This window comes from Sphingomonas sp., from assembly GCF_048595155.1.
GTDB lineage: Bacteria > Pseudomonadota > Alphaproteobacteria > Sphingomonadales > Sphingomonadaceae > Sphingomonas_I.
In genome coordinates, this window is the sequence record NZ_JBMDXN010000038.1 from 57672 (window position 1) to 101255 (window position 43584).

A 43584-nucleotide genomic window follows, 5' to 3' on the forward strand; every position below is an offset into this window, starting at 1 on the left:
GCAGACGTTCACCCAGGTGGATGGCCAGGTTCGGGTGAAGCTGGTCGGTGATTTTCGGGCTGTCGTGGGCGGATCGCTGATGCGCAACCAGAATTCTTCGGCCTTCGCATCTGGCTACAATAATAGCAGCGCCAGTCTGGGCTTCGGCTATTTCCCGCCGACCGGTAATTACATCACCTTGCTCTATCAGCAGTCACGCAGCCGGGGCCTGGGTGGGCAGGAGATCGATGTCGACGGTGTGACTCAGCTGTACCGGCAGCGCTATGACGAGCGCCGGATCGGGGCGACGGTTCACTATCAGCCGTCTGCGCTGCTGCTGGCCGATGTGCGGATCGGGTACCTGCACCGGAACGACAAGTCGATTTTCGACAAGAATTTCTCGGGAGTGATCGGCGACGCGACCATTACCTGGCGGCCGCGGCGGACGATCGAAGTCGTCGCGCGCGCTGGCCGTCAGCTGCAGTCGGACGGCTATATCTATTCCGATTCGGTGCGGCAGGATTTCGTGAGTTTGCTGGCCCGCTCCTCCGTGACCAATCATCTGAAGGTGGATCTGCTCGCCTCCTATGCCAAGCAGCATTTCGTCTATGACATCTTGTCCCCGGTGCCGATCGAGCCGCGCACCGATCGCCTGCGGCAGTTGAAGGCCGGAGTCTCTTATGCGCTGAGCGACCGCATGACGCTGCGTCTGGAAGGCCGGCGATCCTGGCGCCGGTCTACTAATGAACTTTATCCTTTCACCGAAAATGCCGGCACGCTCGGCATCAAGTTCGCCTTCGGGCCAGGCGCGAAGATCGTCCGGTAAGGCGGTCCCGCAGCGGCTTGAGCGTCATTGCGGGCTGTCGAGCCGTCGCGACCAATCCTCAACCGATCCCGTCGCCAGACGGCTGGCGGCCAGGTTGCGCCACCCGTCGGCCAGCATCGGCAGCGCTGCAATTTCCCGCAATTCATCGCGATTGAGCGGATCGGCGTAAAGCGTTCGGCATAGCCGCGCGATGGTCCACGCCGCTGCCGGCCGATCAACCAGCGCCAGCCGATCGCCCGGTGCGATCACGCCCTCTTCGATCACGCGATAATACCATCCGGTGCGGCCGCTGGCCTGCACCCGGCGCGCCATGTCGGCCACGCCAAATCGGGCGTTGAGGCGCCAGCACGGCTGCCGCCCCTGACTGATCTGAAGCAGGGCGGTGCCGGCCCGGAACAGGTCGCCGATCGAGACGTCCGCCTCGGTCAGGCCGGTGAGCGACAGATTTTCTCCGAATGCGGCGGACGCGGAGAGCGTCGGCAGCGCGCCCAGCTCAGCATGCCAGGCGGCATAATGATCGCGCGGATAGTGGTGCACGGCCTTTTCCGGGCCACCATGATGGCGAGTGTCACCTTGCGCATCACCCGCCAGCCCGTCGTACGTGACGGCGACCTGGCCGGCCACCGGTTGCTTGTCGATCCCGCTCGTCACCGTGTGGGGGGAAAGAGGCGCCAATGTGCCGGTGGCCACCGCGGCAATGGTCAGCCCGGGGGAAGAGGGGGGCGCTGTCGTCATCAAATCCCGTTCATTCGCGCAAGGACTGGAGCCATGCCGTCAGAACCTGATCTGCAACTCGGGCAAGGCCTTCCGCATGGCGGCCGGCATCGCGGCGGAGAGTGTCAGGATCGATGCCGGCGGTCCGAAGCTCCTCGGCGTGGCCGGTTAGCCAGCTTTCCATCGTTCCGCCAGCTTCCAGGTGAAACTGCAAGGCAAGCACGTTCGCGCCGACCGCAAAGGCTTGATGCGGATAAGCGGCGGTCGAGGCGAGCAACGTCGCGTGATCGGGCAGGTCGAACGTATCTCCATGCCAATGGAGCACGGGCTGATCCGGAGCGATCGTCTGCAGCGGGGAATCAGAGCCGGCGTCGGACAAAAAGACCGGTGCGAAGCCGATCTCCTTACGAGGGCCGGGGTAGACGGGCGCGCCCAAAGCGGCCGCGATCAGCTGCGCGCCCAGGCAGACGCCGAGCGTGGGTCGCTGTGCGGCCAGGCGGGCGCGCAGCAATCGCAACTCCTCTGCCAAAAAAGAATGGTGTGCACCGTCATATACCGCCATCGGCCCGCCCAGAACGATGATGAGCGGGGTGCGGACGGGGTCGAGTGTCCAGAGCTCGTCCTCGCCGGCATTATAATAATGGACGGTATAGCCCGCCTTGCGCAGCGGAGCCTCGAAGAAGCCGAGATCCTCGAAGCCGATATGGCGGTTGGCGACGGCCGTCTTCAGCATATCCCCGCTCCGATCTCGCAGCGCGCGCTTTGGCTCTCGCGCTCATGCTCAGCCAGAAGGGCGGCGGGCTGTTCCTGCAGGAGCGACATGATTTCGGCGCCCAACTGAAGATCGGGAATATGCCCGAAGGTCTGGCGGCGCAGCATCCCGGCGGCGTCGATCAGCATCAGGGTCGGCGTTCCCTGAAAGCCGTAAGTGCGCATTGTCTCGGGGACCGGTCCGGCACCATGCCGGTCGATCGCAACCGGGAAGCCGATCTTATATTCGTGCAGGAAGGCGCGCAGGCTCGCCTCGCCCATAGCGTCATGATGTTCGAACACGGAATGGAGGCCGAGCACGGCGACCTGGTCCTCGTGGAACAGTTGACGCACCCGCCGCAGCTGCGGGATCGTATGTTCAACACAGCCAGGACACAGCATCTGGAAAGCGGCGGCGACGATCGGGCGCCCGCGCAGCTGCGCGAGCGACAAGGGCGTTTCGGTGTTGAGCCAAGCGGAACAATCCCATTCGGGGGCGGGGCGCAGCGGAGCCATGGCCATGATCCTCATGCATTCAGGTGGGGAAGAGGGGGCGGCCGTGGCGACCGCCCCGACGCTGAGCGGTCAAGCAGACCGTAGCAGCTTCACCGGGGGAAAGTCGGTCGGCACGGCGAGCGACACGTTCACGTAATTGGTGAACAGGTTCAGCGCGACATGGGCGATCAACTCGACAATCTGCTCATCCGTGAAGCCGGCAGCGCGCAGTGTTGCGACGTCCTCGTCCGTGGCCTGGCCGCGATCGGCGACCAGCTTGGCGGCGAAAGTCAGGGCTGCGGCGGTCTTCGGATCGGTCGACCGTCCGGCCTGCGCCTCACCCATTTCCTCCGTCGACGCTCCCGCCTTGCGACCGAGCATGGTGTGCGCGGCGAGGCAATATTCGCAGGCGTTGCGGTCCGCTATCAGCACCGCCACCTGTTCGCCGAGCTTGGCGGGAAGCGTACCGGTGCCAAGCGCGCCAAAGGCAGCCCACATCATTTTCAACGCCGCCGGCGAGTTGGCAACGGCCCGGAACATGGCCGGCGTTGCACCGAATGCGGATTGGATCTGATCCAGGACATCCTTGCGCACACCGGTGGCGGAGGCGCGATCGATCAATTCTACTCTGCTCATGACATAGTCCTTTCGTTGGGAGAGGGGCGCCCCCGGTCGAGAGGGAGGTCCGGCCCGCGCGGTCGGAATTGGGGGCAGTGCGTGCGCGGGCCGAGCTTGATCCGGCTATTTCATCACGCGGCCGGGAAGACTGAGATCGCCGCTGGCGACGTCGAACACGTCGGCGACGCAGACCAGCGGAGCGTGCACCGATGCATTGATGCGCAGTCCAGACGTCACACCGTCGAACTTCATGCCCGCCGTGTCGCCAAGCGACGCCGCCGGCACGCGTACGGTGACCAATTTGCCTGAAATGTCGGGGGTGATCCTCGGGCTATCGATCAGGATCGGAATGCCGGGCCAGGTCGGCGGCAATTTGGGCTTGGTGCCTTCCGGAATGTCGCGGACCTTGAGGGCACCTTTGCCGCAGACCTCATCCGGCACGAGCACGACCCAATGGCTGTGCCACAAATCGCCGTCATTGGTTTTGTCGCCATCGCCATTTTCGTCATACAAGGGCGTGTCGTCGAAATCGGGATGCGACGTTACGGCGAAGGCGAGGATGCCCTGATCCTGTTCGAAACCGACAGCACCGGAATTGAGACTGGTGGGCCAGACGTAGGAATAGATGGTGGACCCGGCGAGCTTGCCGACCGGCGTTGGCTTCGATGCGCCCGCCTTTCCGCTCACGGCCATGCGGAACACCAGGTCCGGCCCGTCGCGCACGATCTGCGTGTGCACGATGTCAAAGCTGGGCGACTGCGCGTTGCCGGGCTTGGCGGCGATGTCGTGCGCCAGACCGCTGGTCGACAGCGACAGCAGCACACCCAACCCAGCCAGTCCGGAGAAGATCGATCGTCTCGTCATAGCTTCCTCCTGTTGCATCGCCCGGCTCGCCTCCGAGTCGACAGCGAATGTTAGGAGTGCTAATGATCTATTCGGATGCCGTCAACAAGAATGTTAGGAGTACGAACTATGTCGGCCATTTTTGATGCCATCTCCGAACCTGTGGCGCGTCGCGTTACTGCCGGACTGGCAAAGATCGGCCTGGTTCTGCGCAGCCGCGCATGGAAGGGCGCCGGCACGGCGGGCGTGACGCCGACCCAGGGCCACGCGCTGGCGCTCCTGCGCGACGCGCCGGATGGCATGCGCCTGGCGGGGCTCGCCAAGCTGCTGGGCATATCCGCGCCGACCGCGAGCGACATGATCAATGCGCTCGTCGCCAAGGGGCTGGTTGCCAAGCAGCCTGGGCCGGACCGGCGCTCCATCAACCTGATGCTGACGCCGGAGGGCGAAGCGTCGGCGGACCGAACACGCGAATGGCCGGACTTTCTCGCCGATGCGGTCGATACCTTACCCGCGGGCGAGCAGGCGGGCCTGCTCCGCGGGCTCGTGCGCGTGATCCGCGCGCTGCAGGTGAACGGCGACATTCCCGTTCAGCGCATGTGCGTCAGCTGCCGGTTCTTCCGACCCTACGTGCATGACGATCCGGTCAATCCCCACCACTGCGCCTATGTCGACGCGCCGTTCGGGGATCGCCATCTTCGGCTGAACTGCGGCGAGCACCAGCTGGCCGATCCGGTCGAGCAGGAGGAACACTGGCAGCGCTTCATCGCGCCAACCGACGCCCAGCTGCCACAAACGCGCTGAAGCCCGGACAGGAAGTCTTACTTCCCCAACGTCTCCGACACGAATTCGATAAAAGCGCGCACCTTCGGCGACAATTGCTTGCTGGAGGGGAACAGGACCGAGATGGGCGGTCCATCGACCGCATAATCGCTGAGCACCTGCACAAGCGCGCCGGACTTCAGATGGGGTTCGGCCATATAGGTGTGCAGCTGTACCAGCCCGGCCCCGGCCAAGCCGGCCTCGATGACGGCCTCGTTCGTATTGAAGCTCATCGTGCCATTCACCGGCCGCTGGAAAGATTCGCTACTGTCGGGTCGCCGGAACCACCATGAGGCGACACAATCTCCGCCGGGCGGCATCCGTCGGATGCAATCGTGCCGGTCCAGATCTTCAAGGCTCTCCGGCAGCCCATGCGTGGCAAGATAGGCAGGGGCCGCGCAGACGATGTAGCGAACCGTCCCGACCCGCTTTACCATGAGCCGGTTGTCGCGCGGATATCCGATGCGGACGACCGCATCCAACCCCGCGGCAATCGGATCGCTTAAGGTATCGGCGAAAGTGGCGGTGATCCGCATCTGCGGATGGCGTGCGGTGAGCTGGCCAAGCGCCGGCACGATCCGCAGCCGACCCAGCGCTGTCGGCATTTCAACCCGCAACAGGCCGGTCGGTTTCGCGGCACGGTCCCGCATCTCCCGCTCCGCCTCGTCCACCTCGGCCAAGATGGCGCTGCAGCGATCATGGAAGGTGCGGCCATCTTCGGTCAGCGCCAGGGACCGGGTCGTTCGCTGGAACAAGCGTACGCCCAGTCGCTCTTCAAGACGCATCACGCTCTTGCTGACGGCCGAGGCCGATATCCGCAGGGCGCGGCCAGCGGCGGCAAAGCTGCCTTCCTCCGCCACTTTCACGAAGGCGGTAATGCTTCCCAGCCGATCCATTGCCACCGCTCTCCGACTTCTTCGGCTGATTAGCGAATTTCAGGAACGGATGCGAGGACAATGACGCGCCTTATCCGGCCGCACGTCGCCGTCCATCTGCCGCTTGTCACTCTCAAACAAAGGACCTGATCCCATGAAAATAGATCTGACCGGCAAGCGTGCAGTTGTGAGTGGTTCGACCGCCGGCATTGGTCTTGCCATCGCCACCGGACTTGCTGATGCCGGCGCTGAGGTCGTTGTGAACGGCCGGACGGAAGAGCGTGTGCAGAGCGCGATCGCCACCATCCGCGCGGCCGTGCCCACCGCGATCCTGCATGGTGTCGCATCCGACTTGGCGACACCCGAAGGTGTCGCCCAGCTCGTGGCAGGCGCGCAAGACGCCGATATCCTGGTCAACAGCGTCGGCGCTGCGCTGTTCAAGCCGTTTCAGGAGCTCACCGAAGACGATTGGCTGGCGATGTACCAGCTCAACGTGCTGAGCGGGGTGCGCCTGACGAAGCATTACCTGCCGGGGATGATGGACCGCGGCTGGGGGCGGATCGTCTTCATCAGCAGTGAATCTGCGCTCAATCCCCCCAAGGAGATGATCGACTATGGGATGACCAAGGCGGCTCAGCTCGCGGTCTCGCGCGGCGTTGCCGAATTGGCGGCCAATTCAGGCGTGACGGTGAACGCCGTGCTGCCCGGGCCGACGCGCTCCGAAGGATTTGGCAGCGTGCTGGAAGGCGTTGCACGGCAGACCGGCCAGTCCATCGACCAGGTCGAACGGGACTTCCTCGAACAGAACCGCCCCACCTCGCTGCTGGGCCGTTTCTCCTCGACTGAAGAGATTGCCAATATGGTCGTATACGTCTGTTCCCAGCAGGCCTCGGCAACCACGGGGAGCGCATTACGCGTCGACGGCGGCGTGGTTCGCTCCATCGCCTGATCCGTCGCCGGCGGCCGGTACGTCCCGGCCGCCGGCCGCATTTCCCCTGGCTCGAGAGCGGCCTATTCCAGCTGCGAATCGAAGCGGAAGGAGGCGTGCCTGCATGGTCGGATATGAGGACGTGACCGCGGCGGCGGCGCGTATTGCCGGTATGGTCGTGCGCACGCCCACCATTTACGCCGACGCGATCAGCCGCTTGGTCGGCGCGGACATATGGCTGAAGCTTGACACGCTCCAGGCGACAGGCGCCTTCAAGGAGCGTGGCGCTGCCAACCGCCTGGCGTCGCTGACCATGGCCGAACGATCCCGTGGCGTCGTCGCCATGTCGGCGGGGAACCATGCCCAGGCGGTGGCGCGGCATGCCTCGCTGCTCGGCGTACGCGCCGTGATCGTGATGCCGGCCTTCACCCCGACGACCAAAGTTACCCGCACAGCCCGCTGGGGCGCCGAAGTCGTGCTGCATGGAGAGAGCCTGACGCAGGCGGCCGCCCACGCACGCGATCTGGCCAAGCGGGAAAATCTCGTCTTCATCCATCCCTATGACGATGAGGCCGTGATCGCCGGGCAGGGCACCGCGGCGCTCGAGCTGATTCAGGACGCCCCCGATCTCGACACCATCGTGGTGCCAATAGGCGGCGGCGGCCTTGCTGCGGGCTGTGCGATCGCTGCCGCCGGCGCCGACCGCCAGATCGACATATGCGGCGTCGAGGTCGAAAGTTATGCGGCGATGGCGCAGGAGCTTGCCGGCGCCCCGGTGGACGTTGGCGGTGCGACGATCGCCGAGGGCATCGCCGTGCGGGAGGTCGGGCGCATCCCGTTGGAGATCCTGCGCCAACATGATTGCAAGGTGCTCACCGTGCCGGAGCGCGCCATCGAGGATGCCATCGCATTGTTGGCGGAAGAGGCGAAAATCGTCGCAGAAGGGGCTGGTGCGGCTGGCATTGCCGCCTTGTTGACTCACCCGGCGCAATTCCGCGGCCGGCGGATCGGCGTGCCGATCTGTGGCGCGAACATCGACAATCGCGCGCTGGCCAACATCCTGCAGCGGGTGATGTTACGGGACGGACGCCTGATGCGGCTGGTGTTCGACATTCCGGATCGGCCAGGCGTCCTCGGCGAAATCTCCAGCCGCATCGGCGCGGCCGGCGCCAACATCATCGAGGTTGCGCATCACCGCCTCTTTACATCACCCAGCGTCCAGGCGGCGCGACTGGAGGTAATGTTCGAAGCGCGCGACGCCGCCCACAGCGAAACGGTCTTCCACACGCTGCAGCAGCATTATGCCGTGTCAAAGCTATGAGGATGAGCGGCACGCGATCCGGCCTACCGAGTCGCCTCCGGTAAGCGGAAATGGGCTAAATCTTTGAAAAGGTGGTGGACGCACTAGGGCTCGAACCTAGGACCCGCTGATTAAGAGTCAGCTGCTCTACCAACTGAGCTATGCGTCCATGCCTTGCAGCAACGCGGCCGTGCCGCTTTGGAGGCGCGCCGTTAGCAAGGCGTTTGGCGCTTGTAAACACCCTGGTCGCATCATCGATTGCTGGCGCGGCTTTGACGATCGATCGACATCAGCAGTCCAAGGCAGATCAGAACGGTCATCATCGCCGATCCCCCGAAGGAAACGAGCGGCAAGGGAATGCCGACGACTGGCGCCAGGCCCATCACCATCAGCAGGTTGATCGCCACGTAGAAAAAAATGGTCGTGGCCAGCCCCGCGCCGGCAATGCGGCCGAAGCGCGAGCGGGCCCGCATCGCTGCGCGCAGCCCCCAGCCGATCACGAAGGAAAAGGCGGCGATGATGCCGATGCCGCCCATCAATCCCCATTCTTCCGCCATCGTCGCGAAGACGAAGTCGGTGTGGCCCTCGGGCAGATAATCGAGGTGGATCTGCGTACCCTGCAGGAAGCCCTTGCCGGTTACGCCGCCAGATCCAATCGCGATCTTGGACTGGATGATGTGATAACCCGCGCCAAGCGGATCGCTCTCCGGATTCAGGAAGATCTCGATCCGGCGCCGCTGATAGTCGTGCATGGCATGAAGCGCGAAGGGTATCAGCGCGATCACCGCCGCGGCGCCGCCGATGAACAGGCGTTTGGGCACGCCCGCCAGGAACATAGCCGCCATGCCGCCAAAGGCGATCATCAGCGACGTTCCCAGATCGGGCTGCGCCATGACGAGCAGGAAGGGCACACCGATCAACAGGGCGGCCGGCCAAATGGCGGAGAAGCGGCGGATCTCCGCCGCAGGCATCATGTCGTAGAAGCGCGCCAGAACCAGCACGATTGCAGGCTTCATCAATTCCGATGGCTGCAAGCGGATGATCTTCAGGTCCAGCCAGCGCCGGCTGCCACCCCTTACCGCTCCCAGCGCTTCCACGCCGAAGAGAAGGATGAGGAGGATGATATAGGTCGGCCAGGCAATCGCCTTCAGCTGCTGTTCCGACAGGCGCGACAGGACCAGCGCACCGATCAGGAACATGACGAAGCGGATCCCCTGCGAAAACGCCCAGGGATTCATCTTTCCATCGGCTGCCGAATAGAGAACGACTAGGCCGAAGCCGCAGATTGCGCTGACGACCGCCACGAGGCCCCACGGAATGCGGGCGAAGGACGTCGGGACGAGTGAGTTACTACTCAATCCGGTTCCTCCCGACCTGGCGTGTCGGCGCTGTTGTCGGCAGTGGGCGCGCTTGGCTCGGCGTCACCGCGCTGCGCCTGCTGCCAGCGTTGCACGTCGGCTGCCATGCGCGCCTCGATGTCGCCACCCCAGCCTTTTTCCAGCGCGGTGAGCGTGGACATGGCGCGATCCGGCGCGAACAGAAAGGTCATCACATCGCGCGCCACCTGCGCGGCGGCGGCGCCATGGCCGGCATGTTCCAACGTAACCCCAATGGCATATTTGGGTTGATCGGCCGGAGCGAAGCCGATGAAATGGCCATGGTCGCGCAATCTCCACAGGCCTGCCGTCCCCAAGGCCTGGGCGCGGCCTGCACGCCGATCGGCCATGCTGATGCGGCGCACTTGGGCGCTCCCGGTTTTGCCCGCCATTTCCACACCCGGCACCGGCAGCCGTGACGAGCCGGCCGTGCCGGCGCCGCCGGTGTTGATCACGTCCCGCATTCCCCGATGTATCACCGCCAGATCGGAGGAGGGGATGTTGAGCGACCCACCTTGGGGGCCGTAGCGCTTGTTCACGATCAGCCGCGGCTGCAGGATCCTGCCGCTGGCGATCCGCGCCGCCATCACCGCAAGCTGCAGCGGGTTGGTGAGAACATAACCTTGGCCGATCGATGCGTTCATCGTGTCCGCTGTCGTCCAGGCCTTCTTGTAACGCCGTTCTTTCCACGCGCTGTTGGGATAGGTGCCGTAACGCTGCATCGTCGCCGGGAGATCGAACTTCTCGCCCAATCCCAACGTGCCGGCCATCGCCGCCAGTTTGTCGATGCCGATGCGGCGCGCCATGGCGTAGAAATAGACGTCGCACGATTGCTGGATGGCACGGTGCATGTTGATCGCGCCATGCCCGCCGTGCCGCCAGCAATGGAACAGGGCGTTGCCGACCCGGTAGGCACCGGTGCAATTGACGGTTTCTTCCGCGCCGACCCCCCAACGCAGCAGCGCCAGCGCGTTCATCGGCTTCACGGTCGAGCCGGGGGGATACAGGCCCAGCAGCGTCTTGTTCATCAGCGGCAGATGGTCGTTGGCCGACATCATCGCCCATTCCGACTGGCTGATCCCCGCGGTGAAGACATTGGGATCGTAGGACGGCATCGAACACATGGCGAGCAGGCCGCCCGTCTCGCAATCGACCACCGCCAGCGATCCGCTGTTGGTGCCGATCCGGCGCGACGCGAATTCCTGCAAGTCAGCATCAATGGTCAGGCGCAGCGTATGGCCCATTTCCTCGGGGCGGGTCGTCAGTTCCTGGACCAAGCGGCCATGCGCGGTCACTTCGGTCCGCTTGGCCCCGGCTCGGCCGCGCAGCCAGGGCTCCATCACCTTCTCCAACCCTTCTTTGCCCAGCTTGAAACCGGGCGTGACCAGCAGCGGATCGTGTGTTTTCTGATAATCCTCCGCCGACGCCGGCCCGACATAGCCGCATAGGTGGCCGACGGCGGCACCGGCGGGGTAGGAGCGGGTGAACCCGCTGGTCGGGGCGACGCCAGGCAAGTCGCTCTGGCGCAGGCTCACCGCCGCGAAACGCTCATAATCCAGCCCTTCGATCACCGGCACCGGCTGATACCCTGGCGACTTGTCGAGGGCATTCTTGATCCGGTCCACATCTTCACGGGTCAGGTTGAGCAGGTGGCGTAGTTCGTCGATGGCGCCGTCCGGATCCTGCAGGCGATCGGGAATCAGATCGACGCGAAAGCTCGTTTTGTTGACCGCGATCGGCTTACCGTTGCGATCGATGATCCAGCCGCGGCGCGGCGGGATGATCTGGCTCTGCACCCGATTTGATTCAGCCAGCCGATTATATTTGTCACGCTGGGCGATGGCGAGCCACGCCATCCGGCCCACCAGCAAGGCGGCCACGCCTGCCTGCGCCCCGCCCAGAACGAGCGCACGACGGGTGAAGCTGTAGGTCAGCGACTGATCCGTAATGACCCGCCCGGGGCGCTGGAGGAACTTCACGTCGCCAGCCGCCAGCGATCCAGCCAGGCGCACAGGCGCGCGATAGGCGGGAAGGCAAGGATGGCAAGCACGGTTGGCGCGATCATGGCCCAGGGCGTACCGCCGCCGGATACGAAGTGGCCGATCGCCCAGTTTCCGACGGCGCACCACAGGATGGCACCGGTCGCGATCCACCAATCCAGCCAATGGTCCCGCCACATCGGACGTGTATCGATCAGGTCGATCACCAGGAAAGTGATGGTCCACAATGTCATGGCTGTTCCCGGCGCGGCACCGGTGATCAGATCGTCGGCAAGGCCAAGCGGCAACGCCATCCATGCTGCCCACAATTCAGGGCGCAACAGCCGCCAGCCGAGCGCCATCAACAGGCCGAGGGGCGGCAGCAACGGGACGGTGGTGATGATCGGCAGCAGGGCGACGCAGGATCCGATCACGGTGGTCGCGATCGGCACGCCTTGCAATCGCCACCGCGTGGGCCGGCCGAGAAGGTCGGACTCGATCGTCATCAGCGCTTGCGCCCCTCCGGCGGGGCAAGCGGCGGCGGGGAGGGCTGTTCCGGTAGCACGAGTGCGAAATCCAGCTTGGCCGGATCGGCCAAGGGACGCGCCGCGGCAATTTCACCGCTGGCACTCATCACGACGGCAACCGGCATGTCGGCGGGATATACACCGCCAACGCCGGACGTGACCAGCAGATCGCCCCGCCGGAAGCCGGGACCACCTGCGGTGGTGGCATGGATCTCGAGCGATCCGTCACCGCGTCCCTCGCCCAGCACCGCCTCACCGGTGCGGACGACGCGCAGCGGCACCGCGCTACCGCCATCGTTCAACAGGATGATCCGCGATGCATGACGGCCGACTTCCGCGATCCGCCCGACCAGGCCGTCCGCCGCGCGCACCGGCTGGCCCGAAGCAACGCCGTCCGCGCTGCCAGCGGCAAGCGTGGCGAAGCGGCGGCTGCCGGACAGGCTGGATCCCACAATCCGCGCCGCCACGATCGGTCGTACCTGCTCGCCCACCAGCCGGAGCGTGCGCTTAAGCCGCGCATTCTCGAACGCGAGTACGCGCGCCTGTATCACACCGCGGCGCGCTTCGGCCAATTCATCCCGCAGCGCGCGGTTCTTGCTCGCGGCATTGAAATAGTCGCCGATGTCGCTCGCGACCGATCCGGTGCCGCGCACGATCGGCCGGGTCGCGACCGATATCGGCGCGGTAACGTCCAACGCTAGTCCGCGTATGCCTTCATAAGCGACCGGATCGAAGCGGGCGATCAACAATAAGGCGATGCTCGCCACCGTCCCCATCGCGGCGGCGATATAGCCGAAGAATAGTCCATATTGGATGCGCCGCGAAAAGCCGCGGTCGCGATGACGCGGCGGGGCCATGGCTCCGCCTCCTTTCCGCTCTTAAGCCGTGTGCAGCACGCCGCGGAACATCGGATCTTCCAGCGCGCGCCCGGTGCCGAGTGCGACGCAGGTAAGAGGATTGTCCGCGACCGTGACGGGCAGGCCGGTGGCCTGGCGCAAAACTTCGTCGATACCTTCGAGCAAAGCGCCGCCGCCGGTCAGAACAATGCCTTGATCGACGATGTCGGCCGCAAGTTCCGGCGCGGTGTTTTCCAGCGCCATACGGACACCTTCGATGATCGCAGACACAGGCTCGCTGAGCGCCTCCGCAATCTGCGACTGGGTGATCTCGATCTCCTTGGGAACGCCGTTCACCAGATCGCGGCCCTTGATCAGGATTCGCTCGCCGACGCCGTCGGCAGGCATCCGGGCTGTGCCATGCATCTGCTTGATCCGCTCCGCTGTGGCTTCGCCGATCAGCAGATTGTGGTTGCGGCGAACATAGGATCCGATCGCTTCGTCCATCTTGTCACCACCAACGCGCACGCTGGTCGTATAAGCCAGTCCACGCAGCGACAGCACGGCGACCTCGGTCGTGCCGCCGCCGATATCGACCACCATCGATCCGATCGGCTCCGTCACCGGCATGTCGGCGCCGATTGCGGCCGCCATCGGCTCCTCGATCAGGAAGACCTGGCTGGCGCCGGCGTTTGAAGCGGCATCGCGGATCGCGCGGCGTTCCACCTTGGTCGATCCTGATGGCACGCAGATGATGATCTCCGGCCAGCGCGGAAAGCGCCGCTGTCCGTGCACTTTATGGATGAAGTGCTTGATCATCTGTTCGGCCACATCGATGTCGGCGATCACGCCGTCGCGCAGCGGGCGAATGACTTCCATATGTTCGGGCGTCTTGCCCATCATCATCTTGGCGTCGTCGCCAACCGCACGCACTTTCTTCACGCCGTTCAGCGTTTCGATTGCCACCACCGATGGCTCATCGAGCACGATGCCCCGCCCGCGGACATAGACCAAAGTATTCGCCGTCCCGAGATCGACTGCCATGTCGTGCGACATGAATTTGAACCAGCGCATGAAACCCATATGTCTACTGTCCGTCCGTCGCGCGACCGGCGGTGAATCATCTGTACCGATGGTGAAAGCCCGGTCGCGGAAGGCCGCTGACTGGGCTAGAGCCATGCCCATGTCAATACGCCGGCTCCCAGAGCATTTGGTCAATCGTATCGCCGCTGGCGAGGTCGTGGAGCGACCCGCATCGGCGCTGAAGGAACTCGTTGAAAACGCGATCGACGCGGGTGCCCGCCACATCCTCGTGCGCCTCAGCGAAGGGGGAATCGGCGGCATCGAAGTGACGGATGACGGCAGCGGCATGGCGCCCGGCGAAATGGCGCTTGCGCTGGAACGTCACGCCACGTCGAAGCTGCCGGACGATGCGATCGAGCGGGTCGCTACGTTGGGTTTTCGGGGTGAAGCGCTGCCCTCTATCGCCAGCGTGGCGACGCTGACGATCGAGAGCCGGGTGCGGGGTGCCGAGGGATGGCGTCGAACGGTCGACAATGGCCAGGTGATGCAGGAAGGGCCAGCTGCGTTGCCGCCGGGCACGCGGGTTAAGGTCGAGGGACTGTTCGCGCGGGTGCCCGCTCGCGCCAAGTTCCTGCGCACGGCGCGTTCGGAATATGCCGCCTGCGTCGATATCGTGCGGCGCCTGGCGATGGCGCGGCCCGAAATCGGCTTCACGCTGGAGCATGATGGGCGACGCTCGCTGGCGGTTCAGCCGGGCGAAACGCAGGCCGAACGGGTGGCGGCCCTGATCGATCGCGAACTGATCCGCAACTCCGTGGCAGTCGAACATGGCCGGGAAGCCCTGACGCTCGGGGGTGTGGCGGGGCTCCCTACTTTCAGCCGTGGCGTGGCGGACCATCAATATCTGTTCGTCAACGGCCGGCCCGTGAAAGACCGGTTGCTGATCGGCAGCGTGCGTGCGGCTTATCAGGATCTGCTCGCGCGGGATCGCCACCCGGTTCTCGCCCTGTTCCTGGACGTGCCGGGCGAGGAGGTCGACGTGAACGTCCACCCGGCCAAGACCGAGGTGCGCTTCCGGGAAGCAGGGCTGGTGCGCGGCATGATCGTCGGTGGCCTTCGCGCGGCGCTCGACAGCGCGGGCCATCGCAGCGCCGCCCGTCCTTCACCGGCCGCGCTCGGGCGGTGGCAGGCGGAACCGCTCGCCCCGCAATGGGCGCCCCCGGCGCCCGCTGTGCAGGGAACGGTGTGGGACAATGTTCCCAGCTATGCGCCCCCGCCCTCGGCGCGTGCCGAACAGGCGTTTGCACCGCCGCCGGCGGCAGTCGACTATCCTTTGGGCGTGGCGCGGGGCCAGGTCGCCGCAACCTATATCGTGGCGGAGGCGACGGATGGGCTGATTCTGGTCGATCAACATGCCGCGCATGAACGGCTGGTCCTCGAACGCATGCGGCGCGCCGTCGCAGATGGCGGCGTCGCGCGACAGGCGCTGCTGTTGCCGGAGGTCGTGGAAATGGACGAACCTGCCTGTGACCGGTTGGAAGCGCGCGCTGCCGAACTGGCCGAGATGGGGCTCGAGCTGGAACGCTTCGGGGCCAAGGCCATGCTGGTGCGGGCCACGCCGGCCTTGCTCGGCCCGAGCGACGCCCAGCAACTGGTGATCGATCTGGCGGACGAATTGGCCGCCTATGACGAGGCTTTATCGCTCAAGGAGAAGCTGGACGCGATCGCCGGTACGATGGCGTGCCACGGCTCCGTACGCGCCGGTCGCATCCTCTCGGTGGCCGAGATGAACGCCTTGCTGCGGGAAATGGAGGTCACGCCCCATTCCGGCCAGTGCAACCATGGCCGCCCGACCTGGATCAAGCTGGGCCATGGCGACATCGAAAAGCTGTTCGGCCGCAAGTAGCATAGGCGCTACCCGTGGTCAGATCGGATCGTAGCTGAACGTCCACAGCGCCGAGGCCTGCGAGCCCTTGTCGCCACGTCGTTGGAGACGTCCCACCACCGTGTAGCGCTGCCCGGCCTTGATCGCGCCGGATGGCATCAGCCCGGCCGTACGGGGTGCGACGTAGAGAATAACCGGATAACCGTCGTCGGTGCGCAGACTCACGGCCTTATAGGCCAAAGGCCCGTTGACAATCGAAGGCGTCACCTGCCCCATGCCCTGCGGCGGATTCAGGCTGGTAATCGTACCGCTGATCCGCAGCAGGTTGCCGAGCGGCTGATCGACCGTGTCATTCCATGGCCGTTTGCTGCGCGCCCGCTCTGCGCCGACCTGATCGTAATGCGCATTAAGCGCGCCCAGCGAGGGATAGTCGATCGTCCACTTCGTGTGGCTGACATTGTTCAGCGTGAAGCTGAAAATGTTGAACAGATTGTCCGTCCAGCCCTGGCACCCATCGGCGTCGTTACAATAACGCCAGGCCGAATCTGCCCAATCCAGCAGCATCTTCTTGGGATCGGAAAATTCCGCTTCCTTGGCGAAACCCGGTCCGAACGCCACCGCCGCCTGCCGCTGGCGAGGCGCGATCACCGCGACCGCGCCGTTGCCGACGTCCAATTTGCCGACGCGCAACTGCCGCATCATGCCCCAGGCATAATCGTCCGCGGACAGGCCGTGCAGATCGTTGACGACCAGGATCGTGAATTCGGCGCCGACATCCTTGGCCAGCGTGTAGAGTTTCTCGTCCATCGCCCGGACACGGGCCGGATCCAGCTTGCCGGTTTCGTCGACGATAAAGCGGCCATATTTGAACGGGGTAGAGCCGGGCGCGGGCAAGGTCAGGCTTGCCTTAATGATCGGGCCGGTACCGCCCGCGCTCGAGGTTGCCGTGGAAGACGGCGGGACGGGTGCCGCACCGTTGCCGGTGCTGCAGTCGCTACGATTCTGCTGCGTGCAGGCCTGTTGCCAGCCGGCGCGGATCGCGTTGGCGCGCGTCATCTTGTCCGGATGAGTAGGGGATCCGTGCACGCTGCCGACTGCAAGGATCATTTCCGTCGCGGCACGCTCCGGCGCCCCCATCTTCTCCATTACGAAACCGGAGAATTTGTCCGCCTCAAGTTCGATTTCCGGGCGACTGCCGCCCGGCACGATCGTGTGGCCCGACAAATGATGCGCAATTTCATGTGCCAAGATGCTGGTCGGGCCCCAGGGATCGCCCCCAACCCGCGCCATGGCCGCGCGCATGAAGTTGGGATTGAAGGCGATCACGCGGCGGGGGACACGATTCTGGTCCAGCATGATCACCGCAGCGGCGTTGTCGACCGGCCCAGTCGTTACCACGAAATTGGCAGGCAGGCCGGTATAATCCATGATGCGCTTGACCGCGAGCTGGCAATTCTCCGGGGCGGCTCCCGTGAAGGCGGCCGCATCTCCGGTCACTGGCCGGCCATCATAGGAACAGGCCTGCAGCGTGGAGGCGATGGCCTCGATCTTTTGCCCGCCGGTCAGACGATCGGCCGAGGTCGCGCCGTGGTTAGCCGGCTTGTTGCACGCCGCGACAATGAGAGGCGCCAAGAGGATAGGGCTGGCCAGCAAATGTCCCTTCACGTTTCTCTCCCAATATCATTGGACGATCCAGAGAATTGCGGTCGCATAGCCGCGAAGCAGCAGCCAACTCGCCGCGGCGTAGATCAGGCAGGCGAGGAGCAGGCGCGGCCAATCGCGCGCAATGTTCAACCGGAAGAATTGGCTATAGGCCGTGGCCACGATCGCCAGCTTGATCGCGTACAAATAATAAGCCGATGCCTGTTTGTGCAGCAGGATGAAGTGCGACGAATGCCAGACGAGTGTCGGCAGCAGATTGAGGATGACGATCGCCAGGATCAGATTTTGGCAATAGATGGCGAGTACCGCATGCTCGATGGCGTTGTAGTTCGACCGGCGGCGAAAGCCGATCCAGCTTCCCAGGAAAATGGCGGCGATCCCGAGCGTGAAGCTCCAATTGGCATAGTTGACGACGCGTTGCGCCATCCGCTCGACATCGCGGTTCTGGCCGACGAAGTCGAACCGCTGGAAATATTGGTTGGCAGCGAGGATCAGCACGAGGATCGCCACAAGCGCGACCAGCAGCTTCAGCGGATGCATATAGCTGGCGCGCTTGCCATGCACATAATCGCGTGCGACCAGCCCAGGCTGGAAGATAAGCCGAAAAAGCGTTTTCAGGCTGTCCTTTTCAAACCAGCGAATGCGCTCCCAGCTCTCCTTGACAAGATCTCCGAAAGACAGACGTCGTGCGGCTTTCTGTCCGCAACTTCCGCAGTAAGTCGTTGATAAATTTGTAGAACAATTGCGGCATATCGGCGCATCAAACCAATTTTGGCTGATCGTTGTCACTGAGGTGACACTGTCGTCATGTGCCGCGTCCGTCGCTGCTGCGGAGTGTAACGGCGTCATCCACATCCTCGCGCCGGACCTCCGGCCTTGGTAGGAACGCGAATTAATCTGCCTGGTTGCAGGTGGCCCCCCGAAGCGTCTTCTATCAGACTTAAACTGTACGACGATGTTCTGTTACAATCATTGGTGCCGAGCTCCGGCCATGCCCGTAGCGTTCTTGTTATAGCCACATCATCCCAGAGGATTTTGATCGAATGGCGGACTGGATCTTGCGGGTGGGGGCATTGGTCGCGGCCACATGGCTTGTAATAGGCTCACCAGCGGCCGCACAGCAGGTGATCGGGGATTGGCACGGACGGCTCGATCTGGGCGGGATGCGCTTGCGGCTCGGCGTGACCATAACGCGCGCCGCGGACGGGACGCTCGCCGGTACCATCGTCAGCCCGGATCAGGGGCCGCAACAGATCCCGCTTTCGGGGGTGGTGACAGCGGGGAACACCATGTCCTTCCAGGTGCCATCGATCGCCGGGAGCTATGCCGGCAAGTGGGATGCATCGCGGCAGGGGTGGGACGGTGCGTGGACCCAGGGGCGATCTTTCCCGCTCTTCCTTTTGCCGGGTCCGTTCGAGGCCGTGTCGCGGCCACAGGAGCCGAAGCCTCCCTTCCCCTATCGTGACGTGCAGGTGGAGATCGACAGCGTTGCCGGGGTTCGCCTCGCCGGCACGTTGACGATCCCCACGGGGGCGGGACCATTCCCGGCGGCAGTGTTGATCAGCGGTTCCGGTCCTCAAAACCGCGACGAGGAATTGATGGGGCACAAGCCGTTCCTCGTGATCGCCGATTATTTGACGCGAAGGGGCATTGCCGTCCTGCGCTATGATGATCGCGGCACCGCCCAGTCGCGCGGTACCTTCGCCACGGGAACGACCCGCGATTTCGCGCAGGATGCCGCGGCGGCCGTCAAATGGCTGCGGCGGCAGCCGGGAATAGATCCCGACCATGTCGGAGCGATCGGCCATAGCGCAGGCGGCCTGATCGCGCCGATGCTGGCCGCGCAGGACCCGAAGCTGGCCTTCGTCGTCCTGCTGGCAGGGCCGGGCGTGCCTGGGAAGGATGTCATGACGGCGCAGGCGGAGGCGATTGGCCGGGCCGCCGGCCTCAGCCCAGAGGTCGCAGCCAAAAATGGCATCCTGGCACGCGACATTTCAGAGGCGGTAATCCGTGCCGCCGGTACGGAGCAGGCCCGGGCTGCCGTTACACAATTGTTCGCCGCAAATAATGTGCCCGAGCAGGCACGCGCGGCGCAGTTGTCGATGGTGACGTCCAACTGGTTTCGCCAATTTGCCGCTTATGATCCCGCCCCCGCGTTGCGCGCCTTGCGGATCCCGCTGCTCGCCCTCAACGGAGCCAATGATAAGCAGGTTCTCCCGGGTCAGAATCTGCCTGCCATTCGTGCCGCCACCAAGGGCAATCGCGATGCGACCATCGTTGAACTGCCAGGGCTGAATCATCTGTTCCAGAGCAGCAAGACCGGCCTTCCCCAGGAATATGGCGCAATTGAAGAGACATTCTCACCTGCGGCGCTCAGCCTCATGGCGGATTGGATCTTGCGGCACCGCTGATCCGGCACGACGCTGCAGCCGTGGCGGCGAAACCCGGTCCCCTTTGAGGCGTTCACGCGCCATGGACCCGAAAGATTTGGTGGCGGCCGTGCGCGCTGCCGCGATCCGTCATAACCGCACGTGGGACGCGCTGGTGCCCGATCGCTTCCAGATCGACTTCACGCATGAAGAGGCCGAAGAACTGGCGTATGCCGAAATGGCAGCTGCCAAGCGTGCATTGCGCGATCACATCTGTGAGACCTATGGCATCACCGCGCGCGAATTGTCGAGCCTCGCCACGCTTTGACGTCTTGCCGGCGTGGCGAGGCATTGGCTCAACGTGAGGCGATCTGGCTGTCCAGGAACTGGCGGATGATCGGGGCCATGACGTCCAATTTATCTTCCAGCGCGAAATGGCCCGTGTCCAGCAAGTGGAGATCGGCCTTCGGTAGATCCCGCAGATAAGGATAGGCGCCTTCGGCCGGGAAAATCTTGTCGTTGCGGCCCCACACGATCAGCGTCGGCGGCTGATAGCGGCGGAAGAAGGCCTGGAATTGCGGATAAAGCGGCACATTGGTGCCGTAATCGCCGAACAGATCCATCTGTATCTCGCGATTGCCGGGGCGATCGAGCAGCACCTGATCGTGCAGCCAATTATCGGGATCGATGCGTGACACATCGCGCACACCGTCGACATATTGGAAGCGGGTGATTTCGGGCGTGACCAGTACGTGCAGCGCGTTTCGCTTGGCCTCTGACTTGTCCGCCCAATAGGCCTTGATCGGATCCCAGAATTTGCCCAGCCCCTCGACATAGGCATTGCCATTCTGCACGATCAGCCCGCTCACGCGTTCCGGGTGCTTCAATGCCAGCCGGTATCCCACCGGCGCGCCATAATCCATGACGTACATCGTGTATGTCTTGGCGCCGAGCTGCTGGACCAGCCCGTCGGTGAGATCCGCCATATGGCCAAAGCTATAGACGAATTGTTTGTGGTCGGGCGCGGCACTCCCGCCGAAGCCCGGAAAGTCCGGCGCGATCACATGGTAGCGATCGGCCAGAAGCGGGATGAGGTTGCGAAACATGTGGGAGGATGTCGGGAATCCGTGCAGCAGCAGCACGACTGGTCCATCCGCGGGTCCGGCCTCGCGGTAGAAGATGTTGACGCCATCCACCGTCGCGGTGCGATAGCGCGTCACCGCCGCTGCCGTCGGGCTCTGCGCCGGCGCTGATGGCGACGCCGCCTGCACGACCGGTGTCATGCCAATCAGCGCAACGGTGGCGGCAAGTGTTCGAAATAGCATGATCTGTCCCCCGCAGGATAAAGGTGCGGGAGCCAGGCTATTCCCCTCCCGCCCAGTGGCAGAAGAGTGAATGTGTGGAAGATATCATTCCAGAGAGTGCAAGAATTGCCGGCAACCGGTCATGACAAGCCACCGCCCAGCGATCGATAGAGCTCGACCAAATTGGTCTGCCGTGTCAGCCGGGTCGTAACCAGCGTCTGTTCCGCTGAGAACAAGGTGCGCTGAGAGTCGAGCGTGTCGAGGAAGGAGGCGATGCCGGTGCGGAAGCGCGCTTCCGACAAGCGGTAGCTCACCGCGGCCGCGTCGCGCAGCGATTGCTGCGCATCGATCTGCGCGTCGATCGTCCCGCGCCGCGCCAGCGCGTCGGCGACTTCGCGGAAGCCCGTCTGAATCGCTTTCTCATATTGCGCCACCGCCACGTCCCGCGACGCTTTGGAATAGCGCAGGTTGCTCTTGTTGCGGCCGAAGTCGAACAAAGTCTGCGTCGCCGAAGGGGCGACCGACCAGGTTCCGGTGCCGCTGCTGAACAGATTGGACAGGCCCAGGCTCAGGCTGCCGAGCGCGGCGGTGAGGCTGATCTGGGGGAAGAAGGCGGCGCGGGCCGCGCCGATATCCGCATTGGCCGCGCGCAGATTATGCTCCGCCTCGGCGATATCGGGACGGCGAAGGAGGACGTCGGACGAAAGGCCCGCAGGCAGGGCGTCGATCGTCGCGCCTTTGGGATCCAGCCCCGCCGGCAGCAGCTCGGCCGGAATCGTCGTTCCGACCAGCAGGGTCAGCGCATTCTGGTCCTGCGCGACCAGCGTGCTGCTTTGCGCGATCTGGGTCCGCGCACTGTCATAGCTGCTTTGCGCCTGGCGCACATCCAGTTCGGAGGCGACACCGATGCTGAACCGCCGTCGCGTCAGCGCAAGTGTCTCTCCGAACGCTTTCTCGGTTTCGCGCGCGATCCGCAGCGTCTCCTGGTCGGCCGCCATGGTGAGATAGGCATTGGCGACATCGGCGATCAGCGTAACCTGCGCCCCATTGCGCGCTTCCTGACTGGAGAGGTAGCGTTCGAAGGCTTCCTGGGTCAGGTTGCGCACGCGGCCGAACAGATCGATTTCCCACGCCGACACACCGATATTCGCGGAATAGATGTCGATCCGGCGGTTGGTGGTGATGACATTGCCGCCGCCAGGGGCCGCGCCGGTCGCGCCGCCCAGCGTTGCCGCGGACGATTTCTGGTAGGTGGCGCTTCCGGTTCCCGCGATCGTGGGGAAAAGATCGGCACGCTGTGCGCCCAATTGCGCGCGATATTGCGCGACATTGGCGACGGCGACACGCAGATCGCGGTTATTGGCGAGAGCCAGCGCGATCAGGTTGCGGAGCTTCGGATCGGTGAAGAAGTCGCGCCAGGCGACATCGGCCGGCGCGACCGCGGCCGTCTGTGCGGCCGTGCCATTCCGGCCGGCATCATAGACGCCACCGGTGGGCAGCGTTGCCGAAACCGGCATGGCTGGGCGAACATAGTTCGGCGCCAGATTGCACCCGCCCAGCGCGAGTGCGCTTGTCAGCAACAGGGTGCCAGGAAAGCGGCGCATATCAGGCCTCCTTCGCTTGGGGTTCGGTGGGCGCCGTGCCCGGATCGCGCGGCCCAGGGTCCTGGCGGAACAGCTTCTTCACCAGCACGAAGAAGACGGGCACGAAGAAGATCGCGAAGACAGTCGCGGACAACATGCCGCCGACCACGCTGCGCCCGATCGCGTTCTGACCGCCTGCGCCCGCACCGTGCGATACGGCCAGCGGCAGCACGCCGAAGGTGAAGGCGAGCGACGTCATCAGGATCGGCCGCAACCGGAGCTTGGCCGCCTCGACCGCCGCTTCCAGCGCGCCCATGCCAGCGATCATCCGCTCCTCGGCGAATTCGACGATCAGGATCGCATTCTTCGCCGCCACGCCGACGGTCGTGATCAGGCCGACCTGTAGGTAGATATCGTTATCCAGCCCGCTCAGTGTTGCCGCCAGGACCGCGCCGATAACGCCCAGCGGTACCACCAGCAGGACAGAGATCGGCACCGACCAGCTTTCATACAGCGCGGCAAGGCACAGGAAGACGATCAGCAGCGACAGGCCGTAGAGCGGGTAGGCCTGGCCGGAGGACAAGGTCTCCTCGTAAGACAGGCCGGTCCATTCATAGCCGATCCCCGGCGGCAGCTTCTTCACGAGTTCAGTGACGCGCCTCATCGCGTCGCCGGTGCTGTGTCCTGGTGCGGGCGCGCCCAATATTTCGACCGCGGATTGGCCATTATAGCGCTCCAGCTTGGCCGGCCCGACCCCCCAATTGGTGGAAGCAAAGGCCGAGAAGGGCGCCATCGCGCCGGACGCGCCACGGACATAGAGCAGGTTCAGGTCTTCGGGCTTCGTGCGATACGGCGCGTCGGCTTGCAGATAGACGCGCTTCACGCGGCCGCGATCGATGAAGTCGTTGATATAGGCACCGCCGAACGCCGTGCTGATGGTGGTGTTGATGTCTGACTGCGCGAGCCCCAGCGCGCCCGCGCGCGGCTTGTCGACATTCACCTTCAGCTGCGGCGCGTCCTCTAGTCCGTTCGGGCGGACCTGTGCCAGCCCCGGGTCCTGCATCGCCATCCCCAGCAGCTGGTTGCGCGCGGCAATCAGGCCAGCGTGGCCAACCCCGCCGACATCCTTCAATTCCAGGTCGAAGCCGGTCGCATTGCCCAGTTCCAGCACGGCAGGGGGCGCGAAGGCGATCGCCTGGCCGGTCGTGATCTGCGGCGCGAGGGCGCCGATCGCCTTGCCGGCAACGGCGGACGCGCGGCTTTGCGCATTCTTGCGATCCTCCCAATCCTTCAGCCGGACGAAGGCGAGGCCCACATTCTGGCCGATACCAGCAAAGCCGAAGCCGGACACCGTGAATACGCTTTCCACATTGGCTTTCTCATCGACCGCGAAATATTTGCGGATCTTCGCCATTTCCGTTTCGGTCTGCTCGAGCGTCGATCCCGGCGGCAGCGTCAATTGGGTGAAGAGAATGCCCTGGTCCTCATCGGGCAGGAACCCGCCGGGCAGCCGCAGGAACAAGGCCGCCATGCCCACAAAGATCAGCGCATAGACGATCAGGCTGCGGCCCCAGCGGCGGTTCATCCCCGCCACGCCCTTGCCATAGCGCTCGACATTGCGATCGAAGGTCCGGTTGAACCAGCCGAAGAAGCCGGTCTTGCCGTGGCCGTCCTTCGCCGGCTTCAGGATCGTCGCGCACAAGGCGGGCGTCAGGATCAACGCGACCAGCACCGACAGCAGCATGGACGACACGATCGTGATCGAGAACTGGCGATAGATGACGCCGGTGGAACCACCGAAGAAGGCCATCGGCAGGAATACTGCGGACAGGACCAGCGCGATGCCGATCAGGGCGCCGCTCACCTCGTCCATCGATTTGCGCGCCGCTTCCTTGGGCGAGAGGCCTTCATCCTGGATCAGCCGCTCGACATTCTCCACCACGACGATCGCGTCATCGACCAGCAGGCCGATCGCAAGCACCATGCCGAACAAGGTCAACGTGTTGATGGTGAAGCCGGCCGCGTACAGGATCGCGAAGGCACCCAGCAGCACCACCGGCACCGCGATTGTCGGGATCAAAGTCGCGCGCCAGTTCTGCAGGAACAGGAACATGACCAGGAAGACGAGGACGACGGCCTCGACCAACGTCTCGATCACCTGCTTGATGGACAGCGAGACGAACGGGGCGGTGTCCAGCGCATAGCCGATCTTGATATCGGGCGGGAACGTAGCGGACAGGCGCGACATCTCCGCCTTCACGTTCGCGACGGTGTTGAGCGCGTTGGCGCCCGGCGCGAGCTTGATCGCGATGCCGGCCGAAGGCTTGCCGTTATACAGCTGCGCCGTGCTTGCCGTCTCCGCGCCGATCTCGACCCGGGCGACATCCGACAATTTGACGGTCGATCCGTCGCTGTTGGTGCGCAGCAGGATCTCACGGAATTGGTCGGCGGTTTGGAGCCGCGATTGGGCACTGACGACGGCGTTCAGCAGCTGGCCTTTCACCGTCGGCATGCCGCCGATCTGCCCGGCGGAGACCTGCGCATTCTGCGCAGTGATGGCATTGGCGATGTCGGTCGTGGTAACCTGCAAATTCGCCATCTTGATCGGATCCATCCAGATCCGCATCGCATATTGCGATCCGAATAACTGGATGTCGCCGACACCGTCGACGCGCGACAGCGGATCCTGGATCCGCGCCGCGACATAGTCGCCCAGATCGGCCTGATTGTGGCTACCATCTTCGGAATAGACCGAGATGACGAGCAGGAAGTTGGTCACCGCCTTGGCCACGCGCAGGCCCTGCGCCTGCACCTCCCGTGGCAATTGCGGGGTGGCGAGCTGCAGTTTGTTCTGCACCTGCACCTGCGCGATGTCGGGATCGGTTCCCTGTTCGAAGGTGAGCGTGATGGTCACCTGACCGGAGGAATCGCTGCTCGACGAAAAATAGCGAAGCCGATCGATCCCCTTCATCTGCTGCTCGATGATCTGGGTGGTCGTATTCTCCAGCGTCTGCGCATCCGCGCCCGGATAGGTCGCGGTGATCGATATGGCGGGTGCCGCGATGGCGGGAAATTGGGCGATCGACATGGATCGAATGGCAAGCACGCCGGCCAGCATCAGGACGATCGCGATGACCCATGCGAAGATGGGCCGATCGATGAAATAGCGGGACATGGATCAGCCCCCCATGGCGGGCTGCGCCGGCTTGGCGCCGGGCGCGGGCGGTGCGGCACCCGCTGGATGCGCCTGCACCTTCGTGCCCGGTCGCAGGTTCAGCAAGCCTTCGACGATCACCTTGTCGCCGGGCTTAAGACCGGAGGACACGACCCAGTCATTGCCCACGGCGCGGTCGGTCTTGACGATCCGCTGTGCGACCATGTTGTTGCCATCCACCACCAAAGCGGTGCCCTCGCCACGCTCGTTGCGGGAGATGCCGCTTTGCGGCACCAGCAGCGCCTGTTGCCGGACGCCCTCCACCAGCCTGGCGCGGACATACATGCCCGGCAGCAACGTGCCGTCGGGATTGGGGAAGGTGGCGCGAACCGTCACTGATCCGCTGGTGGGGTCGACCGTCACGTCAGCGAATTGCAGCGTGCCTTCGATCGGATAGGTGGCGCCATTCGGCAGCAGCAGCTGTACCCGCGCACTTCCCGGGCCGCCGCGTGTGACCGCGCCGTTGCTGAGCGCAGCGCGCAGATTGAGCAGGTCGGTCGCGGATTGGGTAACGTCCACGAACACCCGGTCCATGCGCTGGATCGTGGTCAGGGCGTCAGCCTGTCCGGCCTGGACGAGCGCGCCTACCGTGTAGACGGATCGCCCGATACGCCCCGAAATCGGCGCGCGGATCCGGCTGAAGCCCAGGTTGACGCGCGCCGTCTGCAGCGCGCCCCGCTGGGCGACGACGCTGGCGCGCGCCTGATCGGCGGAGGCGATCGCATTGTCGGCTTCCTGGCGGCTGACCGCGTTGATCGCGACCAGCTGGCGGTAGCGATCGGCTTGCAGCCGTGTCGCGCGGATCTGCGCCTCGGCATTCGCCAGATTGCCCTGAGCGGTCATCACCGCGGCGCGGAAGGGCGCATCCTCGATCTCGTAGAGTAACTGGCCTGCGCGAACCTGTGCGCCTTCGGTGAACAGGCGCCGCTTGATCACGCCGCTGACCTGGGGCCGCACCTCCGATGTCTCCGCAGCCGCAATACGGCCTGGCAGCTCTGTCGTCAGCGTCACCGGCCGGCTTTGCAGCAGTACATAGCCTACGCTCGGGGGCGGCATCGCCGGCTGCTGGGCGGGCTTGCCGCATGAGGTGAGCAGGAGCGCGACCGGAAGCGTCGCGAACGAGGCGCGGGTCCAGCGGAGTGAAGCGGGCATGACGATCCTTGCGAATCTTGGAATGAACGTTCATTCCGGTTTGACGCGCCCATAAACTCTGCGACAAACGGATCAACCGAAAAATCCGCGACCAGGGAGACGAAGAAGTGGATCAGCCCCGCGACCGATTGATTGACGCGGCCCGTACCTTGTTCGCACAAAAGGGTTTTCATTCGTCACCCATGTCCGAACTGGCGTCCGTTGCACGCGTCAGCGTCGGTCAGATTTATCGCCTGTTCGACGATAAGAATGCCATCATCCGGGCGATCGTGGAGAAGGATGTGCTCGCGCAATATCGCTTGCTCGAATCGCTCGGCGAGCAGGTGGAGGCGGGCTCGATGTCACCCCAGCAGGGGCTCGAGGAGTTCGCGATGATCTCGCTCAGTCACCCTAATCAGGGGCTGATCTACGAATTCGTCGCGGAAGGATATCGCAATCCTGCCGTGGCCGAGATCATCCGGGAGGTTACGCACGAATTCCGGCGCCATCTGCGCCGGCTGGTGCGTGCCGCCCAGCCGGGCATCTCCGAAGGCGCGCTCGATGCGGCGGAAGACATGCTGCTCTCGCTCAACATAGGGACTGGTAATCGTGAATTGACCGGTTCTCGGCTCGCCGTGCCCGAAGCGGTTCAATGCTATTCCAAGATGCTGTTGGGCGCTTTTGCGGCGCTGGATCGAACCAAGGGCCAATGACAGGCATTGGTGCTGCATCTGCCATAGATCGTGAGAGTTGCGCCTATGTTTGACCGCCTCCGCAACCTGTTCGGCCACCAGCCGCACGCCAATTCGGACGTGGTGGAGTGGAACAGGCTGGGGCGTGACTATATCGTACGGTTGAACCGGCTGATCGCCGACGCGCACAACGGTTCCGAGACGGGCAACGCACCCGAGGAACCACGCACCACGGCCTTGGCGCAGACGATCGTCGCCGCGGTCGAGGCGGAGGATCGCGCCGGCCGCTGGCGGCCGGATCAGCCGATTGCGGATCGTGCTCACGCGCCCTTCATCGATCTGCTGGACGGTGTTGGGCAGAATTTGAATTGCATCTGTATTCTGGGCCCGGACGAATTTCTGGTACGTCCCGGCACCGCCTATCAGCCGCGCCCGGCGTTGCATCTGCGCGGCGGCACCGTGACCGAGCGACCGGATATTCTCGCCGCCGCCATGGCGCGGCATCACGACCTCTTGCTGCTGGTCGGTGAGGCGGGCTTCGCCGTTCGTCCCGGTCTCGATCAGCCGCCGGTCCGTCTGCTTCCCTGGCCGGAAGGCGTGCGGCCGCGTGCGCTGGACAATGTGGCGATCAGCGACGACGGCGCCACCATCCTGTTTGTCGAGAACGAGACGGCCGTCTGGCTGGGTCAGGCCGAGGGGGATGAGGCCCGCTGGACGCGCGTCTTTCCGAGCGCCGCCTTCCTTGCGGAACACCAATATGATGACGATCCGGAAGCGGAGGACATTCCCTGGTCGGATTCGATGATGCACGGCGCCTTGTCACCCGACGGCCAGTTCCTTGCCTATGGCTCCCAATGCTACGGTCATTTCATCGATCGTATCGATGGCGTGGGCAGCGTCCGGCGCTGGGCAACCATCAGTGGCGCCAGCGAATATCCGCATTTCGCCTGCTTCTCGGACGATAGCGCCTATGCCGCGCTGAACTCCTGTCACTTTTATCACGGCGCGACGGTTGGCGTGCGCTTGGCGGATCTGAAGGAAAACGCGGCGTCGGACGAGGCGCAGGATGCCGACGCCACGCTGATCGACGGCCGGCTGCGCGTCTACGCCGCCACTTGGCTTCCCGGTGGATCGGACGCGAACGGCTTTGCGCTGGCCGGCGCGGGCTATCTCGACATCGTCTCCGCTACGGGCGACGTGCGTCACACTGTGAATTTCGGCTCCAGCGCCTCGTCGATCGATTATTGCCCCAAGACCGGGCTGCTCGCGGTCGCCTCCTATTCGGGTTTTCTGCACATCTACGATCCTGCCCGCATCGCGGCCGAGGGCACGGTGATCGGCTATCGCCCGATCCATGAGCGCTATCGCTGGGTGCTGTGGCGTGACCGGACCCCCTTCCGTTGGTAGGGTGCTGCGCGCCGTCGGCGTGATCCAAGTCTGTTCTGCGGCTTGATTCACTTTCGTGCGCCGGGCGTTAGGCTCGTGACGATAATCCATGGAGGATAAGGGCGTGGCTGACGAGGACTTGGTAATAATGCCGATGCCGTCCCTGGTGGCGCTGCTCCTTTCCAAGGAGGAAGAGAAAGGCGCCCCGCTGATGGAGACGGAAGTACTCGAAATCCGCGACCAAGCGGACAGCGTCGCAACGCCGCCTGACGTGGTCGCGAAGATCGCCGCAGCGCGCGGCTATGACGACATCGACCCGGAACGGGCTTGGGAGGAATGGATGGCGATCCGTCCGAACCTTCTGCAATTTATAACCCGGCCCGACGACATTTCCTAAAGCTTGGCCCGGTCGTCGCCCGGAACGTATCGGACCACCCATTGTGGATAACCGCCGGGGCTTAGCTCGATATCGGGTAGCGCAATAGGATCGCTGCCCGTCTCAACCCACCCCGCGCCGTAGCAGCGATCGCAAATCACCCGCTTGCAGCGGAAGCTCACCAGATCGATCTCTTCATTCCACTGGCCATGCCCTTTGCAAACCGGGCATTCTGCATCCAGCGTGCCGTTGCGTGGCTGCAGTGGAATGATGTCGAAGGCATGGGGGCTATCGGGTCCATCGCACAGGACGATATTGCTCGCGTGGGGCATCGTGCGATCAACGCCGACCCTGGCGCTATGTTCAGCCGCAAGAACCGACCGGCGCGAACAAAGCGACCAACCGCTCGTCGCGCCAGACGTCCGTCATGCCGGCGCGGCTGGCATCCACGGACTCCACCAATGTCCTGCCGCGGATGATAGATCGAAGGTCGGGCGACCAGTCTCGTCCTCCGGCCTCAGCCCATGTGTCCCGCGCCGTGGCCCCACCTGCGCAAGGAAAGCGGCTGTTGGTCGGCAGTCGGCCGATCGCTCGCCTATTCAGCGGCGCGGCGCGGCATCTTGCAAGGGGCCCGCTCGAAAGCCCGCGGCATTCCGGTTTCTTTCGTGCAACAAACCGCGCCGATGCAACGCAATAGGCACTGATGCTCGCTCAAGTCAGCCGGCCGATCCATTGGAAGGCGCGGGCACGGCGAAGGCGTTCAGCATCACGCATGTGGCCGTGTATGCCGCCGCAAGAAACGCCAGCGCGACAAGTCCGCTCCACCCAAAGGTCCGTTGCGCCTCAGCAAAGGTCCAATCGCTTACCGAACGGTCGCGCGCAAGTTCGAGCGTGAAGCGCTGGGCGACCCGCTCGTCCTCGCCAAGCCCTTCACACGCCTCGCCAGTCGCGAGCGCCACCACAATATCTGGCGGAAAGCCGACGCGCGCTGCGACCGCACGATGCGCATAGGTCTCATATGCGGATGCCCAGACCGCGCCGACCGAGAGGATGACGACCTCGCGCACCCGCGCTGAAAGGGGAGTCGCGCGCTCCTCTGCCTCGTGGAAATCGACGAAGCCGCCGCCAATTGCAGGCGCATACAGCATGGCGTTGAACGGCCCGATCAGCTCGCCCGTGTTCATCCGGCTGATGAATGGCGATGCCGAACCCAGCCGCCCCTCGATCAGACGATGATAGAGGCAGCGCGCGCCGGGTTCGAGATCAGCTGATGAAAGCAGCGGCAGACGCCCGCCCAGGTTGCTGACATGCATCAGCCCTGTTTCCGCATGCGTGTGTCGAAGCCCGTGGCCGGGTCAACCGTCCGGCCGTAGGCCCACCAATTCTCCCAGGGAACTTCGGTGATCGCCATCAACAGGTCCTCGCGGCGCAACCCGGCGCGCGTCGTCACTTCGTCGGCCACCGCCTCGAAAAATCGATCCTTCATCTCCTTCGGGCGGGTGTTGAAGAAGAAGTGGATGAACATCATGTCCGGGCTGCGCGGCATTCCGAAATAGTTCGGGTCATAGACCATGTTCCCGGGCTTGTGCTCATGGAAGAACTGATCCCAGGTGTCTTGTGGGACTCCAAGCACGTCCATCATCGCTGCATGAATGCCCTCCGATACGGACTTCTTATACGCTGCATCCTTGCCCTCGTGCATTTGTATGTAGACCATCGGCATCGCTCATATCCTCGATCGGTTTGGACGAAGCAGAGCTAAAGGGTTGGCGTTCCTTCAAGAAGGGCTAGGCTTATCCTGGTATAAAATGATGCCACCCGGAGGCGACGTGAGAGACAATAAGCCATTGGGGGACTTTCTGCGGTCGCGTCGACAGCGGCTCGATCCCGCCGCGCTGGGCATCGTGTCCGCCCGGCGGCGTCGAACGCCCGGCCTGCGTCGTGAGGAGATTGCCGAGCGCGCGGGGATCAGCTGCGAATGGTACGTGAAACTGGAGCAGGGCCGTAAGGTATCGGCGTCGCACGAGACCATAGCCGCGCTCGCGCGGGCGCTGATCCTCGACGCCGGTGAGACGGCGCACCTGCGAAAGCTGGCCGCGCGGGGCGCCGCACCTGCCTTCGTTCGCGAGATAGTGCCGGACATCATCCGCAATATTGTGCATGGACTACCGGAGCCCGCCTACGTGACGGGCGAGCGCTGGGATACACTTTGCTGGAATGCCTCGGCCGATCGGCTCTTCGGCTTTTCCGCTATGGCGGAGGCCGACCGAAACATCCTCTACTACATGCTGACCAGCCCGGCAGCCCGTGATCTGTTCGGCGAGAGCTGGGCGGACGAGGCTCAACGCATGATCGCGTTGTTCCGGGTGGCCTATGATCAGCGTCGGGGCGATCGTCTGTTTGAGGAGCTTGTATCCGCCCTCGTTACTGCTTCCGCAGATTTTGGGCGTTGGTGGTCATCCTACCAGGTGGCAACCCCATCGTCAGGTAGGAAGACACTGCGGCTGAAAGGGCAAACCGCGACAGCCTTCGACTACGCCACTTTCCAGGCCAATGATGATCCCGCCCTCAAGCTGGCTCTTTACACGCGCGTAAGTTGAACAGGCCTACGGGTCTATCCGAAAGCCGGGTGGCCAAATCGCGTAAGTGAGCGGAGCCGGAAGCCGATGGAATTGCGATTTTCTTCGTCTCGGTGGCTCAAACAGTTTCCGGCCGCTCAGCCCCCATGCTCAGGAGGATAGCTCATCGATGATGGGACAATCCGGCCGGTCACTCCCCGTGCAACGCCCCGCCAGATCCAGCAACGTCGCGCGCATCGCCTCCAGCTTGCGCGCCTTGGCATGCAGCGCATCCGCTCGCGCAAGCGCAAGCTTCTTCACCTCCGCGCTGGCTCGGCCCTGGTCGTTCCACAGGGCAAGCAGTTCGGCGATCTCTTCCGTGGCGAACCCAAGATCGCGGGCATTGGCGATGAAGCGCAAGCGGTTGACGTCCGCCGGCGCATAGTCGCGATAGCCGCTATCCCGTCGCGATGGGCGCGGGATCAGCCCGATTGCCTCATAGTGGCGGATCATCCGCTGGCTGACACTGCTCGCCACTGCGGCGGCCCCGATTTTCATCTGCTTGACCCTGACATGATGTCAGAGATTACACGCTTGCCGATGATCCGGAAAGCAACCCTCTTTGCCCTGTTGTCGGGCGCTCCTTCCCTGCTTCATGCGCAGTCCGCGCACGATATGCATGACATGGCCACCATGCCGCCGGTTGCGCCGGCCGCCAACGCCAGCATGGATGCAATGCCGCACGACATGGTCGGCATGGATCATGCCATGGCCATGCGCGGCCTGCTTGGGCAATATGGGATGACGCGGGAAGCGTCGGGCACGTCGTGGCAGCCGGAAAGCTCGCCGATGATGGGCGTTATGGTGCCGGCCGGAGACTGGATGGCGATGGTTCAGGGCTCCGCTACGCTCGTCACCGATCATCAGGGCGGCCCGCGCGGCAGCGACAAAACGTTCAGCCAATCCATGCTGATGGGGATGGCCAGCCACCCGATCGGCGATCGCGGCACGCTCGGCTTGCGCGCGATGGTGTCGCTGGATGCGCTGATGGGCCGGCGGGGTTACCCTTTGCTATTCGCGACGGGTGAGACCGCCAACGGGCGCGAGGAATTGGTCGACCGCCAGCACCCCCATGATCTCTTCATGGAACTGGCCGCGAGCTACGCGCACGATCTGGGCAATGGGCGCGGCCTGTATCTTTATGCCGGCTTGCCCGGCGAACCGGCGCTCGGCCCGCCCGCCTTCATGCACCGCATTTCCGGCATGGACGATCCCGAGGCGCCAATCACGCACCATTGGTTCGATTCGACCCACATCACCTTCGGCGTGGTAACCGCCGGCTTTTCCACCGCCACATGGAAGATCGAGGGCAGCGCATTCAAGGGGCGGGAGCCCGATCAGCGCCGCTGGGATCTGGAAAGCCCGAAGCTCGATAGCTGGTCCGTGCGCGCCTTCTGGAATCCGACGGCCAATGTCTCGTTTCAGGTTTCGACCGGTTATCTGCACTCGCCCGAGCAGCTCCATCCGGACCAGAACGAGCAGCGCACCACCGCCTCGGTCAGCTATAACCGCCTGCTCGGCAACGGCAGCAACTGGGCCTCGACCATCGCCTGGGCCCGCAAGGACGAACGCCCCGGCCCGGCGTTGACCGGGTGGCTGGCCGAAACGTCGCTGCGCCTGCGCCGCCGCCACATCCTGTTCGCGCGCGCCGAACATGTTCAGGAAGCCGAGCTGTTCGACAGCGGACCGCTGCATCACGATGTCATTCCGGTTTCAAAGCTCAGCACGGGCTATGCCTATGAATTACCGGTCGGAAAGGCGCCCGTTCGACTGGCGCTCGGCGGGGTGGCGAGCGCTTATGCCTATCCCGATCGCATCAAGCCGGCTTATGGTAGGGCCGGTGTGAAAAGCTTCATGCTGTTCGCGCGGCTGCGGCTGGCGGACGCGATCGGATGAGGAGAGAGACATGGTTCGCACTATCGCATTACTGGCAGCGCTCGGCATGATGACGTCGCCGGCGCTCGCACAAGCGCCTGTTACCGCGTCGTTCAAGGGCGTCTCCGGTTCTGTCACGGTCACGCCGGCACCCAAGGGTGTTCTGATCCATGTGGAGGCCAGCGGCCTGACACCGGGCTGGCACGGCATCCATATCCACGAAAAGGGCGATTGTAGCGACGCGGCGTTCAAGCTCGCGGGCGGCCACGTTCACAGCGCCACGCCGGTTGTGCATGGCCTGCTCAACCCCGCCGCCAACGACAGCGGCGATCTTCCCAACCTCTATGCCGCAGCCGACGGTACTGCGAAGGCGGAGCTCTTCACCACTGCGGTGATGATGAAGAGCCTGCAGGATGCGGACGGCTCCGCCATCGTGATCCATGCCAAGCCGGACGATTATACCAGCCAGCCGATCGGCGGTGCGGGGGATCGCGTCGGCTGCGCCGTCATTCGGTAATGCCGGAAGTTGGAGGCGGCCGCATCGCCGCCTCCACGTCAGTCCGACTCGCGGTCGCTACCCTCGGCGGCAATAGCGCCGCTATGTCCGCTCATCGTCGCGCCGGCATCCGGCGCGAGCTGTCGGTTCCAGAGAAGCGCCGTGGCAGAGATTGCTGCCACCACCAGGAAGGCGGCGGAAAAATCGCCGAGTCGCAGATCCGCTCGCCCCGATAGCATCGGCCCGATTTCAAGTGCGGTCGCGGCGGTGCAGATCCCCAGCGACAGGGTCAGTTGCTGGAACGTCGCATAGAAGCTGGTCGCCGCGCTCATCCGCGCCTTGTCGATGTCGGCATAAGCGATCGCGTTGAAGCCGGTGAACTGGAAGGACGTGAAGAAGCCCGAAAAGGCGAGCACGGCCAGTATCGCGCTGATGGGCCAGTCCGGGCGGAACAAGGCACAGGTCGCATAGCCGGCGCTGCTCGCCACGCCCGCGACGATCAGGCTTTGACGGAAGCCCCAGCGCCGCAGCACGCGCGGCGCAAGGGTCTTCATGGCGAGCGCGCCCAAGGCACCGGCCATGGTGATCGCCCCCGTCTTCGCGGCGGAGAAGCCAAAGCCCAGCTGGAACATCATCGGCAGCAGGAAGGGTTGGGCGCCCTGTGTGATCCGGGTGAGCGATCCGCCGATGACGGACAGGCCGAATGTCGGCACCCGCATCAACGTCGGATCGAGGATCGGCTCGCTCACGCGGCGCGCATAGCGCAGATAGAGGAAGCCGAGCGCGGCGCCGCCGCAGAGCAACAATGCGGCCGTACGTCCCGTGTCGGGCCGGCTCGCCAGCTCGAACCCGAACAGCAGGCAGCCGAGCGCGAAGCCCGACAGCAGGAAGCCTGGCAGATCGAATCTGGGCCGCGCATCGCCGCCCACCTTAGGCACCAGCAGCATGGCGCCGATCACCCCCATGATCCCGACCGGAATGTTCAGGTAGAAGATCCAGCGCCAGTCGAGCCAGGTCACGATCAGGCCGCCCAGCGGCGGTCCCAGGATCGGGCCAGCCAGTGCCGGCATGACCAGCCAGGACAAAGCCTGTACCATGTCCTGCTTGGCGACGCTCCGCAGCAGCACCAGCCGCCCCACCGGCACCATCATCGCCCCGCCGATGCCCTGCAGGAAGCGGGCAGCGACCAAAGCGGGAAGCGATCCTGATTGCGCGCACCCGATCGAGCCGAGCAGGAACAGGAGGATCGCGGTGCAGAAGATGGTGCGCGCCCCGAACCGGTCCGCCAACGTGCCGCTCGCGGGAATGAACACCGCCAGCGCGAGGAGGTAACTGGTCAGCGCCAGGCTGAGGTTCGTGACCGGCGTGCCAAGGTCCCGCGCCATCGTCGGCAGCGCCACCGTCAGCACCGTGCCGTCAAGTTGCTGCATGAACATGGCGGACGCGACGACCAGCGCGATCGCGCGATATCCGCGCGCTTGGCCCAGCTTGGTCCGCGACGGGGTGGTGACTGCCTCCACAGCGGGCGCCAGCCCATCGCCCACATCGGCGCTCATTGAGGCCAGGTTACGCCGCCGCCATAGCATCTCTGTCTGCTGACCTTCCAAAAAGGGCCAAAGCTTGGAACGCGATCTGCGCCCGTACGATCAAACTTGTCCATGTGAGTCGTCGCGCGCGCACAGAAGCGACGGCCGCTGCGCGCGGGGAGCCTAATTCCGGTCGGCTCGTTTGGCCTGCGCAACAACAAGGGATGCGCAGCATGAAAATCACCGGACTGACCCTGTTCGCCCTCGCGGCGGGTTCGCTTTTCGCAGCGGCGCCGGCCGCCGCGCAGCAGCGTCATGTCGAGGTGCACCGCACCGTCACCACCACCCGCGTCGTCAACAATGGCTGGCATGACAACAGCCGCCGGCATCATCGCCGCCACAAGGTGTGCCGCACCCGCTGGGTCAACCATCACCGCGTCACGCGCTGCTTCTGGCGCTGATCTAAGCCTCCTGCGGCAGGAGGAAATCAGGAGAGGGGGCGGCAACGGCCGCCCTCTCCCTTTGGCATGTCAGATGGCGTTCGCGGCGCCAAGCAAGGCCCTGACGGAGGCCGTCGCCACGTCCGTATCGATACCCACGCCAAAGATCGTGCGGCCGTCCGCCGTCCTGGCTTCGACATAGGCTGCCGCCTGGACGTCGCTGCCATGGCCGATCGCATGCTCCGAATAGTCGACGATTTCCAGCGACACGCCGAAGCCTTCGCGCAGCGCCGCGAGAACGCTGGAAAGTAGGCCGTTGCCGCGACCGCTGACGGACGTCTCCACCCCCGCATGGCGCACCCGGCCGGTGAAGATGCGGTCGCTGCCCGCATGCGTCTCGCTATAGTCGATCAGCTCATAGGGCTGCGGCCCCTCCAGCCGGTAATGTTGCTGGAAGCGCGCCCAGATATCGGCGGCGTTGAGCTCGCGGCTGGTTTCGTCGGCCAGCGCCTGGACCGCACGGCTCAGGTCCGCCTGCATCCGCTTGGGCAGCTTCAGCCCCTTGTCCTGTTCCAGCACCCAGGCGACGCCGCCCTTGCCGGACTGCGAATTGACCCGGATCACCGCCTCATAATCACGGCCGAGATCCTTGGGATCGATCGGCAGATAGGGCACGTCCCAGAACTGATCGTTGCGCTGTTCCTGCGCGGCGAAGCCCTTCTTGATCGCGTCCTGGTGCGATCCCGAAAATGCGGTGAACACCAGATCGCCGGCATAAGGATGGCGCGGGTGGACCGGCAGATTGTTGCAATAGGTGACCGTGTTGATCACCTCGTCAATGTCGGAAAAGTCGAGCGCGGGATCGATACCCTGCGTGTAGAGATTGAGGCCCAGCGTCACGAGATCGACATTGCCGGTCCGCTCGCCATTGCCGAACAGGCAGCCCTCGACCCGGTCCGCGCCCGCCATCAGCCCCAGCTCCGCCGCTGCCACGCCGGTGCCGCGATCATTATGCGGGTGGAGCGAGATGATCACGCAGTCGCGATTGCGGATATTACGGCCGAACCATTCGATCTGGTCGGCATAGATGTTGGGCGTCGCCGCCTCGACCGTGGCGGGCAGGTTGAAGATGATCGGATGGTCGCGCGTCGGCCGCAGCACCTCCATCACCGCCTCGCAAACCTCCAGGCTGAAATCCAGCTCGGCGGTGGAGAAGGTCTCCGGGCTATATTCGAAATGCCAGTCCGTATTGGGCCGCTTGCCCGCTTCGTCGCGCAGGATCTTGGCGCCGCTGACGGCAATGTCGCGGATCTCGTCGCGGGTCATGCCGAACACGATCCGCCGCCATGCGGGCGAGACCGCATTGTAGAGATGGACGACCGCCTTCGATGCACCCTCCAGGCTCTCGAAACTCTTCTCGATCAGATCGCGGCGGGACTGCGTCAGCACCTGCACCAGCACGTCGTCGGGAATGCGGTCGTTGCGCACGAGGCCGGAAATGAAGTCGAACTCGGTCGCGCCCGCGCTCGGGAAACCGACCTCGATCTCTTTCAGGCCGACCTTCACGAGCAGGTCGAAGAAGCGGGTCTTCTTCTCCTCGTTCATGGGGTCGATAAGCGCCTGGTTGCCGTCGCGCATGTCCGTCGAAAGCCAGCGCGGCGCCTTGGTGATCGTGCGGCTCGGCCATTGCCGGTCGGGCAGGTCGATCTGCGGGAAGGGGCGGTATTTGACGGAAGGATCGGCAAGCATCGGCATGGTCGGTCTCGGCACGTAAGAGCATCGGGGTCGCACCTTTTCCGGTGCGGCGGTCGTCCCTTAGGCGGTGAGCGGCGGCCGAACCGGCACGCAAGCAATCGACACGCCTAAGGGCGCGTAAGTCGTAGCGTCAGAAGGCTGCGGCGGGACTGCATAAGCGCGCTCATACGGGCATGTCCGGCGCGGGTCCAGCCGTTACGCGCATTCATCCAAGGATCGCCACCACTTGCTCGATCAGCGCGGGATCACCCGCGGCGATCACTTGGCCCGCGCTCGCGGCATGCAGCACGCCGCCTTGCCAGTCGCGCATCCGCCCGCCCGCACCTTCTACGATCGGCACCAGCGCCGCGAAGTCATACAGCTTCAGCCCGTCCTCGATCACCAGATCGAGATGGCCGGCGGCCACCAGCCCGTAATTGTAGCAGTCGCCGCCCCACAATGTATCGCGCGCCGCCACCCGCACCCGCTCGAATGCGGTCCAGCTGTTGGACGTGAAATAGCCGGGCCCGGTAGTGGCGAGATGGGCCTGGCCGACCGTGGCGCAGCTGCGGGTCGTCACCGGCGCGCCGTTCAACGTGGTCGGCTGTCCACGCACGCCCAGCCAGCGTTCTCGCCCGATCGGCTGATCGATCGCGCCCAGCACCGGCGTACCTTCTTCAAGCAGCGCGATCAGCGTCCCGAAGATCGGTCGTCCGGCCACGAAAGATCGGGTGCCGTCGATCGGATCGAGCACCCACACGCGCGCCGCATCCGGCCGATCCGCGCCATATTCCTCGCCGATCACGCCGTCGTCGGGCCGGTCCTGCTCTAATATCCTGCGCATCGCCGCTTCCGCCGCGCGATCCGCCTCCGTCACCGGCGACAGGTCGGCTTTGGCTTCCATCGTGAAAGGCTTGCGGAAGAAGGGGCGGATGGCGGCGCCAGCCGCATCGGCAAGGCGCTCCGCAAGCGCCAGATCCAGGTCGTTCATTCCAGATCGCGACCTGCCGTCTCGGGCACGCCCAACGCAACGATCAACAACGCCACTGCGGTTACTCCCACCGTATACCAGATGCCGGCGAACGGATCGCCGCTTTTGGCGACGATATATTGATTGATGAAGGGCAGGAAGCCGCCGAAATATCCAGAGCCGATATGGTAGGGGATGGAGAGCGAGGTGTAGCGCACCCGGGCCGGGAACAGCTCCACCAGCAGCGCCGCCACGGGCCCGTAGGTCATGCCCGACAGGAAGGCGATGACGATGATGGCGAAGGCGACCTTGATCGCGTTCTTGAACGGCGGCGTGACCTTACCACTGGGGTAGCCGGCTTCCACCAGCCCCCGCTCGATTGCCGCATCGTCGGTCGCGGTCAGCACCTTGCTGCCGATCGTCACCATCGGCGGCCCCGCCTCGATCCTGGCCTTGTGATAGGCGATACCGCGCTTCGACAGGCTGTCGAGCACCTGGCCGCAGGCCGTGGCCTGCCTCTGCGACGCCAGTGGGTTGAAGCTGCAATCGCTGCCGCGCACCACTACCGGCGCCCGCGTCATCGCCGCCGCCAGCTCCGGATTGCCCGCATTCGACATCAGGTGGAACAGCGGAAAGGCCAGGACCAGCATCAGCACATAGCCGGCGATGATCGGCGGCCGGCGTCCTATCTTGTCCGAAAGCCAGCCGAACAGGACATACCAGCCGATACTCAGGAAAGCCGACAACCCAACGATAAGCCGCGCCGGCGTGTCGTCGATCCGCACCGCATTCTGGATGAAATAGAGGGACTGGAACTGCGCGGTGTAGAAGATCACGGTCAGGCCGGCGGTGATACCGAACAGGACGATCAGCAGCCTGCGCCATTTGGGCCAGCTGTTCGTGCTCTCGCGAAGCGGATTGCGGGCGAGCTTGCCCTCTAGCTGCATCGCGCGGAACACCGGGCTTTCGTGCAGCGTCAGCCGGACCCAGAGGCGGATCGCCAGCAGCACCAGGCTGAACAGGAACGGGCAGCGCCAGCCCCAGGAGGTGAGCTGTTCGTGCGCGGCGACATTGTTCGCGGCCAGCACCACGCAGATACTAAGCAGGAAGCCGCCTGCCACGCCGGCATGAATGAAGCTGGTGTAGAAACCGCGTTTCCGGCGCGGCGCATGTTCCGCGACGTAGATGGCCGCGCCGCCATATTCGCCGCCCAGCGCCAGGCCCTGGGCGATCCGTAGCAGCACCAGCAGGATCGGCGCGGCGATGCCGATGGAATGATAGGTGGGCAGCAGGCCGACCGCGGCCGTCGCTGCGCCCATCAGCGAAACGGTGACGAGAAACGTATATTTGCGCCCGAGCCGGTCGCCCAGGATGCCGAACACTATCGCGCCGACCGGCCGCATGCCGAAGCCAACGCCAAAGGTCGCCAGCGCGAACAACAGCGAAACCGCGCTGTTGCCGGAGGGGAAGAAGTTCTGCGCAATGACGCCGGCGAGCGTGCCGTAGACGAAGAAGTCATACCATTCGAAAACTGTGCCCAGCGTCGATGCGATGATGACGAGGCGTACGGGCGATCTTTCACCCACATCTACAGGGGCTGGCTTCATTATTGTCTCTCCGCAGCCGGTGTATCGGCGTCAGCGTCGCACGCCAAGCCCGAGACTAACACTCCGAACAACGCCGGCCAGCGCTGAACCCTTGACATTTGTGTAAATTATGTTCTGTATTTGTTCCTTATGCGGAGGGGTGAATGCGGCCGAAAAACGTTATAAATTGCGATACGAACTTACCCGATGGGAGCACGGTGGGCGGCCGGATCACGGCCTTAGCTGAAGGCATCAATCAGCGTGCGCAGGGCAACACGCCGCCGCTACCGACAAATTATGGACCAATCTGGCCACTAGGGAGGCGGGCGGACCCTTATTCGGTGGTGCAGGATGTCTACCGAGGCACGAACTTTCGCGGTATGTTTGGCAACCGTGGCCCGGATGGACGATTGCACGATCCGGATGGAAAGTTGGGCGACGGTGGTAACTTTGCTTATTTCGCCGTCGCGAGAAGGATCGGCATCCCGTTAAACGTCGCTCAGGCAGTAGCGGGTGCTTACGCTGCTAAGCATCACAAAGACCGTCCTGGACCTTTCGGCATGGACGAAAGCGCGACCAATCAGTGGAAAGCTGGTTGGACGGCGAGATGTCGTTAGCCCGCCTTGCACCATGGCCGCTCGGGCTGTTGTTGCTGGCGAGTTGCCAAAATCCACTCAAGGAGCGGCATGTCTATATCACACGAGGTGACGTTCAAATCGGCGTACGGACCCAGGAATGGGGGTCGTCCGGCATTGTCAATATCCAGGCCTGCGTCATGGCGAAGGGGTCACGCGCTTTTCCGGCGCGAGACGACGACTTGCAATGTTTCTTCCGGGGATACGACGTCAGTGAGCTGAGCGTGAAGTGGAATTTGGATAATGACGTGACGATTGCCTTGGCTTGCGGCCGTGTAATGGCCTTTCGTAATTGGGCTACAACTCAGGTGGGTGATGCCGCTGATGATATTCGCGTCGTCCACATCAATTTGACGGATCGCTGTACTAAGACGAATTACCGGTTCATCGGCGGGGAAGCCGGCTAGCGAACGGGTATCAAGCATGGCTCGCACTGCGCATGGAGCCTGGCGCGTTTTGCCTGGGCAGGTAGAGCGAAAAGGTTAACCGACGGCGCCGGGATGATTTTTTCCGTCGAACAGGACGATCGTCTCTTTCAACCCATGGTCTTCATCGAGGCATCGGAAATTGATGCTGACATGCCTCGGATGCGAGCGCGGGCGGTAGAAGCTCTTGATTCCGCACTGGGTGCAGAAGATGTGTTGCGCCGAGCCGGTGCCGAAACGGTACGTGGTGGTGTCGCGACGCCCCTCGGTCAGCCGGAACTGATCTTGCGGCACGAGCAGATGCAGATAGCCGGTCATGCTGCAGATCGAACAATCGCATGCCTCGACCTGGACGGCAGCCTCGGGGATGTCCGCTTCGAACCGTACCAGGCCGCAATGGCAGCCGCCTTCGACGATCATTCCGCAATCTCCACGGCGACCGCCGTTGCCTCACCCCCGCCGATGCACAGGGCCGCAACGCCGCGCTTGAGGCCGCGCGCCTTCAGCGCGGCAATCAGCGTCGTCAGGATACGCGCGCCCGACGCCCCAATCGGATGGCCCAGCGCGGTGGCGCCGCCATTCACGTTCACCTTGTCGTGCGGGATGCCGAGGTCGCGCATCGCGATCATCGTTACCGCGGCGAAAGCCTCGTTGATCTCGAACAGGTTGACGTCGTCGATCGTCCAGCCGGCCTTTTCCAGCACCTTGCGGATCGCCGGGACCGGCGCGGTCGTGAACTTGGCAGGCTCATGCGCGTGCGCGGCGGTGGCGACGATTCGCGCCTCGATCGGAAGGCCTTGCGCGCGCGCGACGCTCTCGCGCGCCAGCACCAGGGCCGCCGCGCCATCGGAAATAGAGGAAGCGTTGGCCGCGGTGATCGTGCCGTCCTTGGAGAAAGCCGGCCGCAGCGACGGGATCTTGTCGGGCTTGGCCTTGCCCGGCTGCTCGTCCTCGGCGACGACGGTGTCGCCGCCGCGGTTCTTCACCGTCACCGGCACCACTTCATCCGCGAATCCGCCGCCGGCGATCGCGGCGTTGGCGCGGCTCAGGCTTTCGATCGCGAACGCATCCTGCGCCTCGCGGGTGAACTGATATTCGTTGGCCGTCGCTTCGGCGAACACGCCCATCGCCTTGCCCGGCTCATAGGCGTCTTCCAGCCCGTCCAGCATCATCGAATCCATGATCTGGCCATGGCCGATGCGCGCGCCGCCACGATGCTTGGTCAGCAGATAGGGCGCGTTCGACATGCTCTCCATCCCGCCGGCAACCACCACGTCCACCGATCCGGCCCGCAGCGCCTCGTCGGCCATGATCGCGGCCTGCATGCCCGATCCGCACATCTTGTTGACCGTCGTCGCCTCGACCGATTGGGGCAGGCCGGCACCCAGCGCCGCCTGGCGCGCAGGCGCCTGGCCCAGGCCGGCCGGCAGCACGCAGCCCATATAGATGCGCTCGATCGCCGCGGGCGCGACACCGGCCCGCTCGACGACGGCCTTGACGGCAGTGGCGCCGAGATCGGTCGCGCTGACAGACGACAGCGCGCCCTGAAATCCGCCCATCGGCGTACGGGCGTAACTTACGATAACCGTAGGATCAGACATGAATCACTCCTTGCCCGCCCATATAGGGTGGCGCGGAGGGTTCGTCAGGTTGGATTGGCCTCGCCGAGGCGACGCCGCACTATCGCATCAGGCTTAGGCAGTGTGCGAATACACCGTCATGCTGAACTTGTTTCAGCATCCATCCATCCGCCTGCAGCGAATATCCTGTGGCGCCATGGATGCTG

The 43584-nt window shown here is 64.2% G+C and carries 42 protein-coding genes and 1 tRNA gene (1 of these 43 cut by a window edge); 15 read left to right on the forward strand and 28 right to left on the reverse strand.

The window, feature by feature from the left end; genetic code table 11:
* Positions 1-805: the 3' portion of an outer membrane beta-barrel protein gene (locus tag ACOJSI_RS06320; RefSeq protein WP_420137415.1), read on the forward strand. The gene continues 398 nt to the left of window position 1, outside the view; 805 of the gene's 1203 nt are visible here — the last part of the coding sequence; its start codon lies off the left edge, out of view; it ends in the stop codon at positions 803-805.
* A gap of 24 nt (positions 806-829) precedes the next feature.
* Here ACOJSI_RS06320 and ACOJSI_RS06325 read toward each other — a convergent pair whose 3' ends face one another.
* The 5 genes from ACOJSI_RS06325 to ACOJSI_RS06345 form a co-directional block, all read right to left on the reverse strand.
* Positions 830-1540, reverse strand: a complete 711-nt coding sequence (locus ACOJSI_RS06325) for an MOSC domain-containing protein (RefSeq protein WP_420137416.1) — start codon at positions 1538-1540, stop codon at positions 830-832.
* A 10-nt stretch (positions 1541-1550) separates the two neighbouring features.
* Positions 1551-2252: a glutamine amidotransferase gene (locus ACOJSI_RS06330; protein WP_420137417.1), complete on the reverse strand. Its 702-nt coding sequence runs from the start codon at positions 2250-2252 to the stop codon at positions 1551-1553.
* Complete coding sequence (locus ACOJSI_RS06335) at positions 2246-2785, reverse strand: redoxin domain-containing protein (protein WP_420137418.1); 540 nt, start codon at positions 2783-2785, stop codon at positions 2246-2248. The genes ACOJSI_RS06330 and ACOJSI_RS06335 overlap by 7 nt, the downstream gene beginning before the upstream one ends.
* A 69-nt stretch (positions 2786-2854) precedes the next feature.
* The gene (locus tag ACOJSI_RS06340; protein ID WP_420137419.1) at positions 2855-3400 is read right to left on the reverse strand and encodes a carboxymuconolactone decarboxylase family protein; all 546 of its coding nucleotides are present in this window, start codon (positions 3398-3400) and stop codon (positions 2855-2857) included.
* 105 nt (positions 3401-3505) lie between these two features.
* The gene (locus ACOJSI_RS06345) at positions 3506-4246 is read right to left on the reverse strand and encodes a hypothetical protein (RefSeq protein ID WP_420137420.1); all 741 of its coding nucleotides are present in this window, start codon (positions 4244-4246) and stop codon (positions 3506-3508) included.
* 108 nt (positions 4247-4354) lie between these two features.
* Between ACOJSI_RS06345 and ACOJSI_RS06350 the strand changes: the two genes are divergently transcribed.
* Entirely contained in the window at positions 4355-5029 is a 675-nt protein-coding gene (locus ACOJSI_RS06350; RefSeq protein ID WP_420137421.1) for a MarR family winged helix-turn-helix transcriptional regulator, read from the forward strand.
* 17 nt (positions 5030-5046) lie between these two features.
* On the opposite strand, the gene ACOJSI_RS06355 is transcribed toward ACOJSI_RS06350, so the two are convergent.
* Positions 5047-5943, reverse strand: coding sequence for a LysR family transcriptional regulator (locus ACOJSI_RS06355; protein ID WP_420137422.1), 897 nt, complete (start codon positions 5941-5943; stop codon positions 5047-5049).
* 133 nt (positions 5944-6076) lie between these two features.
* On the opposite strand from ACOJSI_RS06355, the gene ACOJSI_RS06360 reads away from it, so the two are divergent.
* Positions 6077-6871, forward strand: a complete 795-nt coding sequence (locus tag ACOJSI_RS06360) for an SDR family NAD(P)-dependent oxidoreductase (protein WP_420137423.1) — start codon at positions 6077-6079, stop codon at positions 6869-6871.
* A 103-nt stretch (positions 6872-6974) separates the two neighbouring features.
* Positions 6975-8171, forward strand: coding sequence for a threonine ammonia-lyase (locus ACOJSI_RS06365; RefSeq protein WP_420137424.1), 1197 nt, complete (start codon positions 6975-6977; stop codon positions 8169-8171).
* A gap of 72 nt (positions 8172-8243) precedes the next feature.
* Here ACOJSI_RS06365 and ACOJSI_RS06370 read toward each other — a convergent pair.
* From ACOJSI_RS06370 to ACOJSI_RS06395, 6 genes are all read right to left on the reverse strand, one after another.
* Positions 8244-8319: transfer RNA gene (locus ACOJSI_RS06370), tRNA-Lys, on the reverse strand.
* Positions 8320-8401: 82 nt separating this feature from the next.
* On the reverse strand, positions 8402-9508 hold the full coding sequence (rodA, locus tag ACOJSI_RS06375) for a rod shape-determining protein RodA (protein ID WP_420137425.1): 1107 nt from the start codon (positions 9506-9508) through the stop codon (positions 8402-8404).
* Positions 9505-11538 carry a penicillin-binding protein 2 gene (gene mrdA / locus ACOJSI_RS06380; protein WP_420137426.1) on the reverse strand — a complete coding sequence of 678 codons (2034 nt, stop codon included), beginning with the start codon at positions 11536-11538 and terminating at the stop codon, positions 9505-9507. The genes rodA and mrdA overlap by 4 nt, the downstream gene beginning before the upstream one ends.
* Complete coding sequence (locus ACOJSI_RS06385) at positions 11502-12011, reverse strand: rod shape-determining protein MreD (RefSeq protein WP_420137427.1); 510 nt, start codon at positions 12009-12011, stop codon at positions 11502-11504. The genes mrdA and ACOJSI_RS06385 overlap by 37 nt, the downstream gene beginning before the upstream one ends.
* On the reverse strand, positions 12011-12889 hold the full coding sequence (gene mreC / locus ACOJSI_RS06390; protein ID WP_420137428.1) for a rod shape-determining protein MreC: 879 nt from the start codon (positions 12887-12889) through the stop codon (positions 12011-12013). Before mreC ends, ACOJSI_RS06385 begins: the two co-directional genes overlap by 1 nt.
* Positions 12890-12910: 21 nt before the next feature.
* Positions 12911-13951: a rod shape-determining protein gene (locus ACOJSI_RS06395; RefSeq protein WP_420137455.1), complete on the reverse strand. Its 1041-nt coding sequence runs from the start codon at positions 13949-13951 to the stop codon at positions 12911-12913.
* Positions 13952-14051: 100 nt separating this feature from the next.
* Between ACOJSI_RS06395 and mutL the strand changes: the two genes are divergently transcribed.
* Complete coding sequence (mutL, locus tag ACOJSI_RS06400; RefSeq protein WP_420137456.1) at positions 14052-15797, forward strand: DNA mismatch repair endonuclease MutL; 1746 nt, start codon at positions 14052-14054, stop codon at positions 15795-15797.
* 18 nt (positions 15798-15815) lie between these two features.
* Here the strand turns inward: mutL and ACOJSI_RS06405 are convergent, their stop codons facing one another.
* Together ACOJSI_RS06405 and ACOJSI_RS06410 are read right to left on the reverse strand one after the other, a co-directional pair.
* Complete coding sequence (locus ACOJSI_RS06405; protein ID WP_420137429.1) at positions 15816-17441, reverse strand: TPM domain-containing protein; 1626 nt, start codon at positions 17439-17441, stop codon at positions 15816-15818.
* Between the two features lie 15 nt (positions 17442-17456).
* Positions 17457-18293: a DUF3667 domain-containing protein gene (locus ACOJSI_RS06410; RefSeq protein ID WP_420137430.1), complete on the reverse strand. Its 837-nt coding sequence runs from the start codon at positions 18291-18293 to the stop codon at positions 17457-17459.
* Positions 18294-18481: 188 nt separating this feature from the next.
* On the opposite strand from ACOJSI_RS06410, the gene ACOJSI_RS06415 reads away from it, so the two are divergent.
* Both ACOJSI_RS06415 and ACOJSI_RS06420 read left to right on the forward strand, forming a co-directional pair.
* The gene (locus ACOJSI_RS06415) at positions 18482-19849 is read left to right on the forward strand and encodes an alpha/beta hydrolase family protein (protein WP_420137431.1); all 1368 of its coding nucleotides are present in this window, start codon (positions 18482-18484) and stop codon (positions 19847-19849) included.
* A 61-nt stretch (positions 19850-19910) separates the two neighbouring features.
* The gene (locus ACOJSI_RS06420; RefSeq protein WP_420137432.1) at positions 19911-20135 is read left to right on the forward strand and encodes a hypothetical protein; all 225 of its coding nucleotides are present in this window, start codon (positions 19911-19913) and stop codon (positions 20133-20135) included.
* A gap of 28 nt (positions 20136-20163) precedes the next feature.
* On the opposite strand, the gene ACOJSI_RS06425 is transcribed toward ACOJSI_RS06420, so the two are convergent.
* From ACOJSI_RS06425 to ACOJSI_RS06440, 4 genes are all read right to left on the reverse strand, one after another.
* On the reverse strand, positions 20164-21132 hold the full coding sequence (locus tag ACOJSI_RS06425) for an alpha/beta fold hydrolase (protein WP_420137433.1): 969 nt from the start codon (positions 21130-21132) through the stop codon (positions 20164-20166).
* Positions 21133-21251: 119 nt separating this feature from the next.
* Entirely contained in the window at positions 21252-22715 is a 1464-nt protein-coding gene (locus tag ACOJSI_RS06430; RefSeq protein ID WP_420137434.1) for an efflux transporter outer membrane subunit, read from the reverse strand.
* 1 nt (position 22716) lies between these two features.
* The gene (locus ACOJSI_RS06435; RefSeq protein ID WP_420137435.1) at positions 22717-25869 is read right to left on the reverse strand and encodes an efflux RND transporter permease subunit; all 3153 of its coding nucleotides are present in this window, start codon (positions 25867-25869) and stop codon (positions 22717-22719) included.
* 3 nt (positions 25870-25872) lie between these two features.
* Positions 25873-27060 carry an efflux RND transporter periplasmic adaptor subunit gene (locus tag ACOJSI_RS06440; RefSeq protein ID WP_420137436.1) on the reverse strand — a complete coding sequence of 396 codons (1188 nt, stop codon included), beginning with the start codon at positions 27058-27060 and terminating at the stop codon, positions 25873-25875.
* Between the two features lie 107 nt (positions 27061-27167).
* On the opposite strand from ACOJSI_RS06440, the gene ACOJSI_RS06445 reads away from it, so the two are divergent.
* From ACOJSI_RS06445 to ACOJSI_RS06455, 3 genes are all read left to right on the forward strand, one after another.
* Entirely contained in the window at positions 27168-27752 is a 585-nt protein-coding gene (locus ACOJSI_RS06445; RefSeq protein WP_420137437.1) for a TetR/AcrR family transcriptional regulator, read from the forward strand.
* A gap of 45 nt (positions 27753-27797) precedes the next feature.
* Positions 27798-29138 carry a hypothetical protein gene (locus ACOJSI_RS06450; protein ID WP_420137438.1) on the forward strand — a complete coding sequence of 447 codons (1341 nt, stop codon included), beginning with the start codon at positions 27798-27800 and terminating at the stop codon, positions 29136-29138.
* Between the two features lie 103 nt (positions 29139-29241).
* Positions 29242-29514, forward strand: a complete 273-nt coding sequence (locus tag ACOJSI_RS06455; RefSeq protein WP_420137439.1) for a hypothetical protein — start codon at positions 29242-29244, stop codon at positions 29512-29514.
* On the opposite strand, the gene ACOJSI_RS06460 is transcribed toward ACOJSI_RS06455, so the two are convergent.
* The 3 genes from ACOJSI_RS06460 to ACOJSI_RS06470 all read right to left on the reverse strand — a co-directional run bounded on the left by ACOJSI_RS06460 (position 29511) and on the right by ACOJSI_RS06470 (position 31216).
* Positions 29511-29825 (reverse strand): hypothetical protein, encoded by a 315-nt coding sequence (locus tag ACOJSI_RS06460; RefSeq protein WP_420137440.1) that lies wholly within the window; start codon positions 29823-29825, stop codon positions 29511-29513. The two genes, ACOJSI_RS06455 and ACOJSI_RS06460, sit on opposite strands and share 4 nt — an antisense overlap.
* 384 nt (positions 29826-30209) lie before the next feature.
* A complete protein-coding gene (locus ACOJSI_RS06465) occupies positions 30210-30806 on the reverse strand; it encodes a carboxymuconolactone decarboxylase family protein (RefSeq protein WP_420137441.1) in 597 nt (198 codons plus the stop codon).
* Positions 30806-31216: a tautomerase family protein gene (locus ACOJSI_RS06470; RefSeq protein WP_420137442.1), complete on the reverse strand. Its 411-nt coding sequence runs from the start codon at positions 31214-31216 to the stop codon at positions 30806-30808. Before ACOJSI_RS06470 ends, ACOJSI_RS06465 begins: the two co-directional genes overlap by 1 nt.
* A gap of 106 nt (positions 31217-31322) precedes the next feature.
* On the opposite strand from ACOJSI_RS06470, the gene ACOJSI_RS06475 reads away from it, so the two are divergent.
* The gene (locus tag ACOJSI_RS06475; RefSeq protein WP_420137443.1) at positions 31323-32093 is read left to right on the forward strand and encodes a helix-turn-helix transcriptional regulator; all 771 of its coding nucleotides are present in this window, start codon (positions 31323-31325) and stop codon (positions 32091-32093) included.
* Positions 32094-32222: 129 nt separating this feature from the next.
* Here ACOJSI_RS06475 and cueR read toward each other — a convergent pair whose 3' ends face one another.
* Positions 32223-32609 (reverse strand): Cu(I)-responsive transcriptional regulator, encoded by a 387-nt coding sequence (gene cueR / locus ACOJSI_RS06480; RefSeq protein ID WP_420137444.1) that lies wholly within the window; start codon positions 32607-32609, stop codon positions 32223-32225.
* A gap of 42 nt (positions 32610-32651) precedes the next feature.
* On the opposite strand from cueR, the gene ACOJSI_RS06485 reads away from it, so the two are divergent.
* Together ACOJSI_RS06485 and ACOJSI_RS06490 are read left to right on the forward strand one after the other, a co-directional pair.
* Positions 32652-34007: a hypothetical protein gene (locus ACOJSI_RS06485; protein WP_420137445.1), complete on the forward strand. Its 1356-nt coding sequence runs from the start codon at positions 32652-32654 to the stop codon at positions 34005-34007.
* Between the two features lie 10 nt (positions 34008-34017).
* Positions 34018-34503: a superoxide dismutase family protein gene (locus ACOJSI_RS06490; protein ID WP_420137446.1), complete on the forward strand. Its 486-nt coding sequence runs from the start codon at positions 34018-34020 to the stop codon at positions 34501-34503.
* Positions 34504-34541: 38 nt separating this feature from the next.
* Here the strand turns inward: ACOJSI_RS06490 and ACOJSI_RS06495 are convergent, their stop codons facing one another.
* A complete protein-coding gene (locus tag ACOJSI_RS06495; protein WP_420137447.1) occupies positions 34542-36038 on the reverse strand; it encodes an MFS transporter in 1497 nt (498 codons plus the stop codon).
* Positions 36039-36241: 203 nt separating this feature from the next.
* On the opposite strand from ACOJSI_RS06495, the gene ACOJSI_RS06500 reads away from it, so the two are divergent.
* Entirely contained in the window at positions 36242-36469 is a 228-nt protein-coding gene (locus tag ACOJSI_RS06500) for a hypothetical protein (RefSeq protein ID WP_420137448.1), read from the forward strand.
* Positions 36470-36538: 69 nt separating this feature from the next.
* Here the strand turns inward: ACOJSI_RS06500 and leuA are convergent, their stop codons facing one another.
* From leuA to ACOJSI_RS06515, 3 genes are all read right to left on the reverse strand, one after another.
* Complete coding sequence (gene leuA / locus ACOJSI_RS06505; protein ID WP_420137457.1) at positions 36539-38197, reverse strand: 2-isopropylmalate synthase; 1659 nt, start codon at positions 38195-38197, stop codon at positions 36539-36541.
* Positions 38198-38408: 211 nt separating this feature from the next.
* On the reverse strand, positions 38409-39173 hold the full coding sequence (gene hisN / locus ACOJSI_RS06510) for a histidinol-phosphatase (RefSeq protein ID WP_420137449.1): 765 nt from the start codon (positions 39171-39173) through the stop codon (positions 38409-38411).
* Positions 39170-40759, reverse strand: a complete 1590-nt coding sequence (locus tag ACOJSI_RS06515; RefSeq protein WP_420137450.1) for an MFS transporter — start codon at positions 40757-40759, stop codon at positions 39170-39172. Before ACOJSI_RS06515 ends, hisN begins: the two co-directional genes overlap by 4 nt.
* 562 nt (positions 40760-41321) lie before the next feature.
* On the opposite strand from ACOJSI_RS06515, the gene ACOJSI_RS06520 reads away from it, so the two are divergent.
* Complete coding sequence (locus ACOJSI_RS06520; protein ID WP_420137451.1) at positions 41322-41780, forward strand: hypothetical protein; 459 nt, start codon at positions 41322-41324, stop codon at positions 41778-41780.
* A 75-nt stretch (positions 41781-41855) separates the two neighbouring features.
* Here ACOJSI_RS06520 and ACOJSI_RS06525 read toward each other — a convergent pair whose 3' ends face one another.
* Positions 41856-42218 carry a GFA family protein gene (locus tag ACOJSI_RS06525; RefSeq protein WP_420137452.1) on the reverse strand — a complete coding sequence of 121 codons (363 nt, stop codon included), beginning with the start codon at positions 42216-42218 and terminating at the stop codon, positions 41856-41858.
* Positions 42215-43399, reverse strand: coding sequence for an acetyl-CoA C-acyltransferase (locus tag ACOJSI_RS06530; RefSeq protein ID WP_420137453.1), 1185 nt, complete (start codon positions 43397-43399; stop codon positions 42215-42217). Before ACOJSI_RS06530 ends, ACOJSI_RS06525 begins: the two co-directional genes overlap by 4 nt.
* Positions 43400-43584 lie beyond the last annotated feature (185 nt).

Coding starts and splice junctions, on each gene's coding strand:
- mutL (WP_420137456.1), top strand. CDS start 14,052: ATGTCAATACGCCGGCTCCCAGAGCATTTGGTCAATCGTATCGCCGCT.
- ACOJSI_RS06350 (WP_420137421.1), top strand. CDS start 4,355: ATGTCGGCCATTTTTGATGCCATCTCCGAACCTGTGGCGCGTCGCGTT.
- ACOJSI_RS06500 (WP_420137448.1), top strand. CDS start 36,242: ATGAAAATCACCGGACTGACCCTGTTCGCCCTCGCGGCGGGTTCGCTT.
- ACOJSI_RS06515 (WP_420137450.1), bottom strand. CDS start 40,759: ATGAAGCCAGCCCCTGTAGATGTGGGTGAAAGATCGCCCGTACGCCTC.
- ACOJSI_RS06425 (WP_420137433.1), bottom strand. CDS start 21,132: ATGCTATTTCGAACACTTGCCGCCACCGTTGCGCTGATTGGCATGACA.
- ACOJSI_RS06345 (WP_420137420.1), bottom strand. CDS start 4,246: ATGACGAGACGATCGATCTTCTCCGGACTGGCTGGGTTGGGTGTGCTG.
- ACOJSI_RS06395 (WP_420137455.1), bottom strand. CDS start 13,951: ATGGGTTTCATGCGCTGGTTCAAATTCATGTCGCACGACATGGCAGTC.
- ACOJSI_RS06485 (WP_420137445.1), top strand. CDS start 32,652: ATGATCCGGAAAGCAACCCTCTTTGCCCTGTTGTCGGGCGCTCCTTCC.
- ACOJSI_RS06335 (WP_420137418.1), bottom strand. CDS start 2,785: ATGGCTCCGCTGCGCCCCGCCCCCGAATGGGATTGTTCCGCTTGGCTC.
- ACOJSI_RS06355 (WP_420137422.1), bottom strand. CDS start 5,943: ATGGATCGGCTGGGAAGCATTACCGCCTTCGTGAAAGTGGCGGAGGAA.
- leuA (WP_420137457.1), bottom strand. CDS start 38,197: ATGCTTGCCGATCCTTCCGTCAAATACCGCCCCTTCCCGCAGATCGAC.
- ACOJSI_RS06385 (WP_420137427.1), bottom strand. CDS start 12,011: ATGACGATCGAGTCCGACCTTCTCGGCCGGCCCACGCGGTGGCGATTG.
- ACOJSI_RS06450 (WP_420137438.1), top strand. CDS start 27,798: ATGTTTGACCGCCTCCGCAACCTGTTCGGCCACCAGCCGCACGCCAAT.
- ACOJSI_RS06470 (WP_420137442.1), bottom strand. CDS start 31,216: ATGCCGATGGTCTACATACAAATGCACGAGGGCAAGGATGCAGCGTAT.
- ACOJSI_RS06330 (WP_420137417.1), bottom strand. CDS start 2,252: ATGCTGAAGACGGCCGTCGCCAACCGCCATATCGGCTTCGAGGATCTC.
- ACOJSI_RS06325 (WP_420137416.1), bottom strand. CDS start 1,540: ATGACGACAGCGCCCCCCTCTTCCCCCGGGCTGACCATTGCCGCGGTG.
- ACOJSI_RS06495 (WP_420137447.1), bottom strand. CDS start 36,038: ATGAGCGCCGATGTGGGCGATGGGCTGGCGCCCGCTGTGGAGGCAGTC.
- ACOJSI_RS06340 (WP_420137419.1), bottom strand. CDS start 3,400: ATGAGCAGAGTAGAATTGATCGATCGCGCCTCCGCCACCGGTGTGCGC.
- ACOJSI_RS06525 (WP_420137452.1), bottom strand. CDS start 42,218: ATGATCGTCGAAGGCGGCTGCCATTGCGGCCTGGTACGGTTCGAAGCG.
- ACOJSI_RS06415 (WP_420137431.1), top strand. CDS start 18,482: ATGGCGGACTGGATCTTGCGGGTGGGGGCATTGGTCGCGGCCACATGG.
- ACOJSI_RS06460 (WP_420137440.1), bottom strand. CDS start 29,825: ATGCCCCACGCGAGCAATATCGTCCTGTGCGATGGACCCGATAGCCCC.
- ACOJSI_RS06430 (WP_420137434.1), bottom strand. CDS start 22,715: ATGCGCCGCTTTCCTGGCACCCTGTTGCTGACAAGCGCACTCGCGCTG.
- ACOJSI_RS06435 (WP_420137435.1), bottom strand. CDS start 25,869: ATGTCCCGCTATTTCATCGATCGGCCCATCTTCGCATGGGTCATCGCG.
- cueR (WP_420137444.1), bottom strand. CDS start 32,609: ATGAAAATCGGGGCCGCCGCAGTGGCGAGCAGTGTCAGCCAGCGGATG.
- ACOJSI_RS06530 (WP_420137453.1), bottom strand. CDS start 43,399: ATGTCTGATCCTACGGTTATCGTAAGTTACGCCCGTACGCCGATGGGC.
- ACOJSI_RS06420 (WP_420137432.1), top strand. CDS start 19,911: ATGGACCCGAAAGATTTGGTGGCGGCCGTGCGCGCTGCCGCGATCCGT.
- ACOJSI_RS06365 (WP_420137424.1), top strand. CDS start 6,975: ATGGTCGGATATGAGGACGTGACCGCGGCGGCGGCGCGTATTGCCGGT.
- hisN (WP_420137449.1), bottom strand. CDS start 39,173: ATGAACGACCTGGATCTGGCGCTTGCGGAGCGCCTTGCCGATGCGGCT.
- ACOJSI_RS06440 (WP_420137436.1), bottom strand. CDS start 27,060: ATGCCCGCTTCACTCCGCTGGACCCGCGCCTCGTTCGCGACGCTTCCG.
- ACOJSI_RS06360 (WP_420137423.1), top strand. CDS start 6,077: ATGAAAATAGATCTGACCGGCAAGCGTGCAGTTGTGAGTGGTTCGACC.
- mreC (WP_420137428.1), bottom strand. CDS start 12,889: ATGGCCCCGCCGCGTCATCGCGACCGCGGCTTTTCGCGGCGCATCCAA.
- ACOJSI_RS06490 (WP_420137446.1), top strand. CDS start 34,018: ATGGTTCGCACTATCGCATTACTGGCAGCGCTCGGCATGATGACGTCG.
- ACOJSI_RS06465 (WP_420137441.1), bottom strand. CDS start 30,806: ATGCATGTCAGCAACCTGGGCGGGCGTCTGCCGCTGCTTTCATCAGCT.
- ACOJSI_RS06410 (WP_420137430.1), bottom strand. CDS start 18,293: ATGTGGATGACGCCGTTACACTCCGCAGCAGCGACGGACGCGGCACAT.